Annotated in this window: 66 protein-coding genes, 1 other RNA gene and 1 pseudogene (1 of these 68 only partly in view); 36 read left to right on the forward strand and 32 right to left on the reverse strand. The window is 52.5% G+C overall.

The genetic code is table 11. The annotated features are described in order from the left end of the window. Positions 1 to 14: the 3' portion of a hypothetical protein gene (locus tag OCH02_RS06935; protein ID WP_261430530.1), read on the forward strand. Its footprint begins 112 nt before the window's first position; only the last 14 of its 126 coding nucleotides appear in the window; the start codon falls outside the window, past its left edge; the stop codon is at positions 12 to 14. Between the two features lie 168 nt (positions 15 to 182). Here OCH02_RS06935 and OCH02_RS06940 read toward each other — a convergent pair whose 3' ends face one another. The 13 genes and pseudogenes from OCH02_RS06940 to OCH02_RS07000 form a co-directional block, all read right to left on the reverse strand. Then, positions 183 to 623, reverse strand: a complete 441-nt coding sequence (locus OCH02_RS06940; protein ID WP_261430531.1) for a VRR-NUC domain-containing protein — start codon at positions 621 to 623, stop codon at positions 183 to 185. Then, on the reverse strand, positions 616 to 1773 hold the full coding sequence (locus OCH02_RS06945) for a hypothetical protein (RefSeq protein ID WP_261430532.1): 1158 nt from the start codon (positions 1771 to 1773) through the stop codon (positions 616 to 618). Before OCH02_RS06945 ends, OCH02_RS06940 begins: the two co-directional genes overlap by 8 nt. Before the next feature lie 12 nt (positions 1774 to 1785). Continuing rightward, positions 1786 to 2100, reverse strand: coding sequence for a DUF1364 domain-containing protein (locus tag OCH02_RS06950; protein ID WP_261430533.1), 315 nt, complete (start codon positions 2098 to 2100; stop codon positions 1786 to 1788). Further along, the gene (locus tag OCH02_RS06955; RefSeq protein WP_261430534.1) at positions 2101 to 2748 is read right to left on the reverse strand and encodes a DUF1367 family protein; all 648 of its coding nucleotides are present in this window, start codon (positions 2746 to 2748) and stop codon (positions 2101 to 2103) included. Beyond that, on the reverse strand, positions 2745 to 4616 hold the full coding sequence (locus OCH02_RS06960; protein WP_261430815.1) for a DNA cytosine methyltransferase: 1872 nt from the start codon (positions 4614 to 4616) through the stop codon (positions 2745 to 2747). The genes OCH02_RS06955 and OCH02_RS06960 overlap by 4 nt, the downstream gene beginning before the upstream one ends. After that, on the reverse strand, positions 4616 to 5497 hold the full coding sequence (locus tag OCH02_RS06965) for a phage N-6-adenine-methyltransferase (protein WP_261430535.1): 882 nt from the start codon (positions 5495 to 5497) through the stop codon (positions 4616 to 4618). The genes OCH02_RS06960 and OCH02_RS06965 overlap by 1 nt, the downstream gene beginning before the upstream one ends. Further along, positions 5494 to 5841: a hypothetical protein gene (locus OCH02_RS06970; protein ID WP_261430536.1), complete on the reverse strand. Its 348-nt coding sequence runs from the start codon at positions 5839 to 5841 to the stop codon at positions 5494 to 5496. The genes OCH02_RS06965 and OCH02_RS06970 overlap by 4 nt, the downstream gene beginning before the upstream one ends. After that, positions 5838 to 6113, reverse strand: coding sequence for a DNA translocase FtsK (locus OCH02_RS06975; RefSeq protein WP_315899170.1), 276 nt, complete (start codon positions 6111 to 6113; stop codon positions 5838 to 5840). Before OCH02_RS06975 ends, OCH02_RS06970 begins: the two co-directional genes overlap by 4 nt. After that, a pseudogene (rdgC, locus tag OCH02_RS06980) lies at positions 6090 to 6980 on the reverse strand (recombination-associated protein RdgC); the annotation flags it as partial. The gene OCH02_RS06975 and the pseudogene rdgC, both read right to left, overlap by 24 nt. Positions 6981 to 6983: 3 nt before the next feature. Continuing rightward, positions 6984 to 7544, reverse strand: a complete 561-nt coding sequence (locus OCH02_RS06985) for a replication protein P (protein ID WP_261430537.1) — start codon at positions 7542 to 7544, stop codon at positions 6984 to 6986. Beyond that, the gene (locus OCH02_RS06990; protein ID WP_261430538.1) at positions 7468 to 8526 is read right to left on the reverse strand and encodes a DnaT-like ssDNA-binding domain-containing protein; all 1059 of its coding nucleotides are present in this window, start codon (positions 8524 to 8526) and stop codon (positions 7468 to 7470) included. The genes OCH02_RS06985 and OCH02_RS06990 overlap by 77 nt, the downstream gene beginning before the upstream one ends. Before the next feature lie 178 nt (positions 8527 to 8704). Continuing rightward, a complete protein-coding gene (locus tag OCH02_RS06995; protein ID WP_261430539.1) occupies positions 8705 to 9067 on the reverse strand; it encodes a hypothetical protein in 363 nt (120 codons plus the stop codon). Positions 9068 to 9088: 21 nt separating this feature from the next. Next, positions 9089 to 9331 (reverse strand): hypothetical protein, encoded by a 243-nt coding sequence (locus OCH02_RS07000; protein WP_261430540.1) that lies wholly within the window; start codon positions 9329 to 9331, stop codon positions 9089 to 9091. A 115-nt stretch (positions 9332 to 9446) separates the two neighbouring features. Between OCH02_RS07000 and OCH02_RS07005 the strand changes: the two genes are divergently transcribed. From OCH02_RS07005 to OCH02_RS07015, 3 genes are all read left to right on the forward strand, one after another. Beyond that, positions 9447 to 10088 carry a LexA family protein gene (locus tag OCH02_RS07005; protein ID WP_261430541.1) on the forward strand — a complete coding sequence of 214 codons (642 nt, stop codon included), beginning with the start codon at positions 9447 to 9449 and terminating at the stop codon, positions 10086 to 10088. A 15-nt stretch (positions 10089 to 10103) separates the two neighbouring features. Then, positions 10104 to 10724: a zinc ribbon domain-containing protein gene (locus tag OCH02_RS07010; RefSeq protein ID WP_261430542.1), complete on the forward strand. Its 621-nt coding sequence runs from the start codon at positions 10104 to 10106 to the stop codon at positions 10722 to 10724. 295 nt (positions 10725 to 11019) lie between these two features. Next, positions 11020 to 11190 (forward strand): hypothetical protein, encoded by a 171-nt coding sequence (locus tag OCH02_RS07015; RefSeq protein WP_261430543.1) that lies wholly within the window; start codon positions 11020 to 11022, stop codon positions 11188 to 11190. Here the strand turns inward: OCH02_RS07015 and OCH02_RS07020 are convergent. Further along, positions 11174 to 11554 (reverse strand): hypothetical protein, encoded by a 381-nt coding sequence (locus OCH02_RS07020; protein ID WP_261430544.1) that lies wholly within the window; start codon positions 11552 to 11554, stop codon positions 11174 to 11176. The two genes, OCH02_RS07015 and OCH02_RS07020, sit on opposite strands and share 17 nt — an antisense overlap. Between OCH02_RS07020 and OCH02_RS07025 the strand changes: the two genes are divergently transcribed. Further along, complete coding sequence (locus OCH02_RS07025; RefSeq protein WP_261430545.1) at positions 11547 to 11810, forward strand: hypothetical protein; 264 nt, start codon at positions 11547 to 11549, stop codon at positions 11808 to 11810. The two genes, OCH02_RS07020 and OCH02_RS07025, sit on opposite strands and share 8 nt — an antisense overlap. 199 nt (positions 11811 to 12009) lie before the next feature. On the opposite strand, the gene OCH02_RS07030 is transcribed toward OCH02_RS07025, so the two are convergent. Further along, complete coding sequence (locus OCH02_RS07030) at positions 12010 to 12267, reverse strand: hypothetical protein (RefSeq protein WP_261430546.1); 258 nt, start codon at positions 12265 to 12267, stop codon at positions 12010 to 12012. A 163-nt stretch (positions 12268 to 12430) separates the two neighbouring features. Here OCH02_RS07030 and OCH02_RS07035 point away from each other — a divergent pair, with 163 nt between their 5' ends. The 16 genes from OCH02_RS07035 (at position 12431) to OCH02_RS07110 (ending at position 21727) form a co-directional block, all read left to right on the forward strand. Then, positions 12431 to 12694 (forward strand): KTSC domain-containing protein, encoded by a 264-nt coding sequence (locus OCH02_RS07035; protein WP_261430547.1) that lies wholly within the window; start codon positions 12431 to 12433, stop codon positions 12692 to 12694. Between the two features lie 64 nt (positions 12695 to 12758). Further along, entirely contained in the window at positions 12759 to 13091 is a 333-nt protein-coding gene (locus OCH02_RS07040) for a hypothetical protein (RefSeq protein WP_261430548.1), read from the forward strand. A gap of 139 nt (positions 13092 to 13230) precedes the next feature. After that, the gene (locus OCH02_RS07045) at positions 13231 to 13389 is read left to right on the forward strand and encodes a hypothetical protein (protein WP_261430549.1); all 159 of its coding nucleotides are present in this window, start codon (positions 13231 to 13233) and stop codon (positions 13387 to 13389) included. Beyond that, positions 13386 to 14225: a phage recombination protein Bet gene (gene bet / locus OCH02_RS07050; RefSeq protein ID WP_176979117.1), complete on the forward strand. Its 840-nt coding sequence runs from the start codon at positions 13386 to 13388 to the stop codon at positions 14223 to 14225. Before OCH02_RS07045 ends, bet begins: the two co-directional genes overlap by 4 nt. Beyond that, positions 14212 to 15804, forward strand: a complete 1593-nt coding sequence (locus tag OCH02_RS07055) for a YqaJ viral recombinase family protein (RefSeq protein ID WP_261430550.1) — start codon at positions 14212 to 14214, stop codon at positions 15802 to 15804. Before bet ends, OCH02_RS07055 begins: the two co-directional genes overlap by 14 nt. 41 nt (positions 15805 to 15845) lie before the next feature. Then, on the forward strand, positions 15846 to 17000 hold the full coding sequence (locus tag OCH02_RS07060) for a hypothetical protein (protein WP_261430551.1): 1155 nt from the start codon (positions 15846 to 15848) through the stop codon (positions 16998 to 17000). 1 nt (position 17001) lies between these two features. Then, on the forward strand, positions 17002 to 17424 hold the full coding sequence (locus OCH02_RS07065; RefSeq protein ID WP_261430552.1) for a hypothetical protein: 423 nt from the start codon (positions 17002 to 17004) through the stop codon (positions 17422 to 17424). 20 nt (positions 17425 to 17444) lie between these two features. Continuing rightward, positions 17445 to 18251: a hypothetical protein gene (locus OCH02_RS07070; protein ID WP_261430553.1), complete on the forward strand. Its 807-nt coding sequence runs from the start codon at positions 17445 to 17447 to the stop codon at positions 18249 to 18251. A gap of 12 nt (positions 18252 to 18263) precedes the next feature. Continuing rightward, positions 18264 to 18581: a hypothetical protein gene (locus OCH02_RS07075; RefSeq protein ID WP_261430554.1), complete on the forward strand. Its 318-nt coding sequence runs from the start codon at positions 18264 to 18266 to the stop codon at positions 18579 to 18581. 3 nt (positions 18582 to 18584) lie between these two features. After that, on the forward strand, positions 18585 to 18818 hold the full coding sequence (locus OCH02_RS07080) for a hypothetical protein (protein ID WP_261430555.1): 234 nt from the start codon (positions 18585 to 18587) through the stop codon (positions 18816 to 18818). A gap of 4 nt (positions 18819 to 18822) precedes the next feature. Further along, positions 18823 to 19125, forward strand: coding sequence for a hypothetical protein (locus OCH02_RS07085; protein WP_261430556.1), 303 nt, complete (start codon positions 18823 to 18825; stop codon positions 19123 to 19125). Beyond that, positions 19125 to 19349 (forward strand): hypothetical protein, encoded by a 225-nt coding sequence (locus OCH02_RS07090; protein ID WP_261430557.1) that lies wholly within the window; start codon positions 19125 to 19127, stop codon positions 19347 to 19349. The genes OCH02_RS07085 and OCH02_RS07090 overlap by 1 nt, the downstream gene beginning before the upstream one ends. A 24-nt stretch (positions 19350 to 19373) precedes the next feature. Beyond that, complete coding sequence (locus tag OCH02_RS07095) at positions 19374 to 19670, forward strand: DNA-binding protein (RefSeq protein WP_261430558.1); 297 nt, start codon at positions 19374 to 19376, stop codon at positions 19668 to 19670. Between the two features lie 215 nt (positions 19671 to 19885). Next, on the forward strand, positions 19886 to 20800 hold the full coding sequence (locus OCH02_RS07100) for a phosphoadenosine phosphosulfate reductase family protein (protein ID WP_261430559.1): 915 nt from the start codon (positions 19886 to 19888) through the stop codon (positions 20798 to 20800). Continuing rightward, a complete protein-coding gene (locus OCH02_RS07105; RefSeq protein ID WP_261430560.1) occupies positions 20793 to 21365 on the forward strand; it encodes a hypothetical protein in 573 nt (190 codons plus the stop codon). The genes OCH02_RS07100 and OCH02_RS07105 overlap by 8 nt, the downstream gene beginning before the upstream one ends. 74 nt (positions 21366 to 21439) lie before the next feature. Further along, on the forward strand, positions 21440 to 21727 hold the full coding sequence (locus OCH02_RS07110) for a hypothetical protein (RefSeq protein ID WP_261430561.1): 288 nt from the start codon (positions 21440 to 21442) through the stop codon (positions 21725 to 21727). A gap of 22 nt (positions 21728 to 21749) precedes the next feature. Here OCH02_RS07110 and OCH02_RS07115 read toward each other — a convergent pair whose 3' ends face one another. Next, positions 21750 to 22181, reverse strand: a complete 432-nt coding sequence (locus OCH02_RS07115) for a GNAT family N-acetyltransferase (protein ID WP_261430562.1) — start codon at positions 22179 to 22181, stop codon at positions 21750 to 21752. A 181-nt stretch (positions 22182 to 22362) separates the two neighbouring features. On the opposite strand from OCH02_RS07115, the gene umuD reads away from it, so the two are divergent. Together umuD and OCH02_RS07125 are read left to right on the forward strand one after the other, a co-directional pair. After that, a complete protein-coding gene (gene umuD, locus OCH02_RS07120) occupies positions 22363 to 22785 on the forward strand; it encodes a translesion error-prone DNA polymerase V autoproteolytic subunit (RefSeq protein ID WP_261430563.1) in 423 nt (140 codons plus the stop codon). Next, positions 22785 to 24053, forward strand: a complete 1269-nt coding sequence (locus tag OCH02_RS07125; RefSeq protein WP_261430564.1) for a Y-family DNA polymerase — start codon at positions 22785 to 22787, stop codon at positions 24051 to 24053. Before umuD ends, OCH02_RS07125 begins: the two co-directional genes overlap by 1 nt. Positions 24054 to 24055: 2 nt before the next feature. Here OCH02_RS07125 and OCH02_RS07130 read toward each other — a convergent pair whose 3' ends face one another. Further along, the gene (locus OCH02_RS07130) at positions 24056 to 24754 is read right to left on the reverse strand and encodes an SOS response-associated peptidase family protein (protein ID WP_261430565.1); all 699 of its coding nucleotides are present in this window, start codon (positions 24752 to 24754) and stop codon (positions 24056 to 24058) included. A 133-nt stretch (positions 24755 to 24887) separates the two neighbouring features. Here OCH02_RS07130 and xisR point away from each other — a divergent pair, with 133 nt between their 5' ends. The 4 genes from xisR to rprA all read left to right on the forward strand — a co-directional run bounded on the left by xisR (position 24888) and on the right by rprA (position 28064). Continuing rightward, on the forward strand, positions 24888 to 25106 hold the full coding sequence (xisR, locus tag OCH02_RS07135) for an excisionase family protein (RefSeq protein WP_261430566.1): 219 nt from the start codon (positions 24888 to 24890) through the stop codon (positions 25104 to 25106). Positions 25107 to 25108: 2 nt separating this feature from the next. Then, positions 25109 to 26347, forward strand: a complete 1239-nt coding sequence (locus OCH02_RS07140) for a site-specific integrase (RefSeq protein ID WP_261430567.1) — start codon at positions 25109 to 25111, stop codon at positions 26345 to 26347. Positions 26348 to 26603: 256 nt separating this feature from the next. Beyond that, a complete protein-coding gene (ydiK, locus tag OCH02_RS07145) occupies positions 26604 to 27704 on the forward strand; it encodes an AI-2E family transporter YdiK (RefSeq protein WP_261430568.1) in 1101 nt (366 codons plus the stop codon). A gap of 249 nt (positions 27705 to 27953) precedes the next feature. After that, positions 27954 to 28064, forward strand: an RNA gene (rprA, locus tag OCH02_RS07150) — antisense sRNA RprA. A gap of 111 nt (positions 28065 to 28175) precedes the next feature. On the opposite strand, the gene ppsA is transcribed toward rprA, so the two are convergent. Beyond that, positions 28176 to 30554, reverse strand: coding sequence for a phosphoenolpyruvate synthase (gene ppsA, locus OCH02_RS07155; protein WP_261430570.1), 2379 nt, complete (start codon positions 30552 to 30554; stop codon positions 28176 to 28178). A gap of 532 nt (positions 30555 to 31086) precedes the next feature. Between ppsA and OCH02_RS07160 the strand changes: the two genes are divergently transcribed. The 9 genes from OCH02_RS07160 to OCH02_RS07200 all read left to right on the forward strand — a co-directional run bounded on the left by OCH02_RS07160 (position 31087) and on the right by OCH02_RS07200 (position 39977). Then, positions 31087 to 31908 (forward strand): pyruvate, water dikinase regulatory protein, encoded by an 822-nt coding sequence (locus OCH02_RS07160; protein WP_017892646.1) that lies wholly within the window; start codon positions 31087 to 31089, stop codon positions 31906 to 31908. 194 nt (positions 31909 to 32102) lie between these two features. Further along, on the forward strand, positions 32103 to 33149 hold the full coding sequence (locus OCH02_RS07165; protein ID WP_261430571.1) for a 3-deoxy-7-phosphoheptulonate synthase: 1047 nt from the start codon (positions 32103 to 32105) through the stop codon (positions 33147 to 33149). 104 nt (positions 33150 to 33253) lie between these two features. Beyond that, positions 33254 to 33739, forward strand: a complete 486-nt coding sequence (locus OCH02_RS07170; protein ID WP_261088497.1) for a glutathione peroxidase — start codon at positions 33254 to 33256, stop codon at positions 33737 to 33739. A 162-nt stretch (positions 33740 to 33901) separates the two neighbouring features. Further along, positions 33902 to 34093, forward strand: a complete 192-nt coding sequence (gene hemP / locus OCH02_RS07175) for a hemin uptake protein HemP (RefSeq protein WP_410001237.1) — start codon at positions 33902 to 33904, stop codon at positions 34091 to 34093. A gap of 92 nt (positions 34094 to 34185) precedes the next feature. Beyond that, positions 34186 to 36270: a TonB-dependent hemoglobin/transferrin/lactoferrin family receptor gene (locus OCH02_RS07180; protein ID WP_261430572.1), complete on the forward strand. Its 2085-nt coding sequence runs from the start codon at positions 34186 to 34188 to the stop codon at positions 36268 to 36270. 63 nt (positions 36271 to 36333) lie between these two features. Next, positions 36334 to 37368: a hemin-degrading factor gene (locus tag OCH02_RS07185; RefSeq protein WP_261430573.1), complete on the forward strand. Its 1035-nt coding sequence runs from the start codon at positions 36334 to 36336 to the stop codon at positions 37366 to 37368. After that, entirely contained in the window at positions 37365 to 38195 is an 831-nt protein-coding gene (locus tag OCH02_RS07190; RefSeq protein WP_261430574.1) for a hemin ABC transporter substrate-binding protein, read from the forward strand. Before OCH02_RS07185 ends, OCH02_RS07190 begins: the two co-directional genes overlap by 4 nt. After that, entirely contained in the window at positions 38195 to 39199 is a 1005-nt protein-coding gene (locus tag OCH02_RS07195; protein WP_261430575.1) for a FecCD family ABC transporter permease, read from the forward strand. The genes OCH02_RS07190 and OCH02_RS07195 overlap by 1 nt, the downstream gene beginning before the upstream one ends. Next, complete coding sequence (locus OCH02_RS07200; protein WP_261430576.1) at positions 39192 to 39977, forward strand: heme ABC transporter ATP-binding protein; 786 nt, start codon at positions 39192 to 39194, stop codon at positions 39975 to 39977. The genes OCH02_RS07195 and OCH02_RS07200 overlap by 8 nt, the downstream gene beginning before the upstream one ends. A 48-nt stretch (positions 39978 to 40025) precedes the next feature. Here OCH02_RS07200 and OCH02_RS07205 read toward each other — a convergent pair whose 3' ends face one another. The 14 genes from OCH02_RS07205 to btuC all read right to left on the reverse strand — a co-directional run bounded on the left by OCH02_RS07205 (position 40026) and on the right by btuC (position 54905). Then, complete coding sequence (locus OCH02_RS07205; RefSeq protein ID WP_261430577.1) at positions 40026 to 41468, reverse strand: protein adenylyltransferase SelO; 1443 nt, start codon at positions 41466 to 41468, stop codon at positions 40026 to 40028. 254 nt (positions 41469 to 41722) lie between these two features. Continuing rightward, positions 41723 to 42460: an EAL domain-containing protein gene (locus OCH02_RS07210; protein WP_261430578.1), complete on the reverse strand. Its 738-nt coding sequence runs from the start codon at positions 42458 to 42460 to the stop codon at positions 41723 to 41725. A 551-nt stretch (positions 42461 to 43011) separates the two neighbouring features. Continuing rightward, positions 43012 to 44025 carry a lipoate--protein ligase A gene (locus tag OCH02_RS07215; RefSeq protein WP_261430579.1) on the reverse strand — a complete coding sequence of 338 codons (1014 nt, stop codon included), beginning with the start codon at positions 44023 to 44025 and terminating at the stop codon, positions 43012 to 43014. A gap of 57 nt (positions 44026 to 44082) precedes the next feature. After that, the gene (locus tag OCH02_RS07220) at positions 44083 to 44547 is read right to left on the reverse strand and encodes an NlpC/P60 family protein (RefSeq protein WP_012144893.1); all 465 of its coding nucleotides are present in this window, start codon (positions 44545 to 44547) and stop codon (positions 44083 to 44085) included. 173 nt (positions 44548 to 44720) lie between these two features. Beyond that, entirely contained in the window at positions 44721 to 45113 is a 393-nt protein-coding gene (gene arnF / locus OCH02_RS07225; protein ID WP_261430580.1) for a 4-amino-4-deoxy-L-arabinose-phosphoundecaprenol flippase subunit ArnF, read from the reverse strand. Next, positions 45110 to 45457: a 4-amino-4-deoxy-L-arabinose-phosphoundecaprenol flippase subunit ArnE gene (gene arnE / locus OCH02_RS07230; protein ID WP_261088511.1), complete on the reverse strand. Its 348-nt coding sequence runs from the start codon at positions 45455 to 45457 to the stop codon at positions 45110 to 45112. Before arnE ends, arnF begins: the two co-directional genes overlap by 4 nt. Further along, complete coding sequence (gene arnT, locus OCH02_RS07235) at positions 45454 to 47121, reverse strand: lipid IV(A) 4-amino-4-deoxy-L-arabinosyltransferase (protein WP_261430581.1); 1668 nt, start codon at positions 47119 to 47121, stop codon at positions 45454 to 45456. Before arnT ends, arnE begins: the two co-directional genes overlap by 4 nt. Beyond that, positions 47118 to 48023, reverse strand: a complete 906-nt coding sequence (gene arnD, locus OCH02_RS07240; RefSeq protein WP_261430582.1) for a 4-deoxy-4-formamido-L-arabinose-phosphoundecaprenol deformylase — start codon at positions 48021 to 48023, stop codon at positions 47118 to 47120. The genes arnT and arnD overlap by 4 nt, the downstream gene beginning before the upstream one ends. Beyond that, positions 48020 to 50002, reverse strand: coding sequence for a bifunctional UDP-4-amino-4-deoxy-L-arabinose formyltransferase/UDP-glucuronic acid oxidase ArnA (gene arnA / locus OCH02_RS07245; RefSeq protein WP_261430583.1), 1983 nt, complete (start codon positions 50000 to 50002; stop codon positions 48020 to 48022). The genes arnD and arnA overlap by 4 nt, the downstream gene beginning before the upstream one ends. Then, on the reverse strand, positions 50002 to 50982 hold the full coding sequence (arnC, locus tag OCH02_RS07250; protein WP_218217769.1) for an undecaprenyl-phosphate 4-deoxy-4-formamido-L-arabinose transferase: 981 nt from the start codon (positions 50980 to 50982) through the stop codon (positions 50002 to 50004). The genes arnA and arnC overlap by 1 nt, the downstream gene beginning before the upstream one ends. Continuing rightward, positions 50969 to 52123: a UDP-4-amino-4-deoxy-L-arabinose aminotransferase gene (gene arnB, locus OCH02_RS07255; protein WP_115184797.1), complete on the reverse strand. Its 1155-nt coding sequence runs from the start codon at positions 52121 to 52123 to the stop codon at positions 50969 to 50971. Before arnB ends, arnC begins: the two co-directional genes overlap by 14 nt. Before the next feature lie 400 nt (positions 52124 to 52523). After that, positions 52524 to 53279 carry a vitamin B12 ABC transporter ATP-binding protein BtuD gene (gene btuD / locus OCH02_RS07260; protein WP_261430584.1) on the reverse strand — a complete coding sequence of 252 codons (756 nt, stop codon included), beginning with the start codon at positions 53277 to 53279 and terminating at the stop codon, positions 52524 to 52526. 25 nt (positions 53280 to 53304) lie between these two features. Next, entirely contained in the window at positions 53305 to 53856 is a 552-nt protein-coding gene (locus tag OCH02_RS07265) for a glutathione peroxidase (protein WP_261430585.1), read from the reverse strand. A 41-nt stretch (positions 53857 to 53897) separates the two neighbouring features. Continuing rightward, positions 53898 to 54905 carry a vitamin B12 ABC transporter permease BtuC gene (gene btuC, locus OCH02_RS07270; RefSeq protein ID WP_218217777.1) on the reverse strand — a complete coding sequence of 336 codons (1008 nt, stop codon included), beginning with the start codon at positions 54903 to 54905 and terminating at the stop codon, positions 53898 to 53900. Positions 54906 to 55037 lie beyond the last annotated feature (132 nt).

Genomic DNA, 55037 nt, shown 5'->3' on the forward strand with positions numbered 1-55037 from the left:
AAGACAAAAAATAATCATGGTTTAACTTGGAGGTAAATATGTCTGATAAAGAAAAGCCAACTAATAACGGATTGGCATATGATGGGAAAAATCCGCAACCACCATCTAACTACACCAGACCGAAGCCACCACCACCACCTCCAAAAAAAGGCTGAGAACTTGGGCCCAGCTATGCTGGGCTTTCATTTTCCCATATATTTCATAACGCTATCTTTTGCCATGCCAAAGCTGCGTGACAAAAAAACTGAGTAACCCTCGTTTTTTAATTTCCTCATCCAATCAATTTGTTCCGATGTAGCGATGCCTGTTATCGATTTCATCTCAATCCAAAGCCCAGCATATCCATTGCGTGGCAGAGCCAAAAACAGATCAGGCACTCCAGCCCTCAACCCAAGCCGTTTCGCATCCTTTGCCGCCTTCGGCCCACGCTTCCCTTCATTGGGAATATGGATCAGGTAATCCCCGATCCGTATGCCATCAATAACCGTTTTATCCGCCCATTCGATCAGCGCCGCCTGTTCTTCCAGTTCAGGCTGCCGCCGCGCTTTCTTAACCTTCCCGCCGCGGACCTTCAGCTTCGCCTTCGTGCCAATAGCGGACATCGCATCGATACCATTAAGCACTACCTTTACCTTTCATTACCTTACCGGCAAAATCCGCAAGTATATTTGCGCCATCCAGCATTGAGGGTATGTTATCTCCAGATGATTGAATCGGACTAAATATCAGAGCTTCAAATCCTTTTAATACCTCTGATGAGTCTTTGTTATCACTCCTATACGTCACGTAATCCTGGATAAACTCGCACAAACTTAGCCTTAAGTCGATTTGTAACAACTGCGCCTGCACAGAATTACCTTCCACATAGAATAACCTTAGCAAGTAAATAAATATTAATTCCAATGTGGCAAATGGCAACAAATGTACAAGGTTAAACCAACCAATGACTGGCGATTTATAATTTATTACCAATGCCACCACGGGTAATAAAACTAGAGCACCTACCATCCATAGAAAACTCCTTCTCGAGTTTTTATAATCGGACTTCTTTTTATCTCGCATGTTACTAAAAGCTTTGCTCAAACCAACAAAATTAAATTCTGTTTTATAGGTATCTAGCGTTCCCTTCAGTACATTTATTTCAGATATAATCTTTTTCTGTTCCGCTATTTTTAAGTCCAAAACACTAGCTCCAGCCTCAAATTCATTAAGCTTTTCAAATGCCTTGCTAGTTTTAACATCGTCAAAAACCCTGCGGGTAAAATAAACAATCGCACCATTATTTAAGTACCCAAACCTTGGCCCAGTCACTCCATTCTTATTTAAAAAATCCTCGACATCCTTAGCTCTGAATTTTATACACTCAAATGCCTCCAAGTATTTAGATTGATTACTATTAGCAGGAAATGATAAACGTCCATTAAACAACTCAATCTCTATCAATATCATGCAAATGAAGTATATAAACATATGATAGTTTGAGCTTGCCATATCACGATTCAAAATAATATTACTTTTCGCAAGATCAGAAAGAGTGTAATTGGCACTGCTAAATATCAATCCATTCCCCATTCTTATTTGTTGATAAAAAACGCGCCAACTGTACAACATGTAAACATCAACAAAATCGGATGACTCTACAGTCTCTTCTCCAAGCATTATAAGTGACAGATCCATTTCATATATGTTACCTAACTTTGTATTGGCACCATTTTCAATAAGTTCATTGCAAAGATCCATTTCTTTATAAAAACTTTCTTGGTTGTTTGTCATGTGACTTCCTATCTAGCCTTTAATAACCCCATCAAGAAACCAGATGGATAACGTTCGGTGCAATGCATAATATAGTATTTCCTCTTTTTCTCCTTGCTGCCACACAAAATGTGTTCGCCCATCAATCACATCGTGACAACCTGAGCAGCCGAACACAGCCCAGTAGTCATCGCTCTTGTACCCCATGCCATGGGTGATGCTCGGCAAGTGACAAAGCACTGTCGTTTCCGGGTTTCCATTGCAAATGCCGGGGATCTGCAGCGTACAGCATTGTCCCCGCGCCGAATCGCGCAGGGCCTTACTCCTAAATGCTGGTGACTTTCTCACTCAATACTCCATCAGCCGATTAACGGCCTGTTCCATCTCATGCTCATCGGCAAAATGTTGCTGTAGCGTCTCGTTCCAGATGACGCCAGCGACACCGCTATAAACCTTGTCGAACTTCTCCTGGCTCATGTTGACGAAAGCGATACTCCAACGCTGCTTCAACGTTCCGCCGTCCGGATTGGCGGCCAGGTCATAGAAACCGGCCTTCACCATGACGTGATTGAGATAAGCCTCCGTCGTTTTCACGGCTTCGGCGTCAAAGCGGCGCTGGCGCTGAGCCGCTACGCGCTGTAGAACACTGTCGGCAATCAGCTTGGTGATATTGTCATAAAGCAGCGGATCGCCAGCCTGCGCCGCCAGCGTCTTCGCCACCTCATGCGCAATCCACTTCTCCGGATCGCTAACGAACGTCCAATCTGGCTGCCAATACGAAAAACCCAACTCCAGCAGCTTCCAGAATTTGCGGTGATGCTTTAGGTTCCGGCGGTCGCCGATAGGTCGCATGGCGATAGGAGTGCCCGTAGGCACCCCTTTCATCGTATCCCTGTCGTGATCTGTCGCGTACTTGATGCCTCCACCTGGTAGCAGCACACCCAACGCTTCCGTCTTATGCTTTCTCGGGGATTTAGTTCGCGGCGCGGCTGTCATGCGGCCTCCTCTTCACGAGCTACGCATAATTCGGGGAGGTTTGCGCGCACCAGCGCTTCTGCGAACGGAGGTGGTACCGCGTTACCACAGCGGGCTACCTGTTGTGCTTTCGAATATTTCTTGCCTCGATAGTCGCGGTCGATGATGTACCAATCAGGGAATCCCTGCGCCCGGTAGAGTTCACGTGGCTCAAGCATACGCATGCAGATATCGACGATGATGTAATCACCTACGGGCAAATATTGCAGGCGCGGGGCCGGAAATAAATGGCTGTTGTCCGGCACGTCGCTGAACTTATCCATCATGCGAGCACACCACCAAGCACCATAGCGTTGTTCATCCGTCAACGGCTCCAGCTCACACTGCGCTTCTGTGAGAGCCAGGCGATCTTTGGTTGTGACTGCTGGGGCTGGCCCATCAACACTAATGGCGGATGCCGTGCCGTAATACTTCGTCAGGAATGCCTGTACATGACCAATGTGATTACCACTGGCCGTGAGAGTGGGTGCCGGTGTGCGAGTCGGCTTACCATCCCGGCAGGTGCCGCGTAATTGCACCAAATGTGACGTGCAAATTGCAGTATGTGACTCTGTAGGTACAGTGATCATCGGTTCGTTTACTGGCCGTGGTTTGCCTGAATATGTAGGGCCACCAGCCCCCACAAGTAACGCGCTCGCTAATTGTATCTTTCCACCACCGCCAGGCATTACGGTACCAACGACTTCATCAGCGCGCTGCCCTGTACTTTTCCCAAATTGGCGCACAACTATCGGTGCAGCGATGGTAAACCCGTGAGTCCGGGTCACTGTTTGCAACGGATCACGTCCAAAGTGTCCACGGAAGCAATCGTACTTACTCAGATTTGAGGTGTGGTTGCACTTAACGACAAACGGCTCAATCAGCAGGTGCTCAGCCTTGCTTGTGACCGTCGTCAACGGATCTAGGGTGGAATACTGTCTCCCATCGCCGCCGAAACCGGTTTGCCCTATTTGAACGATGAACGGATCTGCGCAGTCCAGAACGAAACGATGAATACCCTTCACGATTCGGCGCAATGTATTGTCAGCCAAATCTTTCTTGCGCCCGAAGATACTACGGGTTGAAATCGACCAGTCTATGCAATCAGCCGTTGTTGGCTCGGACTTTAGCTGACCTTTCCGCACTGCTTCTGATTTCCGATGATCATGCGTCTGCGCCGGCCAGCGAATGGGTTGCCCATCGCGTCGAATCACCATGAAGAAGCGCTTTCTGATCGTCGGCGTGCCGATAAGGTTCGCCCGGAGCTCACGGTAATCTACGTTGTACCCTAACCCCGCCACCAGGCGACGCCTGTCATCACTACCTTCCGGAATCCCAAGAACCTCGCAGCATTCTCCCAGTGCAGGGTGATCGGCGCTGATGCCGGTGGATAGCATCTCGACAAACGCCTTGAACGTTTCCCCCTTGCGCGCTGTGCATGGGTACCCTTTGCCTTCTGCATCGATAATCAGCGGGCCCCACGTCTTAAACTCCTCCACATTCTCCAGCATGCCGCAGCGAAAACCGGTGCGTAGCGCCCAACGAATGACAATCCAGGCCAAGCCCCGGATCTCTTTTTTCACGGGGGTGCCGCCCTTCGCTTTGCTGAAGTGACGGCAGTCAGGGCTGAACCAAGCTAAATCGACCGGACGCCCTACGGTGGCCGTAACGGGGTCAATGTCGAAGACAGACTCGCAATAGTGCAGCGTGTCTGGGTGGTTGGTCGTATGCATAGCGATAGCGTTTTCGTCATGGTTAATCGCAATATCAACGCTGCGCCCTGTCGCCATCTCAATTCCGGTACTCGCGCCACCACCACCTGCAAAATTATCTACAATCAGTCCCTTGATCATGCCATTGCTCCCATAGCTGTGGTTAACGTAGTCGCAGTCTGGATAATTGCGGCGTCCGGCATGCCTTCCAGCTTCAGACGGTTAATGTGGTTGCACAGTTTGTTCTGCAGGTGATCAGGCAATTTGCTTGCAGCCTGAACCTGCCCAAACAAAAAGCGCACTTCTGCCGGCCATACGGTCACCGACGACTCGGGAATTTTTTCAGGATTAATTTGTGGCTGGAATTGTGGCACCAGGCGCTCAGCTTCCCTGCGAATTTGAACCATGAAAGCCTCGCCTTGTGCTGTTAACTGGTCGCGGCTGATATAACTGGAAACTGGGCCACGCCATGTTTTATCGAACACCGCGATAGCCGCGCCGAAACCTGCACTACTGGCTTCTTGTTTTTCATCCGCCGGCCGGTACCAAAGCGGCACGTCAAAGCCGATGCGGCCGCGAATAAACGCAACGTGATCCGCATCCTCCGGCCACCATACTTCCGCTGTCGCTGACTTGATGAGAAACACGTAACGCCCACCGAGCTCCCGCATTTCCTTGGTATGGCGCATGATGCGCCGCATGCCGGTGATGTATTCGCCTTCATGCTGCTTCGCTGTGCTGTATGGCGGATTGGCAAACGCGGCGCCGTTCAGACCGCCCAGACGGATAGACCAGTCCTGAACCAACGCATTATCTTCTGCCGTGTAATACGCCGCGCATTTGCTGTTTTCTCCATCACTGAAGAGATCCAGCACCAGAGGGCCAAACATCGCATTGATCCCCCAAAAGAGCGGATCCGGTGTACGCCACTGGTCACCGATTTCTTTCAGAATATGTGAAGGGGCCAGTTTTTGAGCCGTCAACGCCTGAACATATGGCGTGTTTGAAAAATCAATCACAGGCGCACCTCCGAATGTGAAGGCACGAGGCGATAGAACCAGGTGGTTTTCCCTGATTCGTCGTTACGGACAGTACTAACCTGCTTAACCAAGCCGTGCATAATTGGCGAAATTTCACGGAGACGTGCGCTGATCGCCGTCTGGGTATCACCCTCATCAGGGAACATCTGCGCCAGCAGGTTTTCCAGATCGCGCAGTGAATGCCAGTCTGCACCGCTGGCTGCCGTGATAACCCGGTTCATTTGAGTATTTGCTTCATCGAATCGGCCCGCCTTACGCAACTTGCGGATCCCCTCGTTGATGCAACTACGCTCCTTTTCGGAGGCTTGAGGTTTCTGCATCATTGCTCGGCCCCTATGGTCAGCACTGTCCGCGAGCCATCGACACCGGGCGCAGACAGCACACCACCAGCCTCCATCTGCTCTATCAGCCGCGCAGCGCGGTTATAGCCGATACGGAATTGACGCTGCAGGCCTGAAATCGAAGCGTGGCCTTTGGCCTGCACAAACTGCACAGCTTCGGGATAGCGCTCATCACTTAGACTTTCGTCATCATCGGCAGCCGTTGAAGCATTGTTCCCAGGGACTACGTTCGATTCGCCGCCGAGCGCTGCGATAAGGTTGGCAATCAACGCCGACAGCTCGCCGGTCAGCAGAATGAAATCCGCATCAAAACGCTGAGCGTAATCTTCCCGATCGATATCGTCGTTCTGTTCCAGCAGCACATCGCTAAACTTCAGTTTCTTCAGCGTGCCGTCATCGCTCAACACGAAGTCGATCCGATCCTGCCAGCCCAGCGCTAGCTTCGTGACCAGCTTACCCGCCTGCAGGTTTGTCGCGATTTCGTCACCGACCAGATCCTGCTTCTTGCAACGGATGATCCCGCCCTCTTCCAGCACGGCTTTCAACTCGGCCTCATCCTGCAGAACAAAGCCTGCCGGTGCCTGGCCGGAGCGAACCCATTCAGTCACGGTCAGCTCGATCGGGCTTTCCATGGTCAGCGGCACCACCGGCAGCGAGCCCAGACTTTTGCGCAGCAGCGCCAGCGCATCTTCGGCACGTTTGGCGCTGGCGGCATCAACGACAATTAACCCAGCCCCTTCGTTAATCCAGATCTGTGTTTTATGGTGTTTGCTGAAAGCACGCGGCAACAGGCTGTGCAGCACTTCGTCTTTGAGCGCGTCTTTCTCTGACTTTTTCAGTTTCCGATGCTGTTCGGCTTCAAGTTTGGCGACTTTCCCGTTCAGCTCGGTTTGAATGACTTCACGCGGGAGCAGTTTCTCTTCGCGCAGAACCACCAGCAGATGCTGGCCGTTGGCGGTGTGCACAAGCGTTTCGCCTATCGGCGCTACCCATCCAGTTTTAGCCATGTCCTGGCTACCGCATGGCGTGAACGCAAAAGCGGCCAGCTTTTCTTCCATCCCGGTCAGATCCACACCTCGTGAAAGGCGGTAAACCAGTGCATTTTTGAAGCTAATAGTCATTGGTCAGTCCTTATTCATTTTTGCTTGCGCCACCCTCAGCCGAATTGACTGAAGCATTGCCGCGCCTTTTTGCTCTGTATCGGGGGTGGTCAATCCCCGCTGTTTTCCAACACCTATCGGTATTTCGGTATGTCCCAGCCTGACGACTGGTTCCGGTATTCGTTCTCCGTCCTGTAGTCTTTTCTCCCACTGCCTGAGCAGCCTCTCTGCCACTTTTCGCAGCTCAGCAACACCATGGTTGTACTGCTGCATCGCCTTGCGCATATCGGTGACAATCCAGTACAGGATCGGCGCTTTCCATCGGAACGCTTCAGGGCTGTCGAAATAGCCCCGCCTTGCGCTGTACCGGTCAAACTCCTCCATCACGATATCCACTGTCGGTAGTCTCGCGTCGATCAGCTCTTTCGCCATGGCCAGCCAGTCCGGTGGTGCAGGGAACGGATAAAACTTTCTTCCCGGCGCTGCCCTGATGGCGTAGTTCAGTTGTTCAGGGTTGATCGTCTCCTGTAGCAATACCCGCGTCAGCTCCGAACCAAACGCCTCCATGAGCGCCGTCGTGTTCATTCGGCTGACCCATGCCGGCCAGTGGATCGGGTACATGGGCAAAATCACCGTCAAGACAATCCCCTGTATCGCTTCCCGCTCCGCCGCCGTAGCCGTATTTTTCTTGTACGGCCTGAATTGCGGCGAGTCCCTGCTTGAAGCTATCTGCTGCATTGCCGCCGCCGTTACCGGCTTCGGCCCGTTGCGGTCGCTCATAGCGCCGTCCTCGCAATTGCTCGTGTTTTAGTGAGCTGATAAATTTTTGCTGCCACTGGGAGTGGTAATAAACCCGGCCTGTCGGCGTCCAGAAGATCCGGAATTCGTTCAGTAGCTCAGGAGTGAATTCCGCCGCGGTCAAACCGGAAAGGTGCGCGATTTGCGCAAAGTCGTCACCAGGTACCCAGTCGAGCGACATCGGGAACATACCGAATTGCGGTGCAGGTTGCGGCGCCGGTGGGCGGTTGTTCAGAATGGCATTCAGGTGTGGGTTTGTTGGTGGCACATCACCGGTTGAATTTTTAGCGTCGCCTAAGAGAGAGAGATCAGTATTTACTAAAGATCCGTCTTTACTAATGCCCTGAATTTCAGGATACGGATTTTCAGGATACGGTGATTCGTCCGTTTCCTGATTTTCAGGATTCGGATCCAAGCCTTGCGGCGCTTGGGGCTCATCCACTTCCTGAATTTCAGGATGCGGTTGCGGCGTGTCGAAGACGAAATAGTCGAAACCGTCGGTCACTCCCTTGGCGTCACGCAGTTGGAAACGGTGAATAAAACCGACCTGGATCAGTTCGTTCAGCAGTTTGTAAACAGCGTCACGCCCACAGCCGCGAACGCCCTTCTTCTCCTGCCACAGGTGTGACGGATTGACTGACCAGCCATCAGGCTTGGACAGCAGATAATGCAGCATTCCTTCAGCCGCCCAGCTCAGCGTTTTATTGCCGATAGCCGCATTGTCGATCATCGTGAATCCACGCTGGCGGTTGGTTCTTACGATAGCCATTACTCAGACCTCGAAGCAGAGGCCCCATGTTTGTCACTTTCCCGCGAATAAAACGCCTGCGTTATCCCTGACAGAGTCCCTGTGATAGCCAAACGCCGGGCTTCATGTCCAGCGATGCCCAGCTTCTTACCAATGAGGCTGGATATCAGTTCTACGGATTGCGTGGTTGATTGCTGGCTCATAGTGGCAGCTCCTTTGTTGTTGGAAGTGGTGGAAGCCATTCGGGAACCGGCAGGCCGGCAGCCTTCAGTTCGTTATGGACGTGCGCCAGCATTTCGGGAGCTTCGGCAAACATAGCCAAAAAGCCCCGGATCGCGGCGACGTTGGTTTCGACTGCAGGGTTGGACGCCATGGCATCAGCGGCGCTTTTGATCGTTACCGCTTCGCTCTCAGTCCAACGGGTTTTGATCTGGTCCTCACGTACGGCAGCGAAAGGCAGGCCGTTCTTGCCTACCTTCTTGCGTGACAGCAGTTCCCGGCGAACGCCAGAGGCTATCGCAGCCCCTGCCGTTCCATTGCCTGGCTGGTAAATTGTGGTCATTGGTCAGTCCTTACTTCAGTGCTAGCAGGCTGGTTTGGTCAGAACCAGGCTTAAATTTTCAGGGTTGCGGCCGTAGTCCGCTGGGTTGTAGGTATATGGGATTTTTGGTGACAAATGGCACAGCAAGGCGATGTCTTCAGGTACTCCCTGGGCCCTCCATTTACCCACAGCTTGCCCAGTTCTTGCCTTGCCTTTGGATGGGAATAGACGCCCAATTTCTGCGTTACTACCAATTTGTTCTTTCAGAATTTCGTAAAGTATCATTGTTACCTCCACGGCAAGCGTAACTAAAGTGTCGAAACCAATCAATAGCACAACGAAAACAAAGTTTCCAAGGTTAGTGTTACTTTGGTGTCCGATTTCAGGTTTGGAGCAAAAGATGACCAGGAGCCTTGGTGAGCGAGTCAGTAAACGGCGAGCTGATTTGCAAATGTCTCAAGAAGAATTAGCCAAGAAAGCTGGCGTATCACGCGTTGCGATAAGCAAGGCTGAACTCGGCCTGACCAAAAATTTCAATGGCGACACCCTTTTCAATGTTGCGCGGGCTCTGCGATGCGATCCGGAGTGGCTTCAAACTGGTAAGGGAAATATCGAGGGACGTACCTCTAATATTGATCCTGAGCCACAATACACGCCCTATAAACTCCCAGTATTAAATTGGCAATCAGTATTGGAGCAGATTGAGGAGGGCAATAAAAAAGCCGAACAATGGCTGGAAACAACCCTGAACGTAGGTAAAGATGCATTTTGGCTGAAAGTAGAAACCGATGCCATGACCTCCCCTATAGGGCTAACAATTCCTGAAGGGATGATGATACTCGTTAATCCTACTGATAATTTAACTTCTGGTAATTTAGTTATATTTAAGAAGTCTGGGACTCACGAAATATTTTTCAGGAAGTATGTTGAAGAGGCTGGTGATCGATACCTCAGACCGCTAAACCAAAACTACTCAATGATTAAGATGGATGGGCAGTACATGCCTGTTGGGGTGGTTGTTGATGCGAAATGGATTCTGTGAGAGGACAATAAATAAATGTATTGCAATAAATGCGGTGCCACAGTCGAAGTTGGCGACAAATTCTGTAGAGCATGTGGAACATCTGCCTTCTCGACAAAAAAGATTGGTGAGCAAAATCCATGGACAGCTTCAAACCCAACCCCCTCACCACCTGAGAAGCAATTCAAAGCAGCTTTGATAGAAGCGCCAGAAGAAAATTCAGTTATCAAATTTATTAAAAAATGGGGGTATAGAATAATAATCCTCGTGGTTGCTGGAATGGCAGCTGTGATTGCAAAACCTTTAGGGCAGATGCTATCTGATAAATCTCAAACATCAAAAGTTTGGGAAGATGCCCCTATAGAACTTGAGAAAGTCAAAAAATCAATGGGGTTACCAAAAAGACTGGATGAATATACCACTTTAAGCAATATGTTCATAACCGGACATGAACTCCACTATGAATATGTTGTAAATGACATTCTGATTGATAAAAGTACAAAGCCTGAAATCGCCATAATTGCCAAGGACGCATTCAACAAAGCTTTATGTCAAAATGTGTTAATCACAAAGTTTGGTGGCATTTCTGTTTATACGTATAAATTTCCTAACGATGACATAACGTATAAGTTTACGAAATCTGACTGCAGGCCCTAAGCCACCACGCAACCTCACATGTCAAAACCGGCGTCAGTCGGTTTTTTTAAAACTCAATCCGAAACCAAAGTATCAAAATGAACTTGACGCAACCCGAAACCAAAGTTACATTGAAGCCATCCCAACCGGGATTGCTCTTTAACAAACAGGTAGCGACAGCAACACAGGGTATCCAGCACCCGTCGCGGCGCAACTCAGTCGGATGATGCCCACTGATCGCTAAGCTTGTAGTGTTTTTACCCTGCCGCTGCCATTTCAGGGCGGCAGGACTAAGACCACTGAATGAGAAAAACAGATGAACGATAAGCGACCGAAACCGACAGAAGACGAAGTGCAACAGTTAAAGGAACTGCTGGAAAAGCATCCTACATTTGTCTTCCAGCAGCTAAATAAGTGGATGAATCAGGATGGTTTTATGCTCTCAATTCGTACCATTGAGGAAGGCAATATTACTCAAGGGCACTGATATAGCGATGATTAATGCGATTCCCAGTTGTTAGAACCTCGAATGAGATTTCAAGTATCTGCCCTGCTGGTGCGGACGCAACAAGTTGCGAATAAATCGCCCTACGCTCCGGCGGCAAATCTCTAACCTGTTTCTCCGCCCGAGTACTGATTTCGTAACGACCACAATCGTCGCATAAGTAAGCTTTGTAGTTATCTTTATCAGTGAATATAAAGCTTCCCAGGCTGGTACATAACGGACATTCCGCTTCAAATCTCTCTTTCATACCAAAATCCTTACTTGTTGTGGTGACAGCAAGGATAGCACGGCTGGGCGTGCCTAAATATCCCAGCAAAACCAACAATAAGGACTGACCAATGACCATGATTACAGCAAAAGCAAAATCAGCAAAACTCCGCCGCGCTCGTGAACTTCAAGAGCGTATCCAACGCAGCAGCGACCGTATCGAAAAAACAACGTTGGTGATCACCCGCTGTAAAACGATGCCGGATATGCCAGCCCCACCGAAGCCGCGCAAGCGCCGCACTGCTGAGAGCGAGCTTCTGGCGCCAGGGCAAGTCAGCGCCGCCGGTCGCCAGAAAATGCGCGGTTGTAGCCGGATCCCCCGCGGCGTCATCTAAGCCCCTTTCCTAACACAAAGAGCCGTAGCTAACGCTGCGGCTTTTTTTTCAACCTAATCTCCCAACCTCAGGACATCTAATGTGAAATCACATAAAAAAGCCCTGCTTATGCAGGGCTTTACATTTGGTGTGGGTTAGGAGGTTACTCCCGGCGACTGTTATAAACTTACGGCAGTTTAAATACTTTAGGCTATATCGATTACTGATGATGTTCCCACAGCGCCGCACCGCACACAGCAATAATGAACAATGATGTTCCAATATTTCTTTTCATATTTGCATCCTCGATATTGAAAAAGTTAACGATCATGAGGTTAAGCCACAAAAAAACCGTTACTAAGGATGAAAACACACCAAGAACGAGCGCCCAAGTACCTTCTACTGGTGATCCGTAAGTTTCTAACTCTTTTGGATAAATCCATGCTGAAAATTTACCAGACCAAGAAGAAAAACTCAACTTGGCTGTTTATCAACTCTTTTCTGGAAAAGTTATAGATCCGAATTTGTTATACAAAAGTCAAGCGAGAAAATCACGTCACTCTGAAATTGAATCCTAATGCAACATCCCGCCCCGTTCATCGGGGCTTTTTTTTACCCAAAACCAACCGAAGGAAACCACCATGACCAACAATATCAATCTGCTACCTGTTAACTCTTCCCAGATCCACAGTATCGGCCACGATGCGGCAACCAATACACTGGCAATCCTCTTCAAGTCCCGCGGCGAGCCGGCGGCGCTGTACCACTACAGCAACGTATCAGCTGATGACTTCACCGCATTCAAAGATGCGGAATCCGTCGGTTCCCACTTCTACAAGCATATCAAAGCGGATACCGAGCGCTTCCCTTTCCAACGCATCAATGAAAAGAAGGATGACGAATAACAGCGTGCTTTCACCATGCGCCAGATTGCTGGCGCATGAGTAAGTTCACTGATTGGAGGTGTGCATGAGCGAATACAACTATCAGCGGATGGTTGAAGAGACACTGGAACAGTATGACCGCACGCTAGCGGCGGATCCTGATGAAAAAACGCTGCTTGATGCGCGTATTGAGGGAATGCGGAAAACCCTGCGGGTATCAGTGTTTCAAAAACTGATTGCGGAACGCTGTCACATCGCTGGATTAGACAAGCGCCCTCTTGTTGCGCTGACGGAATCGCCTGGTATGGAGGAATACCTTTACACGGTGCAAACCGAAATTCTCACCCGGATCGCGAAAGCCGAACGAGCGATGGAGTTGGAATCCGCGCGCGATCCGGAACTGTACGAAATTCACTAGCCCCATAAACGAGAAAAGCCCCGCAAGCGGGGCTATCCCGAAATGCGGCGACCAAACCGCAAATCTTAAGGACTGGCCAATGGCCAAGGCCACCAGCTAGCTGACCGGGGAACCACCCCCGATCAACACGGAGAATACCATGCCCCATAACCCTATCCAACAGATCCAGTACCAACACCGGATCGGCAGCCACAATATTCACCAATTCAAGCACCGCCGCCATCCGCTGAAAGCCTGCGCCGCCGTGCTCAGCGTTTTCCGCTTATCTATCCGTAATTCCGTGAGAGCCGACCAATGAGCAACATGGTAACAACCGGCACTTTGCCGCAATCAGTCGCCGCCATGGGGATCGATGAGCCCACCTGGAACGCGCTGAAAAACTCCATCTACCCCGGGGCGCGGGATGACTCTGTTGTGATGGCTGTCAGTTATTGCGTTGCCCGACAGTTAGATCCGCTGATGAAGCCGGTTCACTTGGTACCGATGAGCGTCAAGGATGCCCAGTCAGGCAAAAACGAATGGCGCGACGTAGTGATGCCCGGCATTGGCCTTTACCGTATTCAGGCAGACCGCTCCGGTAGCTATGCGGGGGCAAATGAGCCTGAATTTGGTGACGACATTACAAAAACGTTAAACGGCGTCGAGATTACTTTCCCCGCCTGGTGCAAGTACACCGTCAGCAAGAGCATGCCCGACGGAAAGATCGTCGAGTTCAGCGCCAAAGAATACTGGATGGAGAATTACGCGACAGCCGGCCGTGATAATCCGGCACCAAATGCTATGTGGAAAAAGCGCCCTTACGGACAATTAGCCAAGTGCGCCGAGGCGCAGGCTCTGCGAAAAGCGTGGCCCGAAATAGGCCAGCAACCAACGGCGGAAGAAATGGAAGGTAAATCACTGGATATCAACGACGCCAAGGATGTGACGCCCCACAAAGAAACCCAGGCGCCGCTGACGCTGCCACATTACCCGGCGGACAAGTTCAGTGCAAACCTTCCCGGCTGGCAAAGGATGATCGAGACCGGCAGCAAAAAAGCTGAGGCAGTGATCGCCACCGTCAGCACCAAATTCACCCTTTCAGAAGCTCAAACCGAAGCTATCCGTAAATTGGAGCCTATCGATGCAAATCATTAACGTACAGCAGGGATCACCTGAGTGGCACTCGCTGCGTGCCAAACACTTCACCGCCAACGAAGCGCCAGTGATGATGGCCGCGTCCAGTAAAATGCGCCGCGACGAATTGCTGAGCATGAAAGCCACCGGCACGGAACGCGAGATCAGCGATTGGGTGCAAACCAACCTTTTCGACAAGGGCCACCAGCAAGAGGCAACCGCGCGTGTCATCGTCGAGAGCATGATCGGCGACGAACTTTATCCGGCGACCGCTGTTGATGACTATTTATTAGCCTCGTTCGATGGCATGACCATGATGGAAGACACGCTGTTCGAACACAAAATGTGGAATGCCAGCCTAGCAGAAGCCGTTCGGCAGCAGGAGTTGCCGCCGGAATATTACTGGCAGTTGGAACAGCAACTGTTAGTGAGTGGCGCAGACCGCGTAATTTTCGTTTGTTCCGATGGCACCGAAGAAAACTTTGTCTCGATGGAATACACCCCAGTACCGGGGCGTGTTGAAGCGTTGGTCGCAGGTTGGCAGCAGTTCAGGCAGGATCTGGAAAACTTCGAGCCCAATACCGCGAAGGAAGTACCACAAGGCAAAGCCATCATGCGCCTACCGGCACTGATGGTAGAGATTGAAGGCGCGGTTAAGCAGTCAAATCTGACTGTTTACCAAGGGAAGGCACTGGCATTCATCGAGTCAATCAATACGAACCTCGTCACGGATCAGGACTTCGCCGACGCGGAAGAAACAGTGAAGTTTTGCGACAAGGCAGAGAACGAGCTCGATCTCATTAAGAAGCAAGCACTGTCGCAAACCGTGCCGATTGACGAACTATTCCGCACGATCGACACCCTGCGTGAAGCGATGCGCGCCAAACGCTTGGAACTCACAAGGCTGGTGAAGTCGCGTAAAGATGAGCTCCGCGCTGAAATCGTTAGCAAGGCAAAAACGGCACTGAATGAGCACATCAGCGCGTTAAACGTCCAGCTCGGCGTTGTACGTCTGCCGGCCATAGTAGCGGACTTTGTTACCACCATTAAGGGAAAGAAAACCCTGACATCATTGCAAGGGGCCGCCAACGATGAGTTAGCACGCGCTAAGATCGAGGCCAATCAGATCAGTGATAAATACCAGGCGAATCTAAAGCTGTTCGATGCGATTGAGCCAGCCTTTAAATCCCTGTTTGCCGATATCAACCAGCTCGTCGGAAACGACAGCGAACACCTTAAACTGCTGATTGAACAGCGTATCAGCAACCAGAAGAAACTTGATGACGAGCGTATTGAGCGGGAACGGCAGGCGGCCGCAGCAGCGCAGGCGGCAAAGGCGGCTCCCGTTGCGAAACCGGAACCAGTTGCTCATGCCCCGCTTCACTCCGCTGCAGCGTTCAATTATCCCGACACATTGGGCGGCGCTCCGGCGGTGGCCACTGAAGAGTTAGAGCCAGCAGGTATGAGCATCACTGAGATCATCAATGATGTTAAAGCCGATCTGACCGCCGAAGGCATCAAAATCAGCGCTGCAGCGTTAAACCAACTCATCCCTGCAATCATCGCCGGTCGCATTCGCCACATCTCCGCCAACGTTTAATCGAAGCAACCTGCGCCAGCAGGCCCGCATAAGGAACATCCATGAGTACCACACTAACAACCGTTGCCAGCGTGTTGGAATCAGCCCTGCGCCCCGTTCGGGCGCAGCTCGACTTTGCTACCGAACAGACCACAGGGACTGCGCAGCGCTCCGTTGAGAGCGCTGGCGTTTTGCTAAACCAAGCACAGTCCCTGTGTATCGAGCAGCACAATACCGATGTCGATGAATTTAACGAACTACTCGACAAGCTTGATGCGCTACAAGCCGACATCACCACGAAGCAACTGCAGATCACCAGCCTGCAGGATCAACTGGATGAACAGAACGTTATCGCCAAAGAGGCCAATGCCAACTCAGAGATAGCGCGCGCCAGAGTGAAGCAGCTCACCAGTGATAACAGCCTGCTCGCCAAAGACAATAACGCCCTCAAATCTCTCAACCCGCAGGCACTGCAAAAACAGATCGCCCGGCTGAAAGAAGATCTGAAATTCAAGGTGCAATTGCTCGACCAACAAAAAGCAGAAATGCGGAAAGCCCGCGGCGAAGCGGCAGATCTAAAAACGTCGCTTGCTCATGCCGCGCACCGCAATTCAGTGCTGGAAGATACCGTTGGGGAATTGCAGTCACGCCTGCAAAACATCGATGGCGACGTGGCGCCAGTCTGGTATCGCGCCAGCGACGGCAGCGGCATCCACTTTTACTTTTACACCTTCGGTTGGCGCTTGTCGTTCGGCTCCGATGACCGAGATGTCCAGTTGCAGATCCTGCAGGATATCGACTGGCACATTGAAGTACGCACCAACACCGGGATCGGCGTCATCGTCTCAGTGACCGAATGGTGCCGCCCACGTTACCCAACGCTGAACGTTTTCAAGCAGGCTTGGCCGGAAGAACTTGGTTCCGCGATTTGTACCCGGATCAGCGAACTGCTGGAACGTAGCCACCCTCACCTTATCCACCGCGCTGAATGGGCTGAAGGTATCCCGCTTAGCTCGTTGCCTCAGTTAAAACCCCAGTGGCTGGATTTGCTTAATGCCTCCGGCATGCACTCGCTGTATGCCGTCGCCAGCCTTACCCCGGAAGAGCTCTCCGAAACTGTTAAAGGCTTTGGCATCACCACCGCGCGCCAGGTGCACGCCGCGTGCATCAAAACGGTGAAAGAGTGGGAAACCGAAGATAAGCAGAAGGCGGCCTGAGATGGATGAAGAGCTGAACTACGGCAAAATCTACAAGCCCGAGGACGATAAGTGCTGCTATATCGCAGTGATCATCTGGCGAATGCGCGCCCGCGCCGCGATCCGCAGCGGCATGCCATACCAACATGAGCCCAAGCCCATATATCAGGGTAACGGCCTGCCGCCGGCCAAGCGCAAACTGGACTCGGTGAATATCGGCGAACGCCAGCGCTATTCATCAACGGTCATGCTGGCTGTTTACCAGTTCCACCGCTCGGGACACAACGAGCACACGATATCCGGTGATACCGGCATCCCAGTGCCAGATATCCGAAAAATGCTGGAGCACAAAACGCAGACACAGCGCAAAGCGTGGATGCTAGCCCACCAGATCCGGATCCCGTCGAAGCAAGAGATCCTGAGCCGCCTTTCTCGCGAAGTTTAACCACCATTAAGGACTGACCAATGACCGATGTAAAAAATGACCAACAACCTGAATTAACCCTTTCAGCTTTGCTCACTCAACGCTGCGTGAATTTTGCCGCCAGCGACAAGGCCGTGGAAATGATCGACCAGGGAATCGAAAAGATGTTCAAAGACCTGGTTGGTGAAACATTCAAGTCATACGGCGATTTCGGCAAGCTGCTGAGCGATGCATTCAAGGCGGCACTACCCACTAATATTTCCGCCGTTGTTGATCTGCCAAGCTACAACACGCTCGTTATCAACTCTATGCGCGAGGCTTGGACAAACTCCGGTGTTCACACCGATATGCAACAGCGCGTGCTGGAACTAACGAAGGAATTTACCTCTGATGAGGCAATCCCGAAATTTATCCTGGCTTCCGAGTTGTGGGCAGCGTTTGTCGAAGATAACAAAGAGCGCGCCTATGAAGAACAATGGGAACGCCCTCAGGTCATCACTTCCGATCCAGACAATGGCTACATCAGTGTCGGACTGGAACCGAATGATGATAGCGGAAGCCGTTACTCACGTTCAAAAACATCCCCATACGAATGCACAGTTCATTTGGCGCTGTCGCCGCAATTTAATCGCGATGGACGGACGAAAGAAGCACTTTTGCACGACGGGCATCAGGTTTACGAGCTGTATTCCGGGTCGTTGGACGGCAGCGTGCTGGGCAAGAAGGTAATCAGCGCCTACAGCCGTTTCGATAAAATGATCATGGCGCTGTACTACGGCGGCAGTCTCTTGGCGTGGGATGAAGCGCCTGACGCCGACGAGATGACTTACCCGCACCACGAATACTAACGGGAGGGCCGCATGTCTCAGGTGCTCGCCTTGAAGTTCAGCAGTGCAGACCCAGAACAGTTGCTGGGCATACTCTCCACTGAAGAAGTGCTCGAAGTGATCAAGGCTCGCGTGCGCCAAGAGTTGGAGCCGGAAATCCGCGACGAGTATGAGGGGCGGATTAGCGATGCTGAGGACGAGATGAGCGACGCTGAGGGCCGCGCTGACGGATGGGAGTGCGATGCTGTCGGCCTATATCGCGGCATCGAGAAAGCCCTAACCCAAGACTGGGAAGACGCGAAGCTCACCCTGCAAAGAGCGATGAAGGACTATGGTCAGGAAATAGACTAACTCATGAAAATCGAAAAAGGCCGCGCGGCGGTATGGGAGCATGCCGCCGAAGCTGACTTGCAGGATGCTATCAAAAAAGTGGCTGCCATTTTCGATATCGATGACATCGCCATTTTCACTCCCGGCAAACTGACCTACCTCAAGAACAAACCTGTCAAATACACCCGCATTTGCCCACTACAAAGTGATGTGGTGATCAACCCTATTACAGGCGCTATTAGCGCCAAGGAAAATTGATGCAATGAGCAGCAAATACCGTAAAGGCGTGCTTTATATCCGCCATATTCAGATCGGCGATAAGTGCGATAGCTTCATGTCTGCCGTCGGCCTGGCCGCCGCTACGATGATGGTAGAACACGGCAAACATAGCAGCGTGTACGTACTGGTGCGCCACGGCTTCCCTAATGATGTCCTTACCCATGGGTATTCTAAGCGCGCCGTGCAGAAAAACATGCTGTTCAGTGGCGGCAAAGGGAAATCCTTCAAGGTCAATGCTCGTACTTGGCGTGACAAAAGCGTAAAGGCACCAAGGAAGCAGTCCTAATGTGGATCGTCGCACTCATCATCTACCTTATCGGCGTACCGGTTGCTTTCGTGATCGGCTGCATGCTTCGTCGCTCAGCAGACGTAAAAAAGGACAGCGCTGGCTTTGTCGCCTGCGAGGCGATTATGTGGCCACTGCTGCTGCTTGCACTCTACGTTGCGATCCCAATCTGCGAACTGATCTGTCTGGCTTATGATCGCTTGGTCTGGGGGCGACGCAAATAGCTCCCCACCTGACATGGAGGATTCATGCAAAAATTCCCTAAGTGGCAAGAATGCGAGATAAAAATACTTCGACAATACGCCACCAGCCTTACGGCTGAAGATATTGGTTTGCTGATCGGACGAACAAAAGAAGCTGTTATCAGCAGAGCCAGCAAGCTTCATATCAGCCTGCAAAAGCGTGGCGATTGCCATCACAGTGCAAAGTACTCCCAAGAAGATATTGAGCTTGCCAGACAGCTTTACTCTGCGGGCGTTCGTCCATGTCACATCGCTGAAAAACTCGGTATCAACCCCATATCCATCGGAAATTACATTTACTAATTCCCCTCACGCCGCATACCAGCGCGGCTAAGGATCCCTATGTACGGACTTTTTTTCCTGCTCTGCCTGAGCGGGCAGCCTGAGTGTTACCGATTTGATGGGTATATCTACCCCGACGAAGTGAACTGCAATCTTGATATCGAAGATCGGAAGCTACCGGCGGCAGATTATACCTGCCAGCCGGTTGATGCTGTCGCTCTGATGTCGGAGGCAAAATGAAAGAGCGCCTAGTGATAACAGCAAATGAACTGAAGCCAAAAGAGCCGATGGTTGTTAGCGCCTCGTTTGGCAAGTCGTCGGCATTCATGTGCGACTTCCTGATGCAGAATTATTCCGACAAATATGAGTTTTATTTTGTCTTCGCAAATACCGGACTAGAGCATGAAGAGACGCTGATTTTCGGTGATAAGTGCGACAAGCATTTCGGGCTGAACGTTGTCTGGCTGGAGGGAGTTACCAGTTCCACGCCTAGTGTGGGCATGCGCCACAAGATAGTTAATTTCGAAACCGCAGCGCGGAACGGCGAACCGTTTGAGCAATTTATAAGTGTCGAGGGGATTCCCAACGTATCCCGGCAGAAGTGCAGCGACTATCTGAAAACCCAGACGATTCGCTCATGGATGCGCGAAGTTGGCTTGGCGCGTCGGGGCTGGTCGGCAAAGACGGCCATCGGTATGCGTGCTGATGAGCCTCAACGTGCCGATATGGATAAGGCATCAACGAAACGCTACAACCTCGTTTATCCGCTCTGCCACTGGGGCGCCTTCGATAAGCAGGATGTAAACGATTTCTGGGACGCCATGCCGTTCAATCTGAATATTCCCGCCCATTATGGGAACTGTAAAACCTGCTTCAAAAAGAGCGACGCCAAGCTGTACCTGATCGCCCACGAACACCCGGAGTGGTTCGCGTGGAATCGCGAGATGGAGCAGAAGTACGGCATGGTGAAGGCCATCAGCGGCCATACGTGGTGGCGGCGTAAACGCGATACAAATCAGCTCATGGCAGACGCCCAGATTGAAGACCAGCAGCGACTCATCTATCTGACCAAATCCAATCCCGACGACGGCGACGGCTGCGCGTCATCATGTGAACCGTTCCAGTTTATCGAGGAGGCCCAGCATGGCTAAGCGTAAGAGCAACAGAGCGGCCCCACACGTCGATCCAAACTGGCCCAAGTGCCACTTCAAAACAATGACGCTACACGAATCTGATTCCGATATGAGCGCCAAAAAATACTGCTACCGATATGTGGACGGCAACGACAACCAAGGCCGCCCGATCGTCATGCTGTGGGAGCGCGTTATTCTGCGCGAGACTGAAAAGACGTTCTGGCACTGCCATGATTACCCGCGAATGACGCTGGAGGAGCTGCGGAAATATCACAAAAGACCGAGCAACCGAGAAGTTAAACGATGCCTTAAAGGCGCTCACCGCTCGAAATATCACTACACCAAAGAGGAAGCCTTGCGCGCGTTCATATTTCGCAAAGTGCACCAGCTTGATCGCATCAGCCTGACTGCTGAAACCGTTCGCATGTGCCTGCAAGGGCTTGTTGATTCCGGCTTCATTGAGCGCTCAATAGACGGTGGTGCTAACCAGCGCAGTAAGGTTTTGAATGCGCCGGATTGTGAATTCCGCGCTGCCGAAGAGCCTGGCCCTATAGCGTCAACTTTTAGCTGGGGTGGATATTGATAATACTTATTATTGACTAATGCCTGCAGTTGAGTTACCGATAACCCTATTAACTTAACAACAATGGAGGTTTCATGGAAAGACGTATTTTGAAGGCGCTGGAAGATATCCAAAAAGACGTTGAATCACAAACTGGAGCGGGGAAATTATCCAATCTTGAGATAACACTCAGCCAAGTACTTCGAAAAATGGGTATAGATACCACCGGTCAAATTCCATATCCATTCTATTCAGCTCTAGAGAAATTGGAAAATCAAGGACTTATATATGACTTTAGTTATACAAATGCTGGTTTTGGCCGAACTCGGGGAACCGATGGTGAAATAGGATACAGTATAGGTACTAAAATCAGTCTAGCTTAAGTTTACCTCCCCCAAACTCTAGCTATGCGGATTTAATTTCGATGCACCAAAGCTGTGAGTTTGGGTCTTCACAATATGCACCGCATGCTTCCCAAAAGCTTCTAGCCTGCTCTGTACTCCTCACTGGTATGTCTATAATTGCAGCATTTCTCTCTTTGTAAATCAGCTTTAACGCCTCAATCATGGTTCTGCCATGCCCTTTCTTTCTGAAATCAGGCGCAACGTAAAATTGAAGGATTTTGGTAGAAGTAAAGAGAGCATAGCCGCATACGTTATCGTCATCATCCAGTAGAGCACCAATTTCATACCCATCTACAGGATGCGTCATCATTCCGAGTACGTTGGCAAGGGGCTCGCTGAAAACATTAAATGGCGCTTTGGCATCGGAACCCAACATGGCGCAGATCTCCTCCACCAGGTCGGGTTCTTGCTGCCAATTGAAGATTTTGAACATTAAAAGCCCCCTGCATTCACTCCCCCGAATCAGGGAGAACCTTAAACTAAAATTTTTCCGAGAGGATCATTATACCCAACAAAGGGATAGCTTTAGATTGTTCTATCCCTTGCTTTCTTAATGGTTGTAATGCCTAAAACCAGTTTATACTGTATATAAAAACAGTATAGAGAAATGCACCATGAAACACTTTTTTCCAACACCAACACCCGAGAAACAGTTCACTCCGCTTTACTCCGACACAGTCCCAGCAGGTTTTCCCAGCCCCGCGCAGGACTACGTACACGCACGAATCGACCTCAACGAGTACTGCATTAGCCACCCGTCAGCGACCTACTTTTTGATTGCATCCGGGGAAAGCATGATCGAAGCCGGGATCACTGACGGATCTATGCTCGTTGTCGATCGCAGTATCGGTGCATGCCACGGTGACATAGTGATCGCAAGCATCGCGGGTGAGTTTACCGTCAAGCGCCTCAGTCTACACCCTATCGCGCAGCTTGAGCCCATGAACCCGAAATTCAAACCGATCCCCTTGCCCGATGGCGGCGATGATCTGGATATCGTCGGCGTTGTCGTTTCAACGATCACGAGGCTGAAATAATGTATGCCCTGGCAGATGTGAATTCGTTTTACGCATCGTGCGAAACACTGTGGCGTCCGGATCTACGTGGACGTCCAGTGGTTGTTCTATCGAATAATGACGGCTGTGTAGTGGCTCGGAGTAAAGAAGCCAAGTTGTTGGGGCTCAAAATGGGAGAACCCTATTTCAAAATTAAGCGGGACTTTGAGCGCGCCGGCGGCATAGCGTTCAGCAGTAATTACGAGTTGTACGCCGATATGTCGATGCGAGTAATGGCGGTGCTGGAAGAGATGGCGCCACGCGTCGAAATTTATTCAATTGACGAAAGTTTTCTCGATCTGACCGGCGTTCGTAACTGCATTGATCTTGATAAGTTCGGTCGGCAGGTTCGTGCCAAAGTGTTGCGCGACACGGGGCTCACCGTGGGCGTGGGCATTGCCCAAACCAAGACACTCGCAAAACTGGCAAATTACGCTGCGAAAAAATGGGATAAGACCGGCGGCGTGGTTGACCTTTCCAATCTGGAACGGCAGCGAAAATTGATGGCGCTAGTTCCTGTAGCAGAGATCTGGGGCATTGGCCGAAGAATATCGAAAAAACTGCAGGTCATCGGGATAGAAACCGCACTTCAGTTGGCTGACGCAAGCACCACGATGATCAGAAAGCATTTCAGTGTCGTGATTGAACGCACTGTGCGGGAACTGCGTGGTGAACCCTGTTTGTCGCTCGAGGAATTTGCACCGACGAAGCAGCAGATTATCTGCAGCCGCAGCTTCGGTGACCGCGTCACAGAGTATGACCAAATGCACCAGGCGATCTGCATGTACGCCTCCCGCGCTGCGGAGAAACTCCGTGAAGAGCATCAATATTGCCGGTATATCAATGCCTGGGTTAAGACCAGTCCCTTCTCTATCAACGAGGAATATTACGGCAACACGGCAAGCATCAAGCTCAGTACGCCCACGCAGGATACGCGAGATATCATCGCTGCGGCTATTCGATGTCTGGATGCCATCTGGCAGACAGGACACCGATATCAAAAAGCCGGGGTCATGCTGCAGGATTTCTACTCGCAGGGCGTCGCCCAACTGAATCTTTTCGATGAGTATCAACCACGGCAGAACAGTGGACAACTAATGGCAGTTTTAGACCACATCAACAAGTCTGGCCGCGCGAAAGTATGGTTTGCCGGCCAGGGTAACCAACAAGCATGGTCAATGAAGCGGGAATTGCTTTCGCCAGCATACACAACGCGGGTGGCAGACCTTCCGCGCGCCCGCGTGTATTGACATCACAGCAGTGGATTATCGATTGGCTTGATGAGATCCGCACTGTCGTTCCTAATACTGCCAACGGCCTTTGAAACAGGATGCCACGAAAATTTATCGGCAGGTGTAGCTCCGCTCGTGGCGAGCTCTTCAGCACGCGCAGAAGAGGTATCGGGATTTAGCCATTCGCGGGCCGTCGCCGGTGGCAAAACTACCGGTCGCCGATCATGGATATCTAGTAAGCCGGAGTCGCTGGCAGCCGTGACAATGACAAAGCCGTCATCGTGCTGCTCGGCCTCTTTGGTGTGAAATCGACTGATAGCCGCAAAGAAAATCGGCTCATCGGCATGGATAAAATACGGCTGTTTCTTCTTCGGATCATCTGGTGACTTCTTCCATTCGTACCAGCCATCGGCGGCAACCAGCATGCGGCCATGCTCCCACAGCGGTTTAAACATCCGGCTACTTGCAGCAGTTTCGACACGGGCATTGATTACCGGTTGTCGCTTCATTTCAAGCCACCAATCAGGGCCATATCCCCATAGAATCGGATCCATATGGAGCTGGGTATCGCGCTGATTGATGAGCAGTACATGGGTGCCAGGCGCTACGTTATAGCGGCCAATAGGTACAGTATCCAGAGCATCAGCATACTCGAGCTCTGAAGCTAAATAATCGAGATAGTCAGCCCTTGTTTGTACTTGAGCAAATCGACCACACATACAATCACCCTATTTCTGATAGCAAGAAATAAAGTATAGCTTCCCTCATTAACTCAAACCGCCATCTGGCGGTTTTTTCACACCCATCCCCCACCGCCCTTATAACTGAGGGCCTTACTATGAGAGTGCCGCCATGTTAAAAGAACAGTTAGTTTATAATCATGAATGGGTTGTTGAAGATGCGCTAAAAGATAAAACAGGTCTAGATGCACGCCAAATTGAAAGATATCGCCAAGGATGCTGGATTGAAGGCATTCATTTTAAACGCGTATCGCCTTCAGGGGAAAAAACTTTGCGGGGGATAATTTGGTATAACCACCCTGAAATAAACCGACTCATACGGGACTCATAACAGTGACAAAATTACCAACAGGTGTAGAGATAAGAAATGGCCACATTTGCATCTGGTTTATTTTCCGAGGGGCCAGAAGAAGAGAGGTACTAAAAGGATGGGGTAATACCCCATCCAATATAAAAAAAGCAGGCAATTTACGCGCGGTGATAACTGGCGAGATTAATTTAGGCACATTTGACTATCAGTTCCGATTCCCAACATCAAAAAACGCAAAAAAATTCTGTGGTAAGCTTAGGATATCTTCTTTCAAAGAGCTAACAACCGAATGGCTTAAGAACAAAAAATCAGAGATTAGCGCGGATACATTTCAAAAAACATGCTCTAAAATCAAAACACTAGAAAGCATCATAGGCGAAGACACCCTGATCAGCTCCCTAAGCCTAAGTGATATCTTGGATTGCAGGAATGAACTACTGCATGGGGAAACAAAGTACATCCTTAAAAAGAGGAAAAATAGGAAAGGAAGAAGTCCAAAGACAGTAGACAACTATATTTCCACTCTATGTAGCATGTTGAAATATGCATACCTAGCCAAGCACATCACAGAAAAACCATTTGAAGGAGTGCGCAAGCTAAAAAAATCCCGTACAAAACCAGACCCATTATCAAAAAATGAAGCACTTAAATTACTAGATACTTTAACTGGGCAAAAAAAACACCTATGGAAAACCGCACTCTATACGGGATTGCGTCATGGGGAATTATGCGCTCTGTCTTGGGATGATATCGACTTCAAAAAAGGCACATTACACGTTCGCCGAAACTTAACAAGCATTGGTAACTTTGGGCCGCCAAAAACAAATGCTGGCATAAGGATAATAACACTGCTTAACCCTGCGTTAGATGCATTGAAAGAGCAGTACAAACTTACCGGATCATTTGATAAGCGAGAAATAACTTACCATTATAGGGAGTTCGGAAAAACAGAAAAACAGAATAGGAATTTTGTTTTTGTGCCGCAGAATGCACACCGTAGGGATAAATTCTACTATTCAACTGCTTGTATCGGGCAGATTTGGAATAAAGCGATTTCAGCCGCTGAGATTAAAATTAGAAACCCCTATCAGAGCCGCCACACCTACGCATGTTGGCTGTTGACTGCGGGGGCGAACCCTTCCTTCATCGCCAGCCAGATGGGCCATGAAAATGCACAGATGGTTTATGAGGTCTACGGTGCTTGGATGGAAGAAATGAATAAAGACCAGATTGGTCTACTTAACGCAAAACTTGCGTCGTGATAACCTTCTGCCCTCGTGGTGCCCCTATGTATTATAATTGTAATTTTTTATTTAATATTTTCAATAAGTTATGGAATCCGCTTAGTATCAGAGATAAAAACTAACATACTCGTTTAGTGAAGGCATGCAGATTATTGCAATTGTCCTGCCGCAGAATCGCTCGCAACAAAAGGTGCGCCGTGCTGTCGTTTTTCATCAACGTGCACCATGATTAAACGATCCCAAGGAGTTAACTGACCAGAATGAGAACCCATTCATGACAATCCCGAAATCCCGCTATGATTTGCCACGGATTATTTTTGGCGTGCTGTTTATCGCCATAATGATCGTCGCCTGTTTTTGGGTCATTCAACCTTTTATTCTCGGTTTTGCCTGGGCCGGCATGGTGGTCATCGCCACCTGGCCATTGTTGATTAAGCTGCAAAAAATACTTTGGGGGCGACGTTCACTGGCGGTGCTGGTGATGACGATACTGCTGATCCTGCTGTTTATTCTGCCAATCTCTCTGCTGGTCAGCAGCGTGGTGGACAACAGCGCGCCAATCGTGGCCTGGGCCAGTACGCCGGGCAAACTGCATATTCCCGATCTGGCCTGGCTGCAATCGATCCCGATGATCGGCGATAAGGTCTATCACAGTTATCACACCCTGGTGAACGCCGGAGGCAGTGCGCTGGTGGCGAAGGTGCAGCCTTATTTCGGCCAGACCGCCACCTGGTTTGTGGCGCAGGCCGCGCATATTGGCCGCCTGCTGCTGCATTGCACATTGATGCTGCTGTTTAGCGTGTTGCTGTATGCTCGCGGCGAGCAAGTGGCTCTGGGCATTCGCCACTTCGCAACGCGTTTGGGTGCCGAAAGAGGCGATGCCGCCGTGGTGCTGGGTGGTCAGGCAATCCGTGCGGTGGCGCTGGGCGTGGTGGTGACGGCGCTGGTGCAGTCGGTACTGGGCGGTATTGGTCTGGCAGTGACCGGCATACCTGCCGCTACCCTGCTGACGGTACTGATCTTTATCTGCTGTGTGGCGCAATTGGGACCGTTATTGGTGCTGGTACCGGCAATTATCTGGTTGTACTGGAGTGGCGATACCACCTGGGGCACCGTACTGTTGGTATGGAGCTGCGTGGTCGCCACGCTGGATAACGTGCTGCGGCCAGTGCTAATCCGCATGGGCGCAGATCTGCCGATGATCCTGATCCTGTCCGGCGTTATCGGCGGCTTACTGGCTTTCGGCATGATTGGCCTGTTTATCGGCCCGGTGGTGTTGGCGGTATCTTACCGTTTACTCACGGCCTGGATGAATGAAGCACCGGAACCGACTGCCGACCTGGAAGACGTTGCCAAAGATCTGGAACAGATGTAACCCTGCTTCTGCCCGGGTCACCGGGCAGAATTCCCCTTTTCCCCTCGCCTGCTTCCAGAATAACTCATCCGCAATAATAAAATTCGCCGCTGTTATTCAGCTGATGAACATTATTTAAACATACCGAATAAATACATCTTTTTGTCTAAGACAAAAAATGACCACCGGCAAAAATAAATTCTAATCCGCTTGTTGATTAAGACGATTCTTAATGACTAATGACGTTTAAATATCTAGTATTATTGCCATCTATTGCTTCAAATACCTGATTTAAAGCAAGATTTCCAAACAATGTAATGCCATACATGTGAATTGCTGTGTGTAGTCTTTGCCCGTCTTCTATGATGGGCTTTTTTTTATTCTTTTTTTGACCGTCTTTATTCACTGCGCCTTTTTATTTACATTCAGAAATAAAAAAGCCGTAACCTGAGCTACGGCCTTAGCCTTGAACATTATTCCCTATTGCGAAAATTATGTTCTCTTCGACAGATTAACCCAGGTTTGCACCACGGTATCCGGATTGAGCGACAAACTGTCAATCCCCTGATCCATCAACCATTCGGCAAAGTCTTCATGGTCAGACGGGCCCTGGCCGCAAATACCGACGTATTTACCCTGACGCTTGGCCGCCTGAATCGCCATCGACAGCAGAATTTTCACCGCTTCGTTACGTTCGTCAAACAGCTCAGACACCACGCCCGAGTCACGATCCAGCCCCAGGGTTAACTGAGTCATGTCGTTAGAGCCAATGGAGAAGCCATCAAAGTGTTGCAGGAACTGATCCGCCAACAGCGCATTGGAAGGGATCTCGCACATCATGATCACTTTCAGGCCGTTCTCACCGCGCTTCAGGCCCTGGCGTGCCAATTCGGCCACCACCGCTTCAGCCTGTTCCACCGTGCGAACAAACGGCACCATGATTTCAACGTTGGTCAGGCCCATCTCGTTACGCACGCGTTTTACCGCGTCACATTCCATCGCGAAACAGTCACGGAAACTGTCGGACACGTAACGACCCGCACCGCGGAAGCCCAACATTGGGTTCTCTTCGTGCGGTTCATACTTCTCGCCGCCGACCAGGTTGGCGTACTCATTGGATTTAAAGTCGGACAGGCGCACGATCACTCGCTTCGGCCAGAACGCGGCCCCCAGCGTTGCGATCCCTTCCGTCAAACGACCGACATAGAACTCGGCCGGATGGTCGTAGCCCTGCATCAGCGTCCTGATTTCCGCTTGCAGCTCCGGAGTCTGCTGGTCAAACTCCAGCAACGCCTTTGGATGCACGCCAATCATACGGTTGATGATAAATTCCAGACGGGCCAGACCCACACCTTCATTCGGCAAACGCGCGAAGTCGAAGGCACGGTCCGGGTTGCCGACGTTCATCATGATTTTTAGCGGCAGCTCCGGCAGTTCGGTCACTTCGGAACTCTGCACGTTAAAATCAAGGATATCGCTGTAGACAAAGCCGGTATCGCCTTCTGCACAAGAAACGGTGACCTGTTGACCTTCTTTGAGCAGATCGGTCGCGTTGCCGCAGCCAACCACCGCCGGAATGCCCAGTTCACGCGCAATGATCGCCGCGTGGCAGGTACGACCGCCACGGTTGGTGACGATGGCGGCGGCTTTCTTCATGATCGGTTCCCAATCCGGGTCGGTCATGTCTGTCACCAGTACGTCGCCTGGCTCAATGCGGTCCATCTCACTGATGTTATGGATGACCTTCACCGGGCCTGCGCCAATGCGGTGACCGATAGCGCGCCCTTCCACCAGCACCGGGCTGGTCGCGTTAAGCTGATAACGCTCCATCGTTTGCTCGTTAGAGCGTACGGTTTCCGGACGGGCCTGCACGATCAGCAATTTGCCGGTATGACCGTCTTTGGCCCACTCGATGTCCATCGGGCGGCCGTAGTGCTTTTCGATCAGGAGTGCCTGATGTGCCAGCCCCTGTACTTCTTCGTCGGTCAGAGAGAAACGATTGCGTTGCTGCTCTGGCACGTCTTCAATTTGTACCTGCTTGCCGTGATCCTGTGATGGCGCATACACCATACGGATTTTCTTCGAGCCGAGATTACGGCGCACGATAGCCGGGTTACCTCTCAGCAGCGTCGGCTTGTGGACATAGAACTCGTCCGGGTTAACCGCGCCCTGCACCACCATTTCGCCCAGGCCAAAGGCAGAGGTGATAAACACCACCTGATCAAAACCGGATTCGGTATCGATGGTGAACATGACGCCGGAAGACGCCAGATCAGAACGCACCATGCGCTGTACGCCGGCCGACAAGGCCACGCCGCGATGGTCATAACCCTGATGCACCCGGTAGGAAATGGCACGGTCGTTAAACAGGGAGGCGTATACGTGCTTAATCGCCACCATGACGGCGTCGATACCTTGCACGTTGAGGAAGGTTTCCTGCTGGCCGGCGAAAGAGGCATCCGGCATGTCCTCTGCGGTAGCTGAAGAACGCACGGCAAATGACGCTTCCGGCTCGCCGTCGGCCAGTTGCTGGTAAGCCAGGTTAATCTCACGTTCGAATTCTGCATGGAACGGCGTGTCGATAATCCATTGACGGATTTGTGCGCCCGCCTTGGTCAACTGAGCAATATCGTCAACGTCAGTTTGATCCAGTAACTGATAGATGCGCTGGTTAACACCGCTTTGCTCGAGGAAATCGTTAAACGCCTGCGCGGTGGTGGCAAAACCGTTTGGCACGGCAACGCCCAAATCGGAAAGATTGGTGATCATTTCAGCGAGGGAGGCATTTTTGCCGCCGACACGGTCAACGTCGTGCATGCCGAGCTGGTTGTACCAAAGCACATTACGCAAGTCTGGGCCATTGTTGGACATCGAGACAATCCTTATTGCTATCAGTAGGGTATAGACGGATTTAATTCGCTTGCTTTCTCAGCGCCGCTAAAACGGTGCCGAGCCAGACTAGCACAATGATCCATAGGAAATGGAAAGGTGAATCGATCAACCCGGTGAAGAAAGTGGATTTTAGGAAAACTTCCTGAAACGCAAAACCGGCCTGGAATCGTTCCCTGTCGCACTAATAGCTTAAATCTCAACAAATTAAGTATTTTTTAAACTTCAGTTTTAAAAACCCTGTTATTTACGCAGTCTTTGATGAAAATAGCATCAGAATGACCAATAATTCCTCATGGGAAATAAACTCCCGCTTTTCATAAAATTTAAAATAGTGTTTTATCCCCGTGTTTTTATCGCCATCGTTTATTCCCTGACCAACCTGTTTATTCAACGACTCTGCCCGCATTATCACAATTTTTCTGCCCGCCCCTTTCCGTGGAATCATCTGCAGCCCATGATAAGAGCAAGCAGGCGTGATAATGACGTCACTATTTAAGGTAAGGAGCCCAGGGTGGAGAGAAGCGTTTTTTATATTTCGGACGGTACGGCGATCACCGCAGAGGTTTTGGGCCACGCGGTGTTGTCGCAATTTCCTGTGAAGGCCACCACCTTTACGCTGCCGTTTGTGGAAACCGAAGCGCGGGCTCGTGGGGTCTGCCAGCAGATTAACGATATCTATCGTGATACCGGCGTGCGGCCGTTAGTGTTTTACTCGATCATTTCGCCGGAAGTGCGCAAAGTCATTACCCAGAGCGAAGGTTTCTGCCAGGACATCGTGCAGGCGCTGGTTGGCCCGTTGCAGGGTGAACTGGAAGTAGAACCTACCCCGGTGCCAAACCGCACCCACGGGTTGACCGCCAGCAACCTCGGCAAATATGACGCCCGTATCGCGGCAATTGACTACACGTTAGCCCATGATGACGGCATTTCATTGCGTAACCTCGATCAGGCTCAGGTGATTTTGCTCGGCGTTTCGCGCTGCGGTAAAACCCCCACCAGCCTGTATCTGGCGATGCAGTTCGGTATCCGCGCGGCCAACTATCCGTTTACCGCCGACGATATGGACAACTTGCACCTCCCCGCCGCGCTGAAGCCGTTTCAGCACAAGCTTTTCGGCCTGACGATCGATCCGGAGCGGTTAGCCGCCATCCGTGAAGAACGGCGTGAAAACAGCCGTTATGCTTCCATTCGCCAGTGCCGGATGGAGCTAGCGGAAGTCGAAGCGCTGTTTCGTAAAAACCAGATCCGTTATCTGAACACCACCAATTATTCGGTGGAAGAGATCTCGACCAAAATCCTGGATATTCTGGGCATGAGCCGCCGCATGTTCTAGCCTTAACGCGGCGGGCCTGTCTCCTGCCGCGTGTTGTTTATTTCCCCACCGGCCACGTTTTTTGTGCTTTTTTTAGCGATTTTGATCAACAGAACACAGTTTCTCCGGTTGAATTCATCGGTTTTTACGTTATTGTGATCGCCATCACTTCCCGGCACTCCTGCCGCAGAGAAGAAAAATCTTTAGAGAAAATCATGCACAAAACAGATGAACTGCGGACCGCGCGCATCGACAGCCTCGTCACGCCGCAACAGTTGGCGGAGAAGTTGCCGATCTCGGCGGAAATCGCGGACAACGTGACGGCCTCACGGCAGCGAATTGAAAAAATCCTGACCGGCGAAGATCGTCGCCTGCTGGTGGTGATCGGCCCTTGCTCCATTCACGATCTTGACGCCGCCCTCGACTATGCCGGTCGATTGAATGCGCTGCGCATCCGTTACCAGGACCGCCTCGAAATCGTGATGCGCACCTATTTTGAAAAACCGCGCACCGTGGTGGGCTGGAAAGGCCTGATCTCCGATCCGGCCCTGGACGGCACCTTCCAGGTCAATCGCGGTATCGAAATGGCACGCAGACTGTTGCTGGAAGTTAACCAGCTCGGCCTGCCCACCGCCACCGAGTTCCTGGACATGGTGGTCGGCCAATACATTGCTGATTTGATCAGTTGGGGCGCGATTGGCGCACGGACCACCGAAAGCCAGATCCACCGTGAAATGGCCTCGGCACTGTCCTGCCCGGTGGGCTTTAAAAACGGCACCGACGGTAACACCCGTATCGCGATTGACGCCATTCGTGCGGCCCGCGCCGGCCATATGTTCCTGTCACCGGACAAGCACGGTCAGATGACTATCTATCAGACCAGCGGCAATCCTTATGGCCATATCATCATGCGTGGCGGCAAAACGCCGAACTACCATGCAACCGATGTGGTCGCCGCCTGCGACAGCCTGCGCGAATTCGATCTGCCGGAGCAACTGGTAATCGATTTTAGCCACGGCAACTGCCAGAAATTGCATCGTCGCCAACTGGAAGTGGCCGAAAACGTCTGCCAGCAGATCCGCGCCGGTTCCGTCGCCGTCGCCGGCGTAATGGCAGAAAGCTTCCTGGTGGAAGGCACCCAGAAAATCGTTGCCGGTCAGCCACTGACCTATGGGCAATCGATCACCGACCCTTGCCTGAGCTGGTCCGACAGCGAACAGCTGCTGGCCATGCTGGCCGATGCGGTAGACACCCGCTTCTGATCCCAAGACCGGGGCGCCCGCCCCGGCTTTTCCGCCCACCACTCACTCATCTATACTGGTAGCAATTCTCTCAGTTCCCCATGGAAAGGATTTGGAGTTCCGGCATGATCCACTCACTGTTATCCATCCCCTGCGTCACCCTGCAAGGGGAGCACAAAACTCTGGGCGACTTCCCTGCCCGGGCTTATCTGGTGGTCAACACCGCCAGCAAATGCGGATTTACGCCTCAATATCACGGGCTGGAAAACCTGTGGCAGTACTACCGCGAACGCGGCCTGATGGTGCTGGGCTTTCCCTGCAATCAGTTCGGCGCGCAGGAACCCGGCGATCCGCTGGAGATTGCCAACTTTTGCACGCTGAACTATGGCGTCAGCTTCCCGCTGTTCAGCAAGATTGAAGTGAATGGCCCAGGCGCGCATCCGTTGTTCAACGAATTAAAACGCCTGGCACCAGGCGTGCTGGGTACTCAACGCATCAAATGGAACTTCACCAAGTTCCTGCTGACCGCCGACGGCCAGCGGGTGAAACGCTACGCGCCGATCACCAAACCCGAGCGCCTGTTTGAGCGCATTGAAACCCTGCTGAAATAACCCTGAATTTTACGGGCTGAGCCACCTCAGCCCGTGCCACATCCCCTTCCTGCAAAAAGGTTCCATTGGTAAGAAAATTTTCCTTGATGTAACCTTTCGTTCACATGATAATGATTCTCACTTTGATATTAATTACTATTTAACGGTCTGTTTTATAAACACATGACGATGGATAATCACCACCACGACACGCCCGCCCAGGCTGCTTACACCGCTGAAAGTGGCCTGGCCACGCCGCCTTGCTACGACAGTGCACAACTGCTCGATGCCGATGGCGTGGCAATCATCATCCATCAGGGCCAGCGTTATCAGTTACGACAGACCAAAGCCGGGAAATTGATCCTGACCAAATAATTCCATCCCTTAACGCCAGCCACCCAGATCCTTTTTGATCCAGGCAGCCAGCAAATCTATTGATATGTTTAAAACATACGGAGAGTTGCGACATGCCTCTGATCTATTCCACCCGGCTGCGTTTATCCGCATTGAGTCTGGCGATTGCCTGTACTCTGCCGACGGTGACTTTTGCACAAACCAGCGAAACCCCTTCTTCTTCCACGGCGACTGCACCGGTCAAAAAGGACAAAGCCAGCGACGAAACCATGACGGTAGCCGCCACCGGCAATGCACGCAGCAGCTTTGAAGCGCCGATGATGGTCACGGTGATTGAGGCCGATACGCCGCAAAGCCAAACCGCTACCAGCGCCGGCGATATGCTGCGCCGTGTGCCGGGCATTACCGTCAATGGCACCGGTCGCAGTAATGGCCAGGACGTTTTCATGCGTGGCTATGGTAAAAATGGCGTGCTGACATTGGTGGATGGCATCCGTCAGGGCACCGATACCGGCCACCTTGGCGCCACCTTCCTCGATCCGGCACTGGTGAAACGCATTGAAGTGGTGCGCGGCCCTTCCGCCCTGCTGTATGGCAGCGGCGCTCTGGGCGGCGTTATCGCTTATGAAACCGTAGATGCCGCCGACCTGCTGTTACCCGGCCATAATAGCGGCTACCGGGTATATGGCACCGCCGGCAGCGGCGATCACAGTCTGGGTATGGGGGCCAGCACCTATGGCAGAACCGACAGTCTCGACGGCCTGCTGTCATTTGGCACCCGCGACGTCGGCAATCTGCGTCAGGGCAACGGCTTTGATGCACCCAATGATGAAACCATCAGCAATCTGCTGGCCAAGGGGACCTGGACGCTCGATGAGAATCAGTCATTGAGCGGCGACCTGCGCTATTACAACAACCGGGCGCAAGAGCCGAAAAACCCACAGGAATCGGCCAGCAGCAGCGGTAACCAGATGACCGACCGCTCAACCATTCAACGCGATGGCCAGCTTGGCTACAAGCTAAAACCTGTGGGTCAGGATTGGCTCGACGCCGAAGCCAAAATCTATTACTCCGAAGTGGAAATCAACGCCCACACCAACGGCAGTGAAGATGAAACGCGCAAGCAAACCACTCGCGGTGCCAAACTCGAAAATCGCAGTCGTTTGTTTGCCGACACCTTTGCCTCTCACCTGTTGACCTATGGCAGCGAGGCTTACAAGCAGGAACAGACCCCGGGTGGCGCGACAGAAAGCTTCCCACAGGCGAAAATCAACTTTGCCTCCGGCTGGTTGCAGGACGAAATTACCCTGCGCGACCTGCCGGTCACCCTGCTTGCCGGGACGCGTTACGATAACTACAAGGGTTCCAGTGACGGTTACGCCGATGTGGACGCCGACAAGTGGTCATCGCGCGGTGCCGTTACAGTGACGCCAACCGACTGGCTAATGCTGTTCGGTTCTTATTCACAGGCTTTCCGCGCCCCGACCATGGGAGAGATGTACAACGATTCCAAGCATTTCTCCATCCCCATGGGGCCCACCACCATTACCAACAACTGGGTGCCTAACCCGAACCTGAAGCCGGAAACCAATGCCACCCAGGAATACGGCTTCGGGCTACGCTTTGACGATTTGCTACTGGCTGATGACAGCCTGCAATTCAAAGCCAGCTATTTTGATACCAAAGCCCGCGACTACATCACCACGGATGTCACCATGGAGCTGGGCCGTGGCCCTCGTGGCCCTTATTGCATCAGCTGCACCACTTTCTCGACCAATATCGACCGTGCAAAAATTTGGGGCTGGGACGCAACGCTGAGCTATAAAACCGCCATTTTTGGCTGGGACCTGGCGTACAACCGGACTCGCGGCAAAAACCAAAGCAGCGGCGAATGGCTAAACAGCATCAATCCGGACACTGTCACCAGCACGCTGGATGTTCCACTCGGTGAAACCGGCCTGTCGACCGGTTGGGTGGCCACGGTGGCCCAACGAGCCACCCGAGTAGAAACCGGTACCGCAGAACAAGGCGGCTACGGCGTCAACGATTTCTACCTGAGCTATAAAGGCCGCGATCGCCTGCAGGGCGTGACCACCACGGTGGTGCTGGGCAACGCCTTTGATAAAGAATATTACTCGCCACAGGGCATACCGCAGGACGGGCGCAATGCCAAACTGCTGGTCAGCTATCAGTGGTAACGTTTTGAATCCGGCGGGCATAAAGATTGCCCGCCGCTTGACTCTCACACAGGAGAACCCACAATGAGCAATACTCTATATGCACGCTATCAGCAGGCAAAAATTGATAATCCAGGCAAATATGCGCGTGACCTGGCTGAAATTCTTGGCGTCAGCGAAGCGGAGTTGACCCATGCCCGCGTCGGTCAGGACACCCGTCGTCTGCAGGCGGATGCCCGTACCTTGCTGACCGAACTCGAACAGGTTGGCGTCACCAAATCCATTACCCGCAACAGCTACGCGGTGCATGAACAAATGGGGCGTTATCGCAACCAGCACCTGAACGGTCACGCCGGGCTGATCCTCAATCCGCGTGAGTTGGACCTGCGCCTGTTCCTCAACCAGTGGGCCAGCGCCTTCGCCATGAGCGAAACCAACAAGCGCGGCGTACGTCACAGCATTCAGTTCTTCGATCATCAGGGCGACGCACTGCATAAGGTTTACACCACCGATGAAACCGATCTGCCGGCCTGGATGGCGCTGGTTGAACGCCACCTGAATGCAGAAAACCCGACGCTGGAACTGCAACCGGCAGACGCCACGGTCGGTAACGCCTCACCAGATGCCGACAAAATTGACCAGGAATGGCGTGCAATGACTGACGTTCACCAGTTCTTCCAGTTATTGAGCCGCAACAAACTGACCCGCCAGCAAGCCTTCAGCGCCGTCGGTAACGATTTGGCCTATCGGGTCGATAACAGCGCCCTGAGCCAATTGCTTAACGCCGCGATGGGCCTGCAGAACGAAATCATGATTTTTGTCGGCAACCGTGGCTGCGTGCAGATCTTTACCGGTCAGATTGAGCGCCTGATGCCGCAGGAAGGCTGGATTAACGTGTTCAACCGCCGCTTCACCCTGCACCTGATCGAAGATGCGATCGCCGAAAGCTGGATCACCCGCAAGCCCACCAAAGACGGCTTCGTCACCAGTCTGGAACTGTTTTCCGCCGACGGCACGCAGATAGCTCAACTTTACGGCCAGCGCACCGAAGGCCAACCGGAGCAAACTCAGTGGCGTGAGCAGGTTGCCGCGCTTGAATCCAAGGACATTGCCGCATGAAACCTTCATTGACCCGTCGCCTGGCGCTGTGCATTGCGCTGGCGTTGCCGTTCACCGCTGCGGCGGCGGAACGTATTGTCTCGATAGGCGGTGACGTCACCGAAATTGCCTTCGCCCTGGGCGCGGGCGATGAAGTGATAGCGCGGGACAGCACCAGCCTGCAGCCGGAAGCGGTTAAAAAACTGCCGGACGTCGGTTATATGCGCCAGCTCAATGCCGAAGGTATTTTGGCACTGAAACCCACGCTGGTACTGACCACCGAATTAGCCGAGCCGGCGCTGGTGCTCAAACAGCTGGAAGAGAGTGGCGTTAAAGTCGTGCGCATTCCCGGCGATACCACCTTGCAAAGCGTGCCGGAAAAAATCGGTGTGATTGCCAGTGCACTACAGCGCACCGAGCAGGGCACGCAGTTGAGCACCCGTTACCAGCAGCAATTGGCGGCAGTGAAAACCGATGCGTTGCCGGTCAGGGTCTTGTTCGTCATGAGCCACGGCGGTATTACGCCAATGGCCGCCGGGCAACACACGGCCGCCGACGCAATCATCACCGCTGCAGGTCTGAAGAACGCCATGCAGGGATTCAGCCGCTATCGTCCGCTGTCGCAGGAAGGCGTGATAGCCAGCGCGCCGGATTTGCTGCTGGTTACCACTGACGGCATAAAAACGCTTGGCGGCGAACACCAGCTGTGGAAATTGCCAGGCATAGCTCTCACCCCGGCGGGTAAACAACATCGCGTATTGGTGGTTGACGATATGGCGCTGCTGGGCTTTGGGCTGGAAACCCCCGCCGCGCTGGCCAAGCTGCGTCAAGCGGCGGAGCAAAAGTAATGCGCTGTCGCACCTCCCCCCGCCTGGCGGTGACCAGCCTGCTGGTACTGTTGGCAGTATTGGCTTTGGGCGCTGCCAATATGGGCGCGCTGACGCTGTCATTCCGCACCCTGTGGCAACAGCCTTTCAGCGACACGTCCTGGCATATCTGGCTGAATATCCGTTTGCCGCGCGTGCTGCTGGCGGCAGTGATAGGTTGCGCGCTGGCGGTGTCCGGAGCCGTAATGCAGGGGTTGTTCCGGAACCCCTTGGCCGATCCCAGCCTGTTGGGTATCAGTAGCGGCGGCGCGCTGTTTGTTGCGCTGATTATCGTTATGCCGCTGGCCCTGCCGCCGGTGATTGCCCTGTATGGCCACATGCTGGCGGCATTTCTCGGCAGCATGCTGGTGTCGCTGTTGATTTACGGCATCAGCCGCAGCGGCCACGGCAGCCTGTCGCGCCTGTTGCTGGCGGGTATCGCCATCAATGCCCTGTGCATGGCAGCGATTGGCGTGTTGTCTTACCTCAGTAGCGACCAGCAATTGCGCCAGTTTTCACTGTGGATGATGGGCAGTCTGAGCCAGTCACAATGGCCAACGTTGACCGTTTCCGCCTCGCTGATCCTGCCGACCACCCTGCTGACACTATTACAGGCGCGCCGCCTGAATCTGCTGCAACTGGGGGATGAAGAAGCGCATTATCTCGGTGTGAATGTTCAACGTGCCAAGCTACAGCTGCTGCTGTTGAGCGCATTGCTGATAGGTGCAGCGGTAGCGATGAGTGGCGTGATTGGCTTTATCGGCCTGGTGGTGCCGCATCTGGTGCGCATGCGCCTCGGCGGCGACCATCGTTGGCTACTGCCCTGTTCCGCACTGGGAGGTGCCTGCCTGCTGTTGGTCAGCGATACGCTGGCGCGCACGCTGGTGGCTCCGGCAGAAATGCCGGTCGGTTTGATGACCAGCCTGATCGGCGGGCCTTATTTCTTATGGCTGGTCATGCGCCAGCGGGAGCGCGTGGGTGGATAACACAGCAAGTCTGAAGGCACAACAGTTACGTTACAGCCTGGGTTCGCGGCGGCTGATCAACGATGTCTCGCTCAGCATCAATAGCGGCGAAATGGTGGCGATTATTGGGCCGAACGGCGCCGGTAAGTCGACGTTACTGCGTCTGTTAACCGGTTATCTGACCCCAGGCTGTGGCGAATGTCAGTTGCTCGGCTGGCCGCTGGAACAGTGGCAGCCACAGCAGTTGGCGAAAGTACGCGCGGTCATGCGTCAACATAGCGATCTGGCCTTCCCCTTTACCGTAGAGGAAGTGGTCAGTATGGGCCGCGCGCCCCACGGCAAACGCGACGCGCAACGGGCGGTACAACAGGTGATGGCGCAAACCGACTGTCTCGGATTGGCCCAGCGCGATTATCGTCAGCTTTCCGGCGGTGAGCAGCAACGAGTACAACTCGCCCGCGTGCTGGCCCAGCTCTGGCAACCGCAGCCAACACCGGCCTGGCTGTTTCTGGACGAACCGACCTCGGCGCTGGATCTCTACCACCAGCAACATACGCTCAGACTGCTGCGCACGCTGACGCGGCAACAGCCGATGGCGGTGTGCTGTGTATTGCACGATCTCAATCTCGCGGCATTGTATGCAGATCGTATTTTATTGATGCATCAGGGCCAATTGGTCGCGACGGGCACGCCGCAGGAAGTGTTGCAGACAGATATTCTGACCCGTTGGTATCAGGCAGATCTGGGCGTGGTTCATCATCCGGAAGTGGCGTTGCCACAGGTATATTTACGTCAGTAGTATCTTTACCGGGCGCACTATGCCGCGCCCGGCATATTTCTTCGTCAATCAACTAGAGCAAGAGATCTCCAGATGTTTGCCCCAATCCGGCGGCAACGCGGCGAGATCGTCATACTCCGGCAGGTCGGCAAACGGCGTCAGCAAAGCCCGATGCAGACGCGCCAGCTTACTGACATCATCCCGTTCGGCACTTTCAATGGCCTGTTGCGCCAGATAGTTGCGTAAGATTAGCTTCGGATTCACTGCCTTCATCGCCTGCTGGCGCTCAGCGTCACTCACCTGTTCTTGCTGCAGGCGCTGGCGGTACTGCTGATACCAGCTATCGAACGCGGCGCGATCGATAAATTCGTCTCGCAGCGGCGACTGCGCCTGCTGTTGCTGTGTCTGGCTCAGCAAGCGGAATGTCCGACTATAGTCCCGCCCCTCTTGCGCCATCAGACTCAGCAATCCGGTCAACAAATCGTTATCCTGCTGCGACTGGGTGAAGAAGCCGAGTTTAGCTCTCATCTGTTCCCCATAGGCACGCATCAGGGCCGGTTCATAGGCTGCCAGCGCATTTTGCAACTGCTCGGTGCTCATCAGCCCGGAAAGGGTTTGCGCCAAGCGGTGAAGATTCCACAGCGCCACCGCCGGCTGGTTATCATAGGCATAACGCCCCTGATGATCGGAATGGTTACAGATATAGTCGGGCTTATAATCGTCAAGGAAGCCATACGGCCCATAGTCGATGGTGATACCCAAAATCGACATGTTATCGGTGTTCATCACGCCGTGAGCAAAACCGACGGTTTGCCAATGGGCGATAAGCCGGGCGGTGCGTTCGACCACATCGGTAAACCACAGCAGATAGCCATCGCTCTGATCTTTAAACTGCGGCCAGTGGCGGGCAATCACAAAATCAGCCAACTGCTGCACCTGTTCTGGCTGCTTACGGTAATAAAAATGTTCGAAATGACCGAAACGCACGTGGCTTTCCGCTACGCGTAACAGCATCGCCCCACGCTCAGCCTGTTCGCGATAGACCGGCTGCTCGCTGGTCACAATGGTCAACGCGCGCGTCGTTGGAATACCCAGATGATGCAACGCCTCGGAGGCCAGGAACTCACGGATCACCGAGCGCAGCACCGCACGGCCGTCGCCCATACGTGAATACGGCGTCATACCGGCCCCTTTCAGATGCCAGTCCATGCTGCGGCCGTCCGCCAGCCGCTGTTCGCCCAGCAAAATGCCACGACCATCACCCAACTGCCCGGCCCAGACGCCGAACTGATGACCGCTGTACACCTGTGCCAGCGGTTGCATACCCGGCAGCAGCGTTTCTCCCGCCCAAATCGGGGTTTTATCCTGGGTAAACCAACTTTCGTCCAGCCCCAGCTCACGCGCCAGTGGCTCGCTGTGATACAGCAGGTGAGTCCCCTTTAACGGCGTGGGGTTCAATTCGGTATAAAAACCGGCTAATTGTTGTTGGTAAGCATTTTCAAACTGCGGCATAGGCCCTCCGTTCCACCTAGTGTAGAGCCTGGGCGTGGGGATTAACACGGAAGAAATGCAGGGAGAACGCATCTGCCTGATACCAGGACAGATGCGAGGGGATTGGCCTTTATGCATGCCGATATGGCTTAAAAGCCTTTTTGCGCTGATAAATAAAATACTTTATCAGCGAGAGAATGATAATGAATAACAGTACAGGGATCACAACCAAGCTCATCCCGTCCATTATTGGAACCATTGTGTGCGCAGTACTCTCAATTATTGTTATTGAACTCATCGGGCGTTACCCGTAACGCCGCCAAATTATCCACACCAACGCTGGGCCATAAAAAACCTTGCAGGCCAAAAATGCCGGCGTGTCTGAGCTTATTAAAATATTCCTTCCTCTCAATTCCTTCTACGATGACTCCCTTGCACAGCAGATTGATATTCTTTAATAGCGAGTCAATGACCACGTCATAACCCTGGTGGGTAAACAGCTGCCAGTAAAATCGCTTATCGATTTTCACGTAGTCGAATAGACCATCATACAATGCGGTCAGAGTTGCCTGACCAGAACCAAAGTCGTCCAGCCACAGTGAGAATGTCTCACTAAGCCGACGGATTTTTTCATTGTTTTTCCCGGCCGAGAGATTCGGAAAACCCTCGCTGATTTCAAAGGCGATAAATGACCATTGTCTGATCCGTTCGCACAATTGACCGTCAGCAAGAATCAAGTCGACCAGGATTTCTTCGACATTAAGCGTCACCAATACATCGTTTTCAACAAACCAGGCGGCATTCTGCTCCGCCAAACTCAATTGCTCATTAAATAACTCAATCCTTTGCTCGGTGGACAATAAATTAATCCCAATGTCAGCCGGCATCGCCAAATCACCGTCCAGACTATTAAAACGGTTCAAGATTTCCACCGCCAACAGCCTGCCCTCCATTGAGTAAACAGGTTGAAAAACATAGCTACTAATAAAGTCAGCTTCGAGTTGGATTTTCATTTCAATGCCATAGGCTGAATGGCGAACATCTCATCGTATATCAATATATTTTATCGATCAATCCCTGTGAGATTAATCGGAAATATCAATGCAGTCAGTCATAACTTATCATTTAATTGATAGATTAAAGCTATATCGGACGAGTGTAACGCAGATATGAAAACAATTTGGCTTAAGGCAAGAACCGCATCCCAGGCATAAATTGGTGACATATTTAGCTTAGGGGATAGGGTAATTCTGAAAATTTGACTTATCGTCATTGTTTTAATTAAAGAAATTCCCATCCTGCATTAAATATCAAATCCGTATCTCTTCCCTATGTACAGCGAAGTGAACTTAACTGATTAAATTTAATAACGCATCAATTCCTGGCGTTATTCCTTGCATTGATTCAGCAAAAAAATGCCCACCTTGATTTTTAGGGGAATTATGCTACCTCAATGTTTTGACTGTATTTTTTGCAAAAAAGTATAACAACAGGAAAGAGAGACAAAGCTGTGACATAAAAAAGGGATGAGTAGCCTCATCCCGGAGCATTCATAAACCGAACGTTATTTGATCGTTTCAAGCAACCATTGACGCAGTTCGGCTAATTCTGCGGCCTGTTCTGGGTATTGCAAAATCAAAGCATCGCAGCAATCAGCCAACGCCTCGCTGCGATAGGTGCAGCCCACCAGTATCTCGGCCAACCGTTGCAACGGTGCCGGGTTGAGGCTGTCGGTAAAAATCTGCGCCCGGCAGATAGCTCCTTTTTCCACGTCAAAGAAGATATCTACCCCACCCCAAACAAACCGCTCATTGAGCAGGTGGCTGAATGCCGGAGCCTTGCCGAAATTCCATTCCCAACTGCTTTGTTTGGCAAACTGCGCGGCAAAATCCGGCAAATCGGGATAAACGTCAGGAGAAATGATTTCTGCTTTCGCAGTCTCACCATAATGGTCAAAGAACGCCTGAGTTATCGCATCGCACACCTGCTGGTGGCTGATATCGGCTTTAAACTCCGCCAGATTGGCAACGCGAGAACGTACCGAGGTGATACCTTTGGCCTGTAGTTTTTTAGGGTCAGGATTAAGGTAATCGGCCAGGCGATTGAGATCCGCATTCAGCAACAAGGTGCCATGATGGAACCCGCGATCCTGAGTTTCCCGATAGGCCGAGCCGGAGATTTTACGCACGCCCTCTGCGGTATCAATCACCAGATCATTACGTCCCGACGCGGTGGCCGTAATGCCCAACTGAGCCAGAGCTTGCAGAATAATGCCGGTAGAGACGGTTTTATCGTAACCGGGTTTGCCCGCCATAAAGGTAAAACAGCTATTGCCCAAATCGTGGAATACCGCACCACCGCCGCTGCTGCGGCGTGCCAGACGAATACCATCCTGCTCCATGCGGCGGGTGTTGCACTCTTTCCAGGGGTTTTGTGACTGGCCAATGACCACGGTTTCGGCATTGCGCCACAGGAACAGAATTTTCTGCGTAGTCATTTCGCGGAAGATGCACTCTTCCACAGCCAGATTGAACCAAGGGTCGTAGGAATCGGAAATCAGTAGGCGTAAATTACTCATGGCGGTCACCGTTAACAATGTGATACCGCCATGATACACCAAATCAAGAGGTTAAGACTAAATGCGCCGCGCCTGCCAGTAGACCTTCTTCCAGTACACGTTGTTCAGCGAAGAACGGATCACGCCACGGCTGGTTGAGGCATGGATAAACTGATCGTTGGTGTCATAAATGCCAACGTGCAAACCATTCTCTCCACCACCGGTTTTGAAAAACACCAGATCGCCGGGCATCAGCTCATCGCGCGAGACTTTGGTTCCCAGTGAAGTTTGCTCTTCAGTAGAGCGTGGCAATTGCATATCGAAACGATCGCTGAAAGTGCGATAAACAAACCCGGAGCAGTCAACGCCACCGCGGTCTAACCCGCCATAGCGATAGGGGGCGCCGTACCATTGACGCAGCTGCTCGTTTAACTGAGCGACAACCACAATCGAATCGGCCAATTTGCCGCTCGGCGGCGGCGCATGGCTGCTACAACCGGCAAGAATTAAACTGGCTAATAAAAACCAAATACGCATCCGCATAATATCCCTTCATTGAACAGATTGCCGCTTTATGCCACCCGCTAAAGCATACCGCCTGCGAGGCAAAGCCGACACCAGCTAAGGAAAGCGCTATTTTGGGCTAATTTATCCCCCCGGGGGGGAAAAAGGCAAGCATGGTGAAGGAGATAATCGAATTGACGCCGATTTTCGCGCTATTGGGGCGCTTTTACCTTGGTCTGACTGTTAATCAGCCACACGCCAAACAGGATAAACAGCGTGCCCAAGGTTTTCAGCAGCGTAGCCGATTCATTAAACCAGGGCAGGATCACCGCCGCCAGATAGACCAGCGCATAGCTTACACTCAACAGTGGGTAAGCACGGTTGAGTGGCAAATGGTGCAACGCGAAGAACCAGCACAGCATTGACAGCGCATAGCCGAAAATGCCGCCGCTGACCGTCAGTAACGGCAACCAATACTGAATAAACAGGTTCAGTGTAACGTCGGCAAATGACATCAGTGGGATCTGCGCCATGCCCCACTTCATCAGCAACTGTGCCAGCGTGACTAACAGCACGCTGGCCGCGCCCCAGGCATAACCTCTCATGGATTGATACTCATCAGCAGGATCCCCAGCATGATTGAAGCCACTCCGTACCAATGGCGTGCGGTAGTGGGCTCATTAAACAACCAGCGGGCGGCCAGCGTCACCAGAACAAAATTCAGGCTGAGCGTCGGATATGCCAGGCTGAGCGGCAAACGTTGCAACACGTTAAGCCACACCGCCATGCCCAGTCCCAACAGCAAAACGGCCAGCGCCAGCCAGCGCAGCGTTACCCCCCGCCTGACGTCGGGAGGTAACTGCCAGCTCAAAGCCGCTTGCTTCTGGCACAGCTGCCCACCACAGGTGAGCAGGCTGACCACGACCACCAACAAATAGCCGACTATCATGGCTGCTTTTGGTACCAGAACAACGCCAGGCGGTTCATCACCTCGACCTTATCTGCTTTCGGCAGGTTTTGCTGATCAATGCTTTCGCCACGCGACAACTGCAACACCAGTGAGACATCCCCCTGCTTGCGCGCCTGCGCCAACCACTGCGGGAAATCGCCGTCGCTGATGAAATGGCTGCGCGCATCCGGATACTCCAAACCATAAGAAATCTCTCCCTTCTGGTTAAACATCAATATATCGCTGCGCTTCAACTCCCAGGCCAAACCTGCGGCTACGCCAACGCTGTCGGTCAGCACGTAGCGGCTATGGCCTAATTCAGCCATATTCACCCGAATAAAGTTTTGCGGCAGCTTGGAGTCAGTCACCTGTTGCGGAATGGCGTAACCAATCAACAAACACAGCAACAATGGGCAAGCCGCTGCCCAACTCCAGCGCTGCGCATTATTACGCACCGACACTACGGCAAACAGCAACCAACCGGCAAAGGCGATAATGCCGATAACAATCTTCGGCCACTCTTGCGCGGTAAACAAATGCACTTTGGGTAACAGTCCGGAGCCCAGAACCACCAGCGCCAGGATGCCGATTAAGCCAAACAATCCGTTTAATACGGCGTTAACCTTGAATACCTTGCTGCGCAATGCCGCCACGCAATCTTCGGCATAGGCCGCCATCAGCAATGCCAAGGGCGCCATGCACGGAAGAATATAGGTCGGCAGCTTGCCCTTGGCGATGCTGAAGAAGATCAACGGCATCATTACCCAGCTAAGCAGGAAGAACAGTTCCGGACGTTGAACGCGTTCTCGCCAGCCCTTGAGCAAGGATCCTGGCAGTAGTGCCAACCAGGGCAACACGGCCGCCATCAAAATCGGGACGTAATACCAGAACGGGGCTTTATGTTGCGCGTTGTCCTCGGCGAAACGTTGAATATGCTCCACCCAGAAGAAGTAGTTCCAGAAATCCGGCTCACGCTGTGCGATGGCCAGCGCCCAAGGCAAGCTCAGCAGCACCGCCACCACAATAGCCACTGGGCCGTAGATCAGCAGGTCTTTAATTCGCCGTTGTTGAATGACAATCGGGATCACCGCGATCACCGGCACCGCCAGTGCCAGGAAGCCCTTGGTCATAAAGCCCATACCGCAGGCCAGCCCCAACAGCACGTAGCCGCCCAGCTTGCCTTTGGCCGTGGTCGCTTTCAGCGTCAGATAATAACTGACCATCGCGGCGGCCAGCCACAAGGAAATCATTGGGTCCAACACGCTGTAGGTACCAATACTGAATACCAGAACCATCGACAGGAAAATCAACGTCGCCAGGCTGGCACGGCGCGCATTGCGCCACATTAACATCGCCAGTGCAAATACCAGCAGCGCCGTCATGCCGGTACTGAATACCGAACCGAAACGTACCGCAAAGTTGGTATCACCAAACAACCATTGGCTGATGTTATTGAACCAGTAGCCGGCCACCGGTTTTTCAAAATAACGCAGGCCAAGCAAATGCGGCACTACCCAGTCGCCGCGTTGCAGCATTTCGCGGCTAATCTCGGCGTAACGGGTTTCATCCGGTTGCCATAGCAGGCGACCGTTGAGCGGAATCAGGTAAACCAGAGCAAAAAAAATGGCCAACAAAATGGCCCATGATCCTTTTAGCGCCTTCATGAATCGTCCTTCACATCGGTTTGACAACCCAGCCAACCTTCACGGCCAGGGAAAGGAGCACGCTCGACGCGGCCCAATGGCAATGACGCCAAATCTTGAGGCAACAGTGCGCTTAACGGACAGAATTCTATGCCCTGCCGTTGCGCCCGCTGCAGTAACTGCTCAAACATTGCGGCCTGTGACATGCCCTCCACCTCGGTATGAATGGTATACACCGGCACACCGCGATCGTTTTCAATTGCCCGCAGAATGTAATCGTTGAAGTCGCTCATACTCACTTCGCTGCCAATCACCTCATCAAAGGTGGGCAACGTGACCGGGATCTGTACGGTTCCCAGGCGACCATCGCTTAACACCGGACGGAAGGGATGGGTGCCACGACAGTCGCTGTTGTAGTGAAAACCAAAGCGCTGTTTCACTTCCAGCACCCGCGTATCGGCACGCCAACCGGCAACCGCTGAACATTTGACAGGCTGACCGGTACTGTTGGCCAGCGCATCTACACCGAGCTGAACCTGCTGCATCAGCTGCGCTTCTGACCAACGGCCAACTTTGGCCTGCCAACCCTGATGATCCCAGGCGTGCAGCCCCACTTCATGTCCAGCCTGTGCAGTCAGTTTCATCAACGGCCCCAGGGCACGGGCAATATTACGCCCCGGCCAGGCAGTGCCTGCCAGCAAAATATCCCAGCCGTAGAGTGACGCGGCATTAGAGCGCAGCATTTTCCACAGGAATTTCGGACGCAAAAGGCGCCACAGATGGCGCCCCATATTGTCCGGTCCAACGCTGAAGAAGAAACTGGCCTGAATATTGTACTTGTCGAACAGCTCCAGCAACTGCGGCACCCCTTCCCGGGTGCCGCTGAAGGTATCTACGTCAACTCGCAGACCGACTTTCTTCATGCACCGTCACCTTCCTGAACGGTCGTACGCAGGAAGTAATCCAACGTATCAGCAACGGTTTGCTGCATGGCGATGGTTGGCTGCCAATCCAGCAAGCGGCGGGCATTCTTGATGCTCGGCGTGCGGTGCTCAACGTCCTGATAGCCTTTACCGTAATAGCTGCTGCTTTCAACGTCCTTGAAGCCGGCAAACGGTGGGAAACGGTCACGCAACGGATGGTTATTGAAGCTTTCGAGCAGCATTTCTGCCAATTCGCGGATGCTGGCTTCGTTGGTCGGGTTACCGATGTTGACGATTTGGCCATCGCACAGGCCATCACGGTTTTCGATAATGCGGAACAGCGCTTCGATACCGTCATTGATGTCGGTGAAGCAACGTTTTTGTGCCCCGCCGTCCATCAATTTAATTGGCGAGCCTTCCACCAGGTTGAGGATCAGCTGGGTAATGGCACGGGAAGAGCCGATACGTGCGGCATCCAGGTTATCCAGACGTGGGCCCATCCAGTTAAACGGACGGAACAGGGTAAACTTCAAGCCTTCTTTGGCACCGTAGGCCCAGATTACCCGGTCCAGCAACTGCTTGGATACCGAGTAAATCCAGCGCTGTTTGTTGATCGGACCGACAATCAGGCGTGAATGGTCTTCGTCAAATTCCTTGTCGTCACACATGCCGTACACCTCGGAGGTGGACGGGAAGATAATGCGCTTGTTGTATTTCACGCAGTCGCGGACGATTTTCAGGTTTTCTTCGAAATCCAACTCGAATACGCGCAGTGGGTTGCGGGTGTATTCAATCGGCGTGGCAATCGCCACCAGCGGCAGGATCACGTCACATTTCTTGATGTGGTACTCGATCCACTCGGAGTGGATGCTGATATCACCTTCCACAAAGTGGAAGCGCGGGTTATCCAGGAAACGGCTGATGGCGTCAGAACCGATATCCAGACCGTAGATATCGTAGCGGTCATCACGCAGCAGGCGTTCGGTCAGGTGGTTACCGATAAAGCCGTTAACGCCGAGGATCAACACGCGGGTTCTGCGTTTCATCACTGCGTTTGGCTTGGCGGCCAGGCGCACATCGGTGACGATACCCATTTCCTGCGCCAGACGGCTGCCTTGCACATACAAACCGACATCGTTTTGGCCGGCCACAATTTCCAACGCGCCTTCACCGCAGGCAATGATCAGCGGAGAGGTACTGAGCACGGTCCCCGGTTGCTTGTCATGCTGGGTATCCAGTACGCGGGCACGCCAGACAATCAGTTTACGCTGACCAAGGTAGCTGAAAGCACCAGGGTAAGGTTCGGTCACGGCGCGGACCAGGTTGTTGATTTCCTGCGCTGATTTATGCCACAGAATTTCACCGTCTGCCGCAGTGCGGCGACCAAAATAGCTGGCTTCAGCTTCATTTTGCGCGGTGAATGAGGCCGTCCCGTTTTTCAGCTTCGGCAGTTGCTCTTTCAGCAACGCCTGCGCCGCTTCAAGCACTTTTTTGTGCAGCGTCAGCGCGGTATCTTCAGCGGCAATCGCCACTTTATGCTGGCCAACAATGTCACCGGCATCCGGACGCTTAACCATTTTGTGCAGCGTGGCGCCGGTTTCGGTTTCACCATTTACCAGTGCCCAGTTTACCGGTGCGCGACCACGGTAATGCGGCAGCAGTGAGCCATGCAGATTGAAGCCGCCTTTTGGCGCCAGTGACAGCAGCTCTTCGCTCAGCATATTGCGGTAATAGAATGAGAAAATAATCTCAGGCTGCATCTCGCGGATACGTTCGATCCACAGCGGGTGGTTAACGTCTTCCGGCGCATAAACCGGCAACTCCAATTCGGCACCCACACGGGCAACGGAGGAGAAAAAGTTGTTCTCACCAGGATCGTCGGTATGGGTGAATACCGCCTGAATATCATAGCCCGCGTCAGTCAGCGCTTTCAGACCCGCGCAGCCAATATCATGGTAAGCAAATACGATAGCTTTCATTATTCTTCTTCCTGAGTATTGTGGTTCGGCTGCTCACCGACCACTTTCTGAACAAAATAACGGGGACGAGCACGAACGTCGGTATAAATGCGACCGATGTACTCTCCCAACAGGCCCATGCCGACAAATTGGGCGCCGATAAAGGTAAACAACACGGCAAACAGGGTGAACACCCCGCCGCCCGACCATTCAGGCCCCATAATCAAACGCAGGGCGATCAACAGCACCGCCAGCACAAAACCTGACAGCGCCACCACACTGCCCACCACGCTGAGCAAACGCAGCGGAGTCGTGGTCAGGCAGGTGATCAGGTCATACATCAGGTTAATCAACTTCATCAGGCTGTATTTGGAATCGCCAAACTCGCGTTCCGCATGCAGCACGTCAATTTCAGTGGTGCGGCGGGCAAAGGTATTCGCCAGAATGGGGATAAAGGTACTGCGCTCATGACAGTTCAACATCGCCTCGATAATATGGCGGCGATAGGCGCGCAGCATGCAGCCGTAATCCCCCATCGATTTACCGGTGGCACGTTGGATCATCATATTGATGATGCGCGAAGCGCTTTTGCGGAACCAGGAGTCCTGACGGTTGGCACGCACGGTGCCCACCACGTCGTAACCTTCTTCCGCCACTTTCACCAGACGTGGGATCTCTTCCGGCGGGTTTTGCAAATCGGCATCCAGCGTAATCACCAGATCGCCACTTACCTGATTGAAACCGGCCATGATCGCCGAATGTTGGCCATAGTTACGGTTGAGCAACACGGCAATCACACAGCTGCCAGGCTGTTCGGCCGCGGCAGTCAGCATATCGGCAGAATTGTCGCTGCTGCCGTCATCGACCAGGATAATTTCATAAGGTTGGGTCAGTTGTTTACAGGCGGCGGTGGTACGTTCGAGCAAGGCTGGTAAACTTTCCTGCTCGTTATATACCGGGATCACCACCGACACTTTTTTTATCGGTTCAACGCGAGACACGTAACGACTCCACAACAGAAGACAAGGCTTTAACCACGCGATCAACATCGGCGTCGGTCATATCAGGGAATAACGGCAAGGTGCACAGACGTGCCGAGTTCCATTCGGTATTGGGCAAGGAAAGCTGCGGATAGCGATCACGATAAAACTTCTGGGTATGGGCAGCGCGGAAATGCAGGCCAGTACCGATACCCACTTCTTTCAGGCGTTCCATCAACTGGTCGCGATCGATACCGCAGCGTTCAGCGTCAACGCGCACCATAAACAGATGCCAGGCATGGTCGTGCGGATAATCAGGTAATCCCAACGGCAGGAAAGGCGACCCTTCCAGAGCGGTGAGGTAACGCTGCGCCAGCGCCTTGCGGCGAGCATTAAGCTGCGGCAAGCGAGCCAACTGCACTACGGCGATAGCCGCGTGGATATCGGAAAGATTGTATTTGTAACCAGGCTCGACCACTTCAGCCTGCGGCTTGCGCCCCAATTGTTGGCGGTCAAAAGCATCAACGGCCAGGCCGTGGAACTTCAGACAGCGCAGGCGATCTGCCAGTTGGTCGTCGTCGGTAGCGATCAGGCCGCCTTCGGCACAGGTCAGGTTTTTAATTGCATGGAATGAGAAAATGGCCGTGCCGCGAGCCCCCACCCACTCACCGTTGTAACGGGCGCCCACCGCGTGCGCGGCGTCTTCAATCAGGGGGAGATTGTGGCGTTTGGCCACCTCACGCAATGCATCCATCTGCAGCGGTGCGCCGGCGTAATGTACCGGGACAATGGCTTTGGTTTTCGTCGTAATGGCAGCTTCAACATCACTGGCGCTGACCATCAGCGTATCGCGGTCAACGTCAATCATCACCGGCGTCGCACCGAGCAATTCAATCATGTTGAGGGTAGAAACCCAGGTCTGGGACGGAGTGATAACTTCGTCACCCGGGCCAATGTTCAACGCCATCAGGGTGATATGCATACCTGCAGTAGCGGAACAGACGGCGATGGCGTGTTTACAGCCGAAGGTGGCACAGAACTCACTTTCCAACTGCTGATTTTGCGGCCCGGTGGTGATCCAGCCTGAGCGCAATACCTTTTCTACCGCCGCGATCTCTTCATCGCCAATCGCCGGGCGTGAGAAAGGTAAAAATTGATCCATAGTTAACCCCAAACGTATCAAACTGCTTTAATGACACTGTAGATCTCTTTTATTTAACGAATATTAAACGCCAGAGAGAATCGTTCCTGGTGGATTAACTGCCAATGTACGGCCGCAAGCTTAACTAAACCTTAAGATGCGATTTATTATCAGTTAACTATCTGATCTGCGGGGGCCATCATCATTAAATTAAATTGATTTAAAAATCAATTAGTTATAGTTATATGTAATTATTTAATTATTCTGTTTGAACTTACTCATCGTAGCACGTCAGCGACGGTTTTCAAGATTGATGAGGTATTTTATGGAACAAAGGGGAAATAAAGCCGGTCGTTACCCGGCTATTTATATCAGGTCCGTTTATTTTTCGTTTAAGTCGCATTTTCAATGCACTAACGCCTTATGCCGTCCTGGTCATAATCCAGCGCTGATCGCCTACCGCCTGCAGGTGAAAATCCACGTCATAGATCTGTGAAAGCAGTACCGGCTCCATCACTTCCCGCGTGGTTCCCTGTGCGACAAGACGCCCGGCATGCAGCAACCAGACCCGATCGGCCTGCTGCAAGGTATGATTAAGGTCGTGCGCGCAAACCAACGCGCTACGTCCACTCTGACAAAACTCACGCAGTAACCGATCCAGCGCTACTTTTTGCGCCACGTCCAGGCTATTGGTCGGTTCATCCAGTAGCAGCAGTTGGCTATGAGGATTGACCGTCGGCCAAACCTGTAACAATACCGCGGCCAACCGCACCCGCTGCCATTCACCGCCGGACAACTGAGTCAGCATGCGCGGCAGCTTGTCCATCAGTTTTAAACGCTGGCACAGATAAACAATGGTGCTCTCCAGCGCCTGCTCCGTGCTACCTGCAGGCCGGTGCAGTTCCAGATACTGAAATACCGGCATCAGCGCCACTGGCGGCTGTTGCTGGCTTAAGTAGGCGCGACGCAGGGCCAATTCATTGCCCTGATAACACGCCAGCGGCTGGTCTGCCAGCCGGATCTCGCCCGTGCCGGGCAGTATGCCCGCCAGGCAAGCCAGCAGTGTACTTTTGCCGGCACCGTTCGGACCAATAAGGTGAAACTGCAACCCAGCATCGACCTGTGCTGTAAATGGGGCCAGACGCCCTTCTACCCCAACCTGACTGAGTTGCAGCATTATGAATTATCGCTCCTTCTTTATATTACTCGGCCAACGCCTGTTTGACGGCGGCCACCAAAGCAGGATCTTCCGGTGTCATGTCCGGAGAGAAACGTTGGATCACCTTGCCATCACGTCCGATCAGGAATTTCTCAAAATTCCACAGAATGTCCCCGGTTTGCTTCGGTGCCCGACCTTTACTGCTCATACGTTCCAGGAATTCACTGCCCTGCGGCGCCACGGCTTGCGGTTCAGCGGCAATCAGTGCCTGGTACAGCGGATGGCGGTTTTCGCTGTTCACTTCAAGCTTGGCGAACATCGGGAACTCAACCCCAAAGGTGCCACGGCAAAACGCCAGGATCTCTTCGTTGCTGCCAGGCTCCTGCCCGAGGAACTCGTTGGATGGGAAGCCCAATACCTCAAAACCTTGGTCACGGTAGGTTCCGTATAGGGCTTCCAGCCCGGCATATTGCTTGGTCAGGCCGCATTCCGAAGCCACATTAACCACCAGCAACACGCGGCCTTTATATTTGCCCAGCGTGGTGGATTGATTCTCGATAGTGTTCAGCGGAATGTCATAAATCGCTTGAGTCATGAAGCTTATCCTCTTGTTTTACTTGCAGGTGAACAGAGAAACTACCTTAAGCTTTTTACCCGGGTCAGTAACCAGATAAATAGCGGTGCCCCCAGCGTGGCGGTCACCACGCCGATGGGTAATTCAGCCGACAGCAACGTAATACGCGCCACCACATCGGCCGCCAGTAACACACCGGCGCCGGCCAGTGCGCAGCCCGGCAATAAATATCGCTGATTGGTCAGGCCACTGAGACGCAGCATATGCGGTATGACCAGTCCGACAAAGCCAATCACCCCGGCTAAAGCCACACTGACGCCCACCAGCCAGCCGATGGCGAGCACCAATAGATTACGCCACAGATGCAGGGAAAGCCCAAGTTGACGCGCCTGTACTTCGCCCAGCGCCATAAAGTTTAGCGCCTTGCCCTGGCAACACAGCCAAAGCAGCACCGGTAACAATGCCAGCACCAGCCATTTTTGCCGCCAGTCTACACCGCCAAAACCGCCCATCATCCAGTACATCAGCTGGCGCAGATCCAGGCTGGAACTAAAATACACCGCCCAGGTCATCACCGCGCTACACACAATGCCCAAGGCAACCCCCACCAGCAGTAAACGCGCATTGGTCAGACGTTTTCGACGGGCAAAGCTCAGCAGCAAGAAGGTCATGATCAGCGCGCCGGCAATGGCGCTCAGGCTCATAAACGCTACCGGCAGCAGGCCGTTGCCCAGCAGCACCGTGAGCACCAGTGCCACCCCAGCCCCGTTGGCGACGCCCAGCAAACCCGGCTCAGCCAGTGGATTTTCAAACAGCGACTGCATTACGGCCCCGGCCACCGCCAGGCTGGCCCCCACCAACATCACTGCCAGCGCACGCGGCAGGCGTAATTGCCAGACAAACAGCTGCGCGGCTTCACCCGACCACTGTGAGGGCCAAAGCCAAACGTCACCCGCACTGAGGCTGAAAACAAAGGCCACGGCAACACCCAGCGTTAGCAGCAGCAGCTGGCGTTTATCGCGATGGCGTTGTTTGTGCAGCAATAAGGTAAAGGTCTGGCTGGCTGACATAGGCGTGGCGATTCCCTGCGGGCCGCCAAGGCGGCCGAATAATTGACGTCTGGGTCAAATATTAGGGGGTTAGTGCCCGAAGGGAAAGCATTGCATCAGGAGAATCACAGGAAAACAGCAGCTAATCCTGCC

Source organism: Serratia quinivorans, assembly GCF_946227985.1.
In the GTDB taxonomy this organism is placed as follows: domain Bacteria; phylum Pseudomonadota; class Gammaproteobacteria; order Enterobacterales; family Enterobacteriaceae; genus Serratia; species Serratia quinivorans_A.

What these genes read in the sequence shown, in the direction of transcription:
- ppsA (WP_261430570.1), bottom strand. Translation starts at nt 30,554, where the DNA reads ATGTCCAACAATGGCCCAGACTTGCGTAATGTGCTTTGGTACAACCAG.
- OCH02_RS06955 (WP_261430534.1), bottom strand. Translation starts at nt 2,748, where the DNA reads ATGACAGCCGCGCCGCGAACTAAATCCCCGAGAAAGCATAAGACGGAA.
- arnT (WP_261430581.1), bottom strand. Translation starts at nt 47,121, where the DNA reads ATGAAGGCGCTAAAAGGATCATGGGCCATTTTGTTGGCCATTTTTTTT.
- OCH02_RS06945 (WP_261430532.1), bottom strand. Translation starts at nt 1,773, where the DNA reads ATGACAAACAACCAAGAAAGTTTTTATAAAGAAATGGATCTTTGCAAT.
- OCH02_RS06970 (WP_261430536.1), bottom strand. Translation starts at nt 5,841, where the DNA reads ATGATGCAGAAACCTCAAGCCTCCGAAAAGGAGCGTAGTTGCATCAAC.
- OCH02_RS07265 (WP_261430585.1), bottom strand. Translation starts at nt 53,856, where the DNA reads ATGACTCAAGCGATTTATGACATTCCGCTGAACACTATCGAGAATCAA.
- OCH02_RS07080 (WP_261430555.1), top strand. Translation starts at nt 18,585, where the DNA reads ATGAAAATCGAAAAAGGCCGCGCGGCGGTATGGGAGCATGCCGCCGAA.
- bet (WP_176979117.1), top strand. Translation starts at nt 13,386, where the DNA reads ATGAGCAACATGGTAACAACCGGCACTTTGCCGCAATCAGTCGCCGCC.
- xisR (WP_261430566.1), top strand. Translation starts at nt 24,888, where the DNA reads ATGTTAAAAGAACAGTTAGTTTATAATCATGAATGGGTTGTTGAAGAT.
- ydiK (WP_261430568.1), top strand. Translation starts at nt 26,604, where the DNA reads ATGACAATCCCGAAATCCCGCTATGATTTGCCACGGATTATTTTTGGC.
- OCH02_RS07100 (WP_261430559.1), top strand. Translation starts at nt 19,886, where the DNA reads ATGAAAGAGCGCCTAGTGATAACAGCAAATGAACTGAAGCCAAAAGAG.
- arnE (WP_261088511.1), bottom strand. Translation starts at nt 45,457, where the DNA reads ATGATAGTCGGCTATTTGTTGGTGGTCGTGGTCAGCCTGCTCACCTGT.
- OCH02_RS07015 (WP_261430543.1), top strand. Translation starts at nt 11,020, where the DNA reads ATGAACGATAAGCGACCGAAACCGACAGAAGACGAAGTGCAACAGTTA.
- OCH02_RS07185 (WP_261430573.1), top strand. Translation starts at nt 36,334, where the DNA reads ATGAGCAATACTCTATATGCACGCTATCAGCAGGCAAAAATTGATAAT.
- OCH02_RS07065 (WP_261430552.1), top strand. Translation starts at nt 17,002, where the DNA reads ATGGATGAAGAGCTGAACTACGGCAAAATCTACAAGCCCGAGGACGAT.
- OCH02_RS07110 (WP_261430561.1), top strand. Translation starts at nt 21,440, where the DNA reads ATGGAAAGACGTATTTTGAAGGCGCTGGAAGATATCCAAAAAGACGTT.
- OCH02_RS07130 (WP_261430565.1), bottom strand. Translation starts at nt 24,754, where the DNA reads ATGTGTGGTCGATTTGCTCAAGTACAAACAAGGGCTGACTATCTCGAT.
- umuD (WP_261430563.1), top strand. Translation starts at nt 22,363, where the DNA reads ATGAAACACTTTTTTCCAACACCAACACCCGAGAAACAGTTCACTCCG.
- OCH02_RS07025 (WP_261430545.1), top strand. Translation starts at nt 11,547, where the DNA reads ATGACCATGATTACAGCAAAAGCAAAATCAGCAAAACTCCGCCGCGCT.
- OCH02_RS07125 (WP_261430564.1), top strand. Translation starts at nt 22,785, where the DNA reads ATGTATGCCCTGGCAGATGTGAATTCGTTTTACGCATCGTGCGAAACA.
- OCH02_RS07020 (WP_261430544.1), bottom strand. Translation starts at nt 11,554, where the DNA reads ATGGTCATTGGTCAGTCCTTATTGTTGGTTTTGCTGGGATATTTAGGC.
- OCH02_RS07115 (WP_261430562.1), bottom strand. Translation starts at nt 22,181, where the DNA reads ATGTTCAAAATCTTCAATTGGCAGCAAGAACCCGACCTGGTGGAGGAG.
- OCH02_RS07045 (WP_261430549.1), top strand. Translation starts at nt 13,231, where the DNA reads ATGCCCCATAACCCTATCCAACAGATCCAGTACCAACACCGGATCGGC.
- OCH02_RS07010 (WP_261430542.1), top strand. Translation starts at nt 10,104, where the DNA reads ATGTATTGCAATAAATGCGGTGCCACAGTCGAAGTTGGCGACAAATTC.
- OCH02_RS07180 (WP_261430572.1), top strand. Translation starts at nt 34,186, where the DNA reads ATGCCTCTGATCTATTCCACCCGGCTGCGTTTATCCGCATTGAGTCTG.
- arnB (WP_115184797.1), bottom strand. Translation starts at nt 52,123, where the DNA reads ATGGATCAATTTTTACCTTTCTCACGCCCGGCGATTGGCGATGAAGAG.
- btuD (WP_261430584.1), bottom strand. Translation starts at nt 53,279, where the DNA reads ATGCTGCAACTCAGTCAGGTTGGGGTAGAAGGGCGTCTGGCCCCATTT.
- OCH02_RS07000 (WP_261430540.1), bottom strand. Translation starts at nt 9,331, where the DNA reads ATGATACTTTACGAAATTCTGAAAGAACAAATTGGTAGTAACGCAGAA.
- OCH02_RS07190 (WP_261430574.1), top strand. Translation starts at nt 37,365, where the DNA reads ATGAAACCTTCATTGACCCGTCGCCTGGCGCTGTGCATTGCGCTGGCG.
- OCH02_RS07075 (WP_261430554.1), top strand. Translation starts at nt 18,264, where the DNA reads ATGTCTCAGGTGCTCGCCTTGAAGTTCAGCAGTGCAGACCCAGAACAG.
- arnD (WP_261430582.1), bottom strand. Translation starts at nt 48,023, where the DNA reads ATGAAGAAAGTCGGTCTGCGAGTTGACGTAGATACCTTCAGCGGCACC.
- OCH02_RS07005 (WP_261430541.1), top strand. Translation starts at nt 9,447, where the DNA reads ATGACCAGGAGCCTTGGTGAGCGAGTCAGTAAACGGCGAGCTGATTTG.
- arnF (WP_261430580.1), bottom strand. Translation starts at nt 45,113, where the DNA reads ATGAGAGGTTATGCCTGGGGCGCGGCCAGCGTGCTGTTAGTCACGCTG.
- OCH02_RS07105 (WP_261430560.1), top strand. Translation starts at nt 20,793, where the DNA reads ATGGCTAAGCGTAAGAGCAACAGAGCGGCCCCACACGTCGATCCAAAC.
- OCH02_RS06990 (WP_261430538.1), bottom strand. Translation starts at nt 8,526, where the DNA reads ATGGCTATCGTAAGAACCAACCGCCAGCGTGGATTCACGATGATCGAC.
- OCH02_RS07055 (WP_261430550.1), top strand. Translation starts at nt 14,212, where the DNA reads ATGCAAATCATTAACGTACAGCAGGGATCACCTGAGTGGCACTCGCTG.
- OCH02_RS07215 (WP_261430579.1), bottom strand. Translation starts at nt 44,025, where the DNA reads ATGAGTAATTTACGCCTACTGATTTCCGATTCCTACGACCCTTGGTTC.
- arnA (WP_261430583.1), bottom strand. Translation starts at nt 50,002, where the DNA reads ATGAAAGCTATCGTATTTGCTTACCATGATATTGGCTGCGCGGGTCTG.
- OCH02_RS07195 (WP_261430575.1), top strand. Translation starts at nt 38,195, where the DNA reads ATGCGCTGTCGCACCTCCCCCCGCCTGGCGGTGACCAGCCTGCTGGTA.
- OCH02_RS07085 (WP_261430556.1), top strand. Translation starts at nt 18,823, where the DNA reads ATGAGCAGCAAATACCGTAAAGGCGTGCTTTATATCCGCCATATTCAG.
- OCH02_RS07165 (WP_261430571.1), top strand. Translation starts at nt 32,103, where the DNA reads ATGCACAAAACAGATGAACTGCGGACCGCGCGCATCGACAGCCTCGTC.
- OCH02_RS06985 (WP_261430537.1), bottom strand. Translation starts at nt 7,544, where the DNA reads ATGAACACGACGGCGCTCATGGAGGCGTTTGGTTCGGAGCTGACGCGG.
- OCH02_RS07210 (WP_261430578.1), bottom strand. Translation starts at nt 42,460, where the DNA reads ATGAAAATCCAACTCGAAGCTGACTTTATTAGTAGCTATGTTTTTCAA.
- OCH02_RS07095 (WP_261430558.1), top strand. Translation starts at nt 19,374, where the DNA reads ATGCAAAAATTCCCTAAGTGGCAAGAATGCGAGATAAAAATACTTCGA.
- OCH02_RS07040 (WP_261430548.1), top strand. Translation starts at nt 12,759, where the DNA reads ATGAGCGAATACAACTATCAGCGGATGGTTGAAGAGACACTGGAACAG.
- OCH02_RS07035 (WP_261430547.1), top strand. Translation starts at nt 12,431, where the DNA reads ATGACCAACAATATCAATCTGCTACCTGTTAACTCTTCCCAGATCCAC.
- OCH02_RS06995 (WP_261430539.1), bottom strand. Translation starts at nt 9,067, where the DNA reads ATGACCACAATTTACCAGCCAGGCAATGGAACGGCAGGGGCTGCGATA.
- btuC (WP_218217777.1), bottom strand. Translation starts at nt 54,905, where the DNA reads ATGTCAGCCAGCCAGACCTTTACCTTATTGCTGCACAAACAACGCCAT.
- OCH02_RS07060 (WP_261430551.1), top strand. Translation starts at nt 15,846, where the DNA reads ATGAGTACCACACTAACAACCGTTGCCAGCGTGTTGGAATCAGCCCTG.
- OCH02_RS07090 (WP_261430557.1), top strand. Translation starts at nt 19,125, where the DNA reads ATGTGGATCGTCGCACTCATCATCTACCTTATCGGCGTACCGGTTGCT.
- OCH02_RS07170 (WP_261088497.1), top strand. Translation starts at nt 33,254, where the DNA reads ATGATCCACTCACTGTTATCCATCCCCTGCGTCACCCTGCAAGGGGAG.
- OCH02_RS07205 (WP_261430577.1), bottom strand. Translation starts at nt 41,468, where the DNA reads ATGCCGCAGTTTGAAAATGCTTACCAACAACAATTAGCCGGTTTTTAT.
- OCH02_RS07070 (WP_261430553.1), top strand. Translation starts at nt 17,445, where the DNA reads ATGACCGATGTAAAAAATGACCAACAACCTGAATTAACCCTTTCAGCT.
- OCH02_RS07220 (WP_012144893.1), bottom strand. Translation starts at nt 44,547, where the DNA reads ATGCGGATGCGTATTTGGTTTTTATTAGCCAGTTTAATTCTTGCCGGT.
- hemP (WP_410001237.1), top strand. Translation starts at nt 33,902, where the DNA reads ATGACGATGGATAATCACCACCACGACACGCCCGCCCAGGCTGCTTAC.